Annotated in this window: 45 protein-coding genes, 2 tRNA genes and 3 pseudogenes (1 of these 50 running past the window's edge); 17 read left to right on the plus strand and 33 right to left on the minus strand. The window is 72.0% G+C overall.

Annotated elements, in window-relative coordinates:
- The 7 genes and pseudogenes from AEQ27_RS02695 to mnmA form a co-directional block, all read right to left on the minus strand.
- Positions 1-769 (minus strand): annotated as a pseudogene (locus AEQ27_RS02695) (hypothetical protein); the annotation flags it as partial.
- Between the two features lie 37 nt (positions 770-806).
- Positions 807-2,306: an Asp-tRNA(Asn)/Glu-tRNA(Gln) amidotransferase subunit GatB gene (gene gatB / locus AEQ27_RS02700; RefSeq protein WP_054145294.1), complete on the minus strand. Its 1,500-nt coding sequence runs from the start codon at positions 2,304-2,306 to the stop codon at positions 807-809.
- Positions 2,306-3,856 carry an Asp-tRNA(Asn)/Glu-tRNA(Gln) amidotransferase subunit GatA gene (gene gatA, locus AEQ27_RS02705; RefSeq protein WP_054145295.1) on the minus strand — a complete coding sequence of 517 codons (1,551 nt, stop codon included), beginning with the start codon at positions 3,854-3,856 and terminating at the stop codon, positions 2,306-2,308. Before gatA ends, gatB begins: the two co-directional genes overlap by 1 nt.
- 2 nt (positions 3,857-3,858) lie before the next feature.
- Positions 3,859-4,158: an Asp-tRNA(Asn)/Glu-tRNA(Gln) amidotransferase subunit GatC gene (gene gatC, locus AEQ27_RS02710; RefSeq protein WP_054145296.1), complete on the minus strand. Its 300-nt coding sequence runs from the start codon at positions 4,156-4,158 to the stop codon at positions 3,859-3,861.
- 90 nt (positions 4,159-4,248) lie between these two features.
- Complete coding sequence (locus tag AEQ27_RS02715; protein WP_161805460.1) at positions 4,249-5,706, minus strand: alpha/beta hydrolase; 1,458 nt, start codon at positions 5,704-5,706, stop codon at positions 4,249-4,251.
- Positions 5,707-5,810: 104 nt separating this feature from the next.
- On the minus strand, positions 5,811-8,153 hold the full coding sequence (gene ligA / locus AEQ27_RS02720) for an NAD-dependent DNA ligase LigA (RefSeq protein ID WP_054145298.1): 2,343 nt from the start codon (positions 8,151-8,153) through the stop codon (positions 5,811-5,813).
- A gap of 11 nt (positions 8,154-8,164) precedes the next feature.
- The gene (gene mnmA / locus AEQ27_RS02725) at positions 8,165-9,295 is read right to left on the minus strand and encodes a tRNA 2-thiouridine(34) synthase MnmA (RefSeq protein ID WP_082383186.1); all 1,131 of its coding nucleotides are present in this window, start codon (positions 9,293-9,295) and stop codon (positions 8,165-8,167) included.
- A gap of 39 nt (positions 9,296-9,334) precedes the next feature.
- Between mnmA and AEQ27_RS02730 the strand changes: the two genes are divergently transcribed.
- The 3 genes from AEQ27_RS02730 (at position 9,335) to AEQ27_RS02740 (ending at position 11,482) form a co-directional block, all read left to right on the plus strand.
- Positions 9,335-10,585, plus strand: a complete 1,251-nt coding sequence (locus AEQ27_RS02730; RefSeq protein WP_054145333.1) for an MFS transporter — start codon at positions 9,335-9,337, stop codon at positions 10,583-10,585.
- 55 nt (positions 10,586-10,640) lie between these two features.
- A tRNA-Leu gene (locus tag AEQ27_RS02735) sits at positions 10,641-10,722 on the plus strand.
- 52 nt (positions 10,723-10,774) lie between these two features.
- Positions 10,775-11,482, plus strand: coding sequence for a DedA family protein (locus AEQ27_RS02740; RefSeq protein WP_054145299.1), 708 nt, complete (start codon positions 10,775-10,777; stop codon positions 11,480-11,482).
- Positions 11,483-11,539: 57 nt separating this feature from the next.
- On the opposite strand, the gene AEQ27_RS02745 is transcribed toward AEQ27_RS02740, so the two are convergent.
- The 3 genes from AEQ27_RS02745 to murI all read right to left on the minus strand — a co-directional run bounded on the left by AEQ27_RS02745 (position 11,540) and on the right by murI (position 13,838).
- The gene (locus AEQ27_RS02745) at positions 11,540-12,166 is read right to left on the minus strand and encodes a non-canonical purine NTP pyrophosphatase (RefSeq protein ID WP_054145300.1); all 627 of its coding nucleotides are present in this window, start codon (positions 12,164-12,166) and stop codon (positions 11,540-11,542) included.
- The gene (gene rph, locus AEQ27_RS02750) at positions 12,163-12,909 is read right to left on the minus strand and encodes a ribonuclease PH (RefSeq protein ID WP_043595412.1); all 747 of its coding nucleotides are present in this window, start codon (positions 12,907-12,909) and stop codon (positions 12,163-12,165) included. The genes AEQ27_RS02745 and rph overlap by 4 nt, the downstream gene beginning before the upstream one ends.
- Before the next feature lie 74 nt (positions 12,910-12,983).
- Positions 12,984-13,838: a glutamate racemase gene (gene murI, locus AEQ27_RS02755; protein WP_054145334.1), complete on the minus strand. Its 855-nt coding sequence runs from the start codon at positions 13,836-13,838 to the stop codon at positions 12,984-12,986.
- Positions 13,839-13,904: 66 nt separating this feature from the next.
- Here murI and AEQ27_RS02760 point away from each other — a divergent pair, with 66 nt between their 5' ends.
- Positions 13,905-15,194 carry a nicotinate phosphoribosyltransferase gene (locus tag AEQ27_RS02760; protein ID WP_082383187.1) on the plus strand — a complete coding sequence of 430 codons (1,290 nt, stop codon included), beginning with the start codon at positions 13,905-13,907 and terminating at the stop codon, positions 15,192-15,194.
- Between the two features lie 13 nt (positions 15,195-15,207).
- On the opposite strand, the gene AEQ27_RS02765 is transcribed toward AEQ27_RS02760, so the two are convergent.
- From AEQ27_RS02765 to AEQ27_RS16325, 3 genes are read right to left on the minus strand one after another with little or no spacing between them, the layout of a single operon-like run.
- A complete protein-coding gene (locus tag AEQ27_RS02765; protein WP_043595414.1) occupies positions 15,208-15,468 on the minus strand; it encodes a DUF3039 domain-containing protein in 261 nt (86 codons plus the stop codon).
- Between the two features lie 25 nt (positions 15,469-15,493).
- Positions 15,494-17,059 (minus strand): ABC transporter permease, encoded by a 1,566-nt coding sequence (locus tag AEQ27_RS02770; RefSeq protein ID WP_152970107.1) that lies wholly within the window; start codon positions 17,057-17,059, stop codon positions 15,494-15,496.
- Positions 17,035-18,468, minus strand: a complete 1,434-nt coding sequence (locus AEQ27_RS16325) for an ABC transporter ATP-binding protein (protein WP_082383188.1) — start codon at positions 18,466-18,468, stop codon at positions 17,035-17,037. The genes AEQ27_RS02770 and AEQ27_RS16325 overlap by 25 nt, the downstream gene beginning before the upstream one ends.
- A gap of 264 nt (positions 18,469-18,732) precedes the next feature.
- On the opposite strand from AEQ27_RS16325, the gene AEQ27_RS02780 reads away from it, so the two are divergent.
- The 5 genes from AEQ27_RS02780 to AEQ27_RS02800 all read left to right on the plus strand — a co-directional run bounded on the left by AEQ27_RS02780 (position 18,733) and on the right by AEQ27_RS02800 (position 22,293).
- Positions 18,733-19,446, plus strand: a complete 714-nt coding sequence (locus AEQ27_RS02780; RefSeq protein WP_054145302.1) for an NTP transferase domain-containing protein — start codon at positions 18,733-18,735, stop codon at positions 19,444-19,446.
- A 61-nt stretch (positions 19,447-19,507) separates the two neighbouring features.
- Positions 19,508-20,305, plus strand: coding sequence for an ABC transporter permease (locus tag AEQ27_RS02785; RefSeq protein WP_235450952.1), 798 nt, complete (start codon positions 19,508-19,510; stop codon positions 20,303-20,305).
- Positions 20,305-21,066: an ABC transporter ATP-binding protein gene (locus AEQ27_RS02790; protein ID WP_054145303.1), complete on the plus strand. Its 762-nt coding sequence runs from the start codon at positions 20,305-20,307 to the stop codon at positions 21,064-21,066. Before AEQ27_RS02785 ends, AEQ27_RS02790 begins: the two co-directional genes overlap by 1 nt.
- Before the next feature lie 9 nt (positions 21,067-21,075).
- Complete coding sequence (locus tag AEQ27_RS02795; RefSeq protein ID WP_235450953.1) at positions 21,076-21,879, plus strand: EcsC family protein; 804 nt, start codon at positions 21,076-21,078, stop codon at positions 21,877-21,879.
- Between the two features lie 132 nt (positions 21,880-22,011).
- Complete coding sequence (locus tag AEQ27_RS02800) at positions 22,012-22,293, plus strand: PilZ domain-containing protein (protein WP_054145304.1); 282 nt, start codon at positions 22,012-22,014, stop codon at positions 22,291-22,293.
- Positions 22,294-22,327: 34 nt separating this feature from the next.
- Here AEQ27_RS02800 and AEQ27_RS02805 read toward each other — a convergent pair whose 3' ends face one another.
- The 6 genes from AEQ27_RS02805 to AEQ27_RS02830 all read right to left on the minus strand — a co-directional run bounded on the left by AEQ27_RS02805 (position 22,328) and on the right by AEQ27_RS02830 (position 28,742).
- Positions 22,328-22,633 carry a helix-turn-helix domain-containing protein gene (locus AEQ27_RS02805; RefSeq protein WP_054145305.1) on the minus strand — a complete coding sequence of 102 codons (306 nt, stop codon included), beginning with the start codon at positions 22,631-22,633 and terminating at the stop codon, positions 22,328-22,330.
- A gap of 100 nt (positions 22,634-22,733) precedes the next feature.
- Entirely contained in the window at positions 22,734-24,038 is a 1,305-nt protein-coding gene (locus tag AEQ27_RS02810; protein ID WP_152970108.1) for a CDP-glycerol glycerophosphotransferase family protein, read from the minus strand.
- Between the two features lie 53 nt (positions 24,039-24,091).
- Positions 24,092-24,979, minus strand: coding sequence for a glycosyltransferase family 2 protein (locus AEQ27_RS02815; RefSeq protein WP_054145306.1), 888 nt, complete (start codon positions 24,977-24,979; stop codon positions 24,092-24,094).
- Entirely contained in the window at positions 24,976-25,782 is an 807-nt protein-coding gene (locus AEQ27_RS02820) for a CDP-alcohol phosphatidyltransferase family protein (protein WP_043595425.1), read from the minus strand. Before AEQ27_RS02820 ends, AEQ27_RS02815 begins: the two co-directional genes overlap by 4 nt.
- Positions 25,783-25,788: 6 nt before the next feature.
- Positions 25,789-26,832 (minus strand): glycosyltransferase family 2 protein, encoded by a 1,044-nt coding sequence (locus tag AEQ27_RS02825; RefSeq protein ID WP_054145307.1) that lies wholly within the window; start codon positions 26,830-26,832, stop codon positions 25,789-25,791.
- A 149-nt stretch (positions 26,833-26,981) separates the two neighbouring features.
- Positions 26,982-28,742: a S1C family serine protease gene (locus tag AEQ27_RS02830; protein WP_054145308.1), complete on the minus strand. Its 1,761-nt coding sequence runs from the start codon at positions 28,740-28,742 to the stop codon at positions 26,982-26,984.
- Positions 28,743-28,886: 144 nt separating this feature from the next.
- On the opposite strand from AEQ27_RS02830, the gene AEQ27_RS02835 reads away from it, so the two are divergent.
- Positions 28,887-30,086, plus strand: coding sequence for an aminotransferase class I/II-fold pyridoxal phosphate-dependent enzyme (locus AEQ27_RS02835; RefSeq protein ID WP_054145309.1), 1,200 nt, complete (start codon positions 28,887-28,889; stop codon positions 30,084-30,086).
- Here AEQ27_RS02835 and AEQ27_RS02840 read toward each other — a convergent pair.
- The 5 genes from AEQ27_RS02840 to AEQ27_RS02860 all read right to left on the minus strand — a co-directional run bounded on the left by AEQ27_RS02840 (position 30,072) and on the right by AEQ27_RS02860 (position 36,513).
- Positions 30,072-30,947, minus strand: a complete 876-nt coding sequence (locus AEQ27_RS02840) for a carbon-nitrogen hydrolase family protein (protein WP_054145338.1) — start codon at positions 30,945-30,947, stop codon at positions 30,072-30,074. The genes AEQ27_RS02835 and AEQ27_RS02840 overlap by 15 nt on opposite strands.
- On the minus strand, positions 30,944-32,038 hold the full coding sequence (locus AEQ27_RS02845; protein WP_054145310.1) for a glycerate kinase: 1,095 nt from the start codon (positions 32,036-32,038) through the stop codon (positions 30,944-30,946). The genes AEQ27_RS02840 and AEQ27_RS02845 overlap by 4 nt, the downstream gene beginning before the upstream one ends.
- Before the next feature lie 103 nt (positions 32,039-32,141).
- Positions 32,142-32,215: transfer RNA gene (locus AEQ27_RS02850), tRNA-Met, on the minus strand.
- A gap of 139 nt (positions 32,216-32,354) precedes the next feature.
- Positions 32,355-35,300 (minus strand): UPF0182 family protein, encoded by a 2,946-nt coding sequence (locus AEQ27_RS02855; protein WP_082383189.1) that lies wholly within the window; start codon positions 35,298-35,300, stop codon positions 32,355-32,357.
- 100 nt (positions 35,301-35,400) lie between these two features.
- On the minus strand, positions 35,401-36,513 hold the full coding sequence (locus tag AEQ27_RS02860; RefSeq protein ID WP_054145311.1) for a PDZ domain-containing protein: 1,113 nt from the start codon (positions 36,511-36,513) through the stop codon (positions 35,401-35,403).
- Positions 36,514-36,635: 122 nt separating this feature from the next.
- On the opposite strand from AEQ27_RS02860, the gene AEQ27_RS02865 reads away from it, so the two are divergent.
- Entirely contained in the window at positions 36,636-38,030 is a 1,395-nt protein-coding gene (locus AEQ27_RS02865; protein ID WP_054145312.1) for a zinc-dependent metalloprotease, read from the plus strand.
- Positions 38,031-38,842: 812 nt separating this feature from the next.
- On the opposite strand, the gene AEQ27_RS02870 is transcribed toward AEQ27_RS02865, so the two are convergent.
- Both AEQ27_RS02870 and nudC read right to left on the minus strand, forming a co-directional pair.
- Positions 38,843-40,555 (minus strand): ATP-dependent helicase, encoded by a 1,713-nt coding sequence (locus AEQ27_RS02870; RefSeq protein ID WP_054145313.1) that lies wholly within the window; start codon positions 40,553-40,555, stop codon positions 38,843-38,845.
- Positions 40,552-41,484, minus strand: coding sequence for an NAD(+) diphosphatase (nudC, locus tag AEQ27_RS02875; protein ID WP_152970109.1), 933 nt, complete (start codon positions 41,482-41,484; stop codon positions 40,552-40,554). Before nudC ends, AEQ27_RS02870 begins: the two co-directional genes overlap by 4 nt.
- Before the next feature lie 74 nt (positions 41,485-41,558).
- On the opposite strand from nudC, the gene AEQ27_RS02880 reads away from it, so the two are divergent.
- A complete protein-coding gene (locus AEQ27_RS02880; RefSeq protein WP_054145315.1) occupies positions 41,559-42,560 on the plus strand; it encodes a phosphotransferase in 1,002 nt (333 codons plus the stop codon).
- Here the strand turns inward: AEQ27_RS02880 and AEQ27_RS18215 are convergent.
- A complete protein-coding gene (locus AEQ27_RS18215; protein ID WP_235450954.1) occupies positions 42,551-45,703 on the minus strand; it encodes an ATP-dependent DNA helicase in 3,153 nt (1,050 codons plus the stop codon). The two genes, AEQ27_RS02880 and AEQ27_RS18215, sit on opposite strands and share 10 nt — an antisense overlap.
- Before the next feature lie 262 nt (positions 45,704-45,965).
- Positions 45,966-49,088: pseudogene (locus tag AEQ27_RS17975) on the minus strand (PD-(D/E)XK nuclease family protein); the annotation flags it as partial.
- Between the two features lie 131 nt (positions 49,089-49,219).
- Between AEQ27_RS17975 and AEQ27_RS02890 the strand changes: the two are divergent.
- Both AEQ27_RS02890 and AEQ27_RS02895 read left to right on the plus strand, forming a co-directional pair.
- Positions 49,220-49,444, plus strand: coding sequence for a DUF3107 domain-containing protein (locus AEQ27_RS02890; protein ID WP_043595511.1), 225 nt, complete (start codon positions 49,220-49,222; stop codon positions 49,442-49,444).
- 2 nt (positions 49,445-49,446) lie between these two features.
- Positions 49,447-49,743, plus strand: coding sequence for a hypothetical protein (locus tag AEQ27_RS02895; protein WP_054145316.1), 297 nt, complete (start codon positions 49,447-49,449; stop codon positions 49,741-49,743).
- Between the two features lie 87 nt (positions 49,744-49,830).
- Here AEQ27_RS02895 and AEQ27_RS02900 read toward each other — a convergent pair whose 3' ends face one another.
- The gene (locus AEQ27_RS02900) at positions 49,831-50,550 is read right to left on the minus strand and encodes a ferritin-like fold-containing protein (protein ID WP_082383193.1); all 720 of its coding nucleotides are present in this window, start codon (positions 50,548-50,550) and stop codon (positions 49,831-49,833) included.
- An 84-nt stretch (positions 50,551-50,634) separates the two neighbouring features.
- Here AEQ27_RS02900 and AEQ27_RS02905 point away from each other — a divergent pair, with 84 nt between their 5' ends.
- On the plus strand, positions 50,635-52,251 hold the full coding sequence (locus AEQ27_RS02905; RefSeq protein ID WP_235450955.1) for a DEAD/DEAH box helicase: 1,617 nt from the start codon (positions 50,635-50,637) through the stop codon (positions 52,249-52,251).
- On the opposite strand, the gene AEQ27_RS02910 is transcribed toward AEQ27_RS02905, so the two are convergent.
- Positions 52,197-53,051 carry a PHP domain-containing protein gene (locus AEQ27_RS02910; protein ID WP_054145317.1) on the minus strand — a complete coding sequence of 285 codons (855 nt, stop codon included), beginning with the start codon at positions 53,049-53,051 and terminating at the stop codon, positions 52,197-52,199. The two genes, AEQ27_RS02905 and AEQ27_RS02910, sit on opposite strands and share 55 nt — an antisense overlap.
- Before the next feature lie 83 nt (positions 53,052-53,134).
- Here AEQ27_RS02910 and AEQ27_RS02915 point away from each other — a divergent pair, with 83 nt between their 5' ends.
- Together AEQ27_RS02915 and AEQ27_RS18220 are read left to right on the plus strand one after the other, a co-directional pair.
- The gene (locus tag AEQ27_RS02915; protein WP_054145318.1) at positions 53,135-54,166 is read left to right on the plus strand and encodes an endonuclease/exonuclease/phosphatase family protein; all 1,032 of its coding nucleotides are present in this window, start codon (positions 53,135-53,137) and stop codon (positions 54,164-54,166) included.
- A gap of 46 nt (positions 54,167-54,212) precedes the next feature.
- Positions 54,213-55,729, plus strand: a pseudogene (locus tag AEQ27_RS18220) (aminopeptidase P family protein).
- A 77-nt stretch (positions 55,730-55,806) separates the two neighbouring features.
- Here AEQ27_RS18220 and AEQ27_RS02925 read toward each other — a convergent pair.
- From AEQ27_RS02925 to AEQ27_RS02935, 3 genes are all read right to left on the minus strand, one after another.
- Positions 55,807-56,592 carry a copper resistance CopC family protein gene (locus AEQ27_RS02925; protein ID WP_054145319.1) on the minus strand — a complete coding sequence of 262 codons (786 nt, stop codon included), beginning with the start codon at positions 56,590-56,592 and terminating at the stop codon, positions 55,807-55,809.
- Positions 56,589-57,416 carry a YcnI family protein gene (locus AEQ27_RS02930; RefSeq protein ID WP_082383190.1) on the minus strand — a complete coding sequence of 276 codons (828 nt, stop codon included), beginning with the start codon at positions 57,414-57,416 and terminating at the stop codon, positions 56,589-56,591. The genes AEQ27_RS02925 and AEQ27_RS02930 overlap by 4 nt, the downstream gene beginning before the upstream one ends.
- A gap of 118 nt (positions 57,417-57,534) precedes the next feature.
- Positions 57,535-57,671, minus strand: the 3' end of a protein-coding gene (locus AEQ27_RS02935; protein ID WP_054145320.1) for a hypothetical protein. Its footprint extends 502 nt past the window's final position; only the last 137 of its 639 coding nucleotides appear in the window; its start codon lies beyond the right edge, outside the window; its stop codon occupies positions 57,535-57,537.

Raw genomic sequence — 57,671 nt, forward strand, 5'->3', positions numbered from 1 at the left:
GGGGTTGGTAGGGGCGGGGCGGACCGGTGCGCGGACCGTCTCCGGTCGGTGTCGCGGGTCGTCCGGGCGCACGGCCCGGTCGGGATGACGGAGCAGGAGGCGCGGTGCCGGTCCTGGGGTTCTCGGCCGTCGGACGCGGGCTCGCGCGCGGCGGGCGCGCCGCCGACGGGCCGGACCGGGGGGTCTCGACGACGGCGGCTGACGGTCTGGACGCGACCCGCGCCTCCTGCTCGGACGCGGCCGCACGGGCCGCGACACCCGTCGGAGTCGGCGTGAACCCGGCGGTGAACACCCAGATCAGCCCACCCAGGACGAAGAGCACGAACGCGGCCCACACGGCCGCCGGCAGCCACCCGGCGGCGAGGGGCCCGCCCTGCGAGACCATGGCGAGGACGAACACCGCGGCGACGAACCACAAGGAGGCGCTGGTCGCCACGGCGAGGGACCGCGCGTACCGGCGCCTCATCTCGGCCCGGCTCGGCGGCTTCTTCCAGAACGAGGCGTGCGGGACGAGCACGTGGCGGACGGGCGTCACCGCGAGGAACAGCGCCGAGACCAGCCAGGTCACGACGATGCCGACCACGAGGACTGCACCGAGCAGGACGAGGTCGCTGCGGCTGGCCGCGAAGGCCGACCCCCCGGTCTCGCTGAGGTGGACCATCACGACCCGACCGGGCAGGACGCGTGAGGCGACGGCCAGCGCCACGACGACGCCGACGAGGGCGACCGCCACGGGCACGGCGGGGCGCCGACGCGCGACGAGGTTCACCGTGCGCCGCCCCCTGCCGCGGCCGTGGTCACGTCGATCAGGCCTGCGCCCGCTCGAGCACCAGCTCGCGGACGCGCGCGGCGTCCGCCTGGCCCTTCATGGCCTTCATGACGGCGCCGATGACGGCACCGGCGGCCTGCACCTTGCCGTCGCGGATCTTCGCGAGCACGTCGGGCTGGCCGGCCAGGGCCTCGTCGATGGCCGCGATCAGCGCGCCGTCGTCGGAGACGACCTCGAGCCCGCGGGCCTCGACGACCTCGGACGGGCTGCCCTCGCCGGCGACGACGCCCTCGAGCACCTGGCGGGCCAGTCGGTCGGTCAGCTCGCCGCTGTCGACGAGCGCGATGAGCTCGCTGACGTGCAGCGGCGACACGAGGCTCGAGGCCTCGACGCCCTGGGCGTTGGCGAGGCGGGCGATCTCGCCGGTCCACCACTTGCGGGCGGCCTGGGGCGAGGCACCGGCGGCGACGGTCTCGACGAGTTCGGTGAGGAGCCCCGAGTTCACGACGTCCTGGAACTCGAGGTCGGCGAAGCCCCACTCGGACTTGAGCCGGCGACGCTGGGCGACCGGCGCCTCGGGCAGGGCGAGGCGCAGCTCTTCGACGAGCTCCCGCGGAGGGACGACGGGCAGCAGGTCGGGCTCGGGGAAGTACCGGTAGTCGTCGGCGTCGCTCTTCGGGCGGCCCGCCGAGGTGCGACCGGTGTCTTCGTGCCAGTGGCGCGTCTCTTGCGTGATGGTGCCGCCCGCGGCGAGGATCGCGGCCTGACGCTGGATCTCGTAGCGGACCGCACGCTCGACCGAGCGGAACGAGTTGACGTTCTTGGTCTCGGTGCGGGTGCCGAGCTCCTCTTGCCCGTGCGGACGCAGGGAGACGTTCGCGTCGCAGCGCAGGTTGCCGCGCTCCATGCGGGCCTCGCTGACGCCCAGGGCCCGCACGATGTCGCGGATGGTCGAGACGTAGGCCGCACCCAGCTCGGGGCCCTTGGCGCCGGCACCGATGATCGGCTTGGTGACGATCTCGACGAGCGGGATGCCCGCACGGTTGTAGTCGACGAGCGAGTACTCGGCGCCCTGGATGCGACCGGTCGACCCGCCGACGTGCGTCAGCTTGCCGGCGTCCTCTTCCATGTGGGCACGCTCGATCGGGATGGCGAAGATCGTGCCGTCGGGCAGCTCGACCTCGACCTCGCCCTCGAACGCGATCGGTTCGTCGAACTGGCTGACCTGGTAGTTCTTGGGGTTGTCGGGGTAGAAGTAGTTCTTGCGGGCGAAGCGCGAGCTCTCGGCGATCGAGCAGCCCAGGGCCAGGCCGAGGCTGATCGAGTAGCGCACGGCCTGCTCGTTGACCACCGGCAGCGAGCCGGGCAGGCCCAGGTCGACCGGGGTGACGTTGGTGTTGGGCTCGCCACCGAAGAAGTTCGGGGCGTCCGAGAACATCTTGGTCTTGGTCGCGAGCTCGACGTGCACCTCGAAGCCGAGGACGACCTCGAACTGCTCGAGCGCCTTCTCGTAGTCCATCAGGTCTGCCTTGGCCATCAGATGACTCCCTCGGTGGCGGCGGTCTGCTCGGTCGCGCTCAGGTCGGGCGCGCGCGAGATGAGCGTGTGGCCCCAGCCCTGCTCGAGCAACTGCTCGAGGGCGGCGCCGTAGGTGTAGAGGCGGGCGTCGCCGCGCGCGGGGGCCATGAACTGCAACCCCGTCGGCAGACCGTCTTCGTCGGCCAGGCCCATCGGCACCGTGATGCCGGGGATGCCGGCCAGGTTGGCGGGGATGGTCGTGATGTCGTTGAGGTACATCGCCAGCGGGTCGTCGATCTTCTCGCCGAGCCGGAACGCCGTGGTGGGCGCCGAGGGCGAGACGAGCACGTCGACCTGGTCGAACGCGGCCGCGAAGTCGCGCTGCACGAGGGTGCGCACCTTCTGCGCGCTGCCGTAGTAGGCGTCGTAGTAGCCGGCGCTCAGGGCGTAGGTGCCGAGGATGATGCGGCGCTTCACCTCGGGGCCGAATCCGGCCTCGCGGGTGGCGGCCATGACGTCCTCGACGGTGCCGCCGCCCTCGGGGACGACCCGCAGGCCGAAACGCACCGAGTCGAACTTCGCGAGGTTGCTGGAGGCCTCGGCCGGCAGGATGAGGTAGTAGGCGCTGATCGCGTGCTCGAAGCTCGGAGCCGAGATCTCGACGATCTCGGCACCGGCCGCGCTCATGAGTTCGAGGGCCTCGGCGAAGCGGGCCTTGACGCCGGCCTGGAAGCCCTCGCCGTTCAGCTCGCGGACGACACCCACGCGGACGCCCTCCAGGGCTCCGCCGGCGAGACCGGTGCGGGCCGCCTCGGTGAACGACGGCCAGGCGTCGCGCAGCGAGGTGGAGTCGCGAGGGTCGTGCCCGGTGATGACGTCGTGCAGCATGGCGCTGTCGAGCACGGTGCGGCTGACGGGACCGACCTGGTCGAGCGAGCTGGCCAGGGCGATCGCGCCGTAGCGGCTGACCGACCCGTAGGTCGGCTTGGCCCCGGCGGTGCCGGGGGGGGGGCGGGGCGGGGGGACCGCCCCGCCGGTGTCGCTGCCGAGGGCGAGGGGCGCCTCGAAGGCGGCGACGGCGGCCGCGGAGCCACCGCCCGACCCGCCGGGGATGCGGTCGAGCGACCAGGGGTTGTGCGTGGGCCCGTAGGCAGAGAACTCGGTCGACGAGCCCATGGCGAACTCGGCCATGTTCGTCTTGCCGAGCGGGACGAGGTCGGCCGCGCGCAGCTTGGCGACGACGGTCGCGTCGTAGGGCGGCACCCAGCCCTCGAGGATCTTGCTGCCCGAGGTCGACGGCATGTCGATCGTGCACAGGACGTCCTTGATGGCGATCGGGACGCCGGCGGGCGGGCCGAGGGCCTCGCCCGCGGCCCGACGACGGTCGACGTCGGCGGCCGTGTCGGGCGCGGCCGAGCGGACGTGCAGGAAGGCGTGGACGTCGCCGTCGACCGCCTCGATGCGATCGAGGTGGGCGCGCGTGACGTCGACCGACGACACGTCGCCGGCGGCGAGACGGGTCGACAGCTCGGCGGCGGACAGGTGGACGAGCGAGGTGGTGTCGGTCATGGCTACTGCTCTTCTCCCAGGATCGCGCTCACCCGGAAGCGCGAGCCGTCGTGGTCGGGGGCGCCGGACAGCGCCTGCTCGGCCGTGAGCGTCTCGCCCACGACGTCGGGCCGGAACACGTTCTCGAGCGGGATCGGGTGGCTGGTCGCGGGGACGTCGTCGGTCGCGACCTCTCGGACCTTGGCGACGCTGTCGACGATGTGGCCGAGCTCGGCGGTCATCGGGTCGATCTCGGCCTCGGTGAGGGCGATGCGGGCGAGACCGGCGAGGTGCTGCACCTGCTCGCGCGTGATTTCGGACATGCTTCTCTCTCACGTGGTCGTGCGGGGGTACCGCGGCGGGGGTACCGCACGATTCTACGGGGCGGCACCGGTCGAGGAGGCGCGCCCGGCTCAGTCGCGGAAGTACACGTCCTGCGGGCGCACCAGCGTGAGGACCGGCACGTCGGGGTCACCCCGGCCGGGGTCGCCGGCTCGACCGTCGACGAGCACACCGTGCCCCAACCCGATCAGGGCCAGGCTGCGCATCGACTCGGTGCCGGCGCGGAAGTAGTCGTTGTGGCCGAGGGCACCCGCCAGGGCACGGCCCGTCACCGTGTCGGAGCCGCCGCCCATGTGCAGGACGACGGCACCGACGGACGCCGTGGCCGGGTCGGCCCCGACGAAGCCGCTGCCCGCCACGGGGGCGAAGCTCCCGGCCGCCGCGTAGACGTCGGTTCCGCGGACGGCCAGGTCGCCCGCGTCGGGCACGACGCTGCCGGGCGACCCGAGCAGCACGAGCGAGTCCACCGCGACGCGGCCGGACGACAGGGCGATCGTCGCCGTCGTCGAACCGTACGAGTGCGCCATGACCGACACCCGCGGTTCGTCGTCCGCGCGCGCCGCGTCGAGCCCCTCGAGGGCACCCTCGAGGTGGGCGGCCCCCCGCTGGGCCAGGCCGAGGGCGTAGAAGTTCGTCAGGTCGGGCGTCTGGTAGCCCATCCAGGCCACGACGGCGACGGTCGGCACGGGGCCCGGGCCGCTGCGCCCCAGCAACGTCGCCCAGGTGGCCTGCTCGTCGTGCAGGGCGCCGGCGGTGTTGGTCCAGTCGACGAGCTGGTCCGACACGGTGAAGAGCATGCCGGGCACGAGCACGCTGACGTCGTCGGCCGTGTCGAGGTCGCCGACGGTGACGGCCGCCCGGCCGGGCAGGACCGTGTCGAGGGCGACGAGGTGCCGGTCGGCCGTCCCGGCGAAGGGCACGTCGTGGGTCGCACCGTCGAGGGTCGCCCGCACCTGCTCGAGCATCGCGAGGCGCCTGGGGTCGTCCGGTCGCTCGGCGTCCGAGCCGATGCGCCCGGCGACGGCCGTGGTCGCGTACCGCAGGAACTGACGGTTGGCCGTGTCGCGCACCGAGTACGGGACACCCTCGAGGTTGCCCACGACGCCGGGCACGGCATGCGCGAGGACCGTCCGCCGGCCGTCATCCAATTCGGACCACCAGGCCGCCGCGTCCTCGGGCTGGACCTGTCCGCCGACCGCTGCCACGAGTGCCGCCGCGTCGTCACCGTCGGCGTCGAGCGACGCCGCGAACCGCTCGACCCCGGCCGAGGAGGCGCGGGCCAGCTGGTCGAGGCAGGCCTCGGCCGAGAACGTGGTCGCCTCGCCCCCCCGGCAGCCGTCGAGCTCGGGCACGGCCCGACCGCCCCGCCCCGGGGCGGGCCCGGGGACGGCGCGGACGGACGCCTGGACGAGCGGCGCGGCTGGCGAGCGGGCGACCGCCGGGACCGGCGCGGAAGTCACGGTCGGGGCATCGGCCACCCCGGCGAGGTGGACCGAGGCAGAGAGCATTGCTGCAGCGAGGAACAGCACGTCGGGTCTTCCCCCTCGTCACGTGCCTGTACCCCGGCTCCCTACTGCTGGAGGACGACACGTCCTCACATCTTAGGAAGGCAAAGTGCCCCTGACCAGGGAAATCACGAATCAGACGAAGCCTCGTCCCCCACCTGGGGGACAACGAGAGCCGCCGGGCCCTCCTTAAGGAGGACAGCGAATTGCTCTGCGTCGATGATCCGCACCCCGAGCTGCTCGGCCTTCGTCAACTTCGAGCCGGCTCCCGGTCCGGCCGCGACGAAGTCGGTCTTCTTGCTCACGCTGCTGGCGGCCTTGCCACCCGCCTCGACGATGGCCTCGAGTGCGCCCTCACGGGTGAAGCCCTCGAGGCTGCCGGTCGCCACGACGGTCACCCCGGTGAGCACGCCACCGGCTGCCTCGGCCGCACCCGGGCCGGGGTGACCGGGAGTCGTGAACTGCACGCCCGCGGCCGTCCACCGATCGATGATCTCGGCGTGCCAGTCGACGTCGAACCAGGCCAACAGTGCGTCGGCGATGATGCCGCCCACGCCGTCCACGGCCGCGAGCTCGTCGCGTGAGGCCGCCCGCATGGCGTCGAGCGAGCCGAAGTGGTTCGCGAGGGCGCGAGCCGCGACCGGTCCGACGTGCCGGATGCTGAGGCCGACGAGGATGCGCCAGAGGGGGCTCGTCTTCGCCTTCTCGAGGTTGGCGAGCATCTCGATCGCCGTCTTGGACGGCACCGAGGTCTCGTCACCCGAGAACTCGGCCGCCGTGGGGTCGTACGTGCCGTCGCGTTTGGCCCGCTTGCGGCGGAACGGGGTGACGAGTTTCGGCTGCCCGTCGGCCTCGAGCTTCTGCATGCCGGTCTCGGCGTCACGCACGACGACCCGTACGGGGAAGATGTCGGCCATCGTCAGACCGAACAAGCCCGCCTCGGTCCGCAGCGGCGGCGTGGCCGGCTCGACGGGCTGCGTCAGCGCGGCGGCGGCGACCTCGCCGAGGCCCTCGACGTCGAGCGAGCCGCGGGAGGCGATGTGCTCGACGCGCCCGCGCACCTGCGCCGGGCAGCTCTCGGCGTTGGGGCAGCGGAGGTCGATGTCGCCCTCTTTCGCGGGCTTGAGCGGGGTGCCGCACTCGGGGCAGTCGACGGGCATGACGAACTCGCGTTCGGTACCGTCGCGCAGCTCGATGACCGGGCCGAGCACCTCGGGGATGACGTCGCCCGCCTTGCGCAGCACGACGGTGTCGCCGATGAGCACACCCTTGGCCTTGACGACCTGCTGGTTGTGCAGGGTCGCCTGGCGGACCTCGCTGCCGGCGACCTCGACCTTCTCCATGACGGCGAACGGCGTGGCGCGTCCCGTGCGTCCGACGCTGACGACGATGTCGAGCAGCGTCGTGTTGACCTCTTCGGGCGGGTACTTGAACGCCGTCGCCCACCGCGGGGCCCGGCTCGTGGCCCCGAGCTCTTCGTGCAGGGCGAGGTCGTCGACCTTGACGACGATGCCGTCGATCTGGTGCTCGACCGATGATCGCCGTACCCCGTAGTCGTGGATGAACGCCTCGACCTCGTCGACCGAGTCGAAGACGCGGTAGTGGGTCGAGATGGGCAGACCCCACCCGCCCAGCAGGTCGTAGACCTCGGATTGCGACCGCACCTCGGTCGCGCGCTCGAGTTCGCGCACCGGCCAGGCGCCGATGCCGTGCACGAGCATGCGCAGGCGCCGCAGGCGGGCGTGCATCAACTGGCGTTTCTCGGGGCTCTTGCCCTCTTCTTTCTGACGCAGCGAGCCGGCGGCGGCGTTGCGGGGGTTCGCGAAGACACGTTCGCCGGCCTCGCGCTGCTGCGCGTTGAGCTCGTCGAACTCGCTGACGGGGAAGAAGATCTCGCCCCGCACCTCGACGAGCGGCGGGTGCCCGGTGCCTTCGAGACGTTCGGGGATCGTGCCCATCGCGAGCACGTTGCCGGTCACGTCCTCGCCGACGACGCCGTCGCCGCGCGTGGCAGCGGTGACGAGCACCCCGTCTTCGTAGCGCAGGTTGATCGCCAGGCCGTCGATCTTCAGCTCGGTGAGGAACCGCACGCGCTCGGCCCCGGCGTCACGCTGCACCTTGCCGGCCCACTCGGCCAGCTCGTCGTCGCTGAACACGTTGTCGAGGCTGAGCATGCGCTCGGCGTGCTCGACCGGGGCGAACTGGGTGGTCTCGGCCCGGCCGCCGACCGTCTGCGTGGGGCTGTCGGGCTTCTGCAGCTCGGGGTGAGCCCGTTCGAGGGCGTCGAGGCGTCGCACGAGGCCGTCGTAGTCGCCGTCGGCGACGGTCGAGCCGTTGCCCTCGTAGTACTGGTCGCGCAGCTCGAGGATGCGGGTCGTCAGCCGTTCCGCTTCGTCTCGCGCCTGGGGCAGGTCGTCGGGGACGCCGTCGGCGTCGACCGCGGACCCGGAGGCGGAATCGGTCTCGCTCATCGTCGGTCGTCTCAGGCGATGGCGGCTGCGGGGACCGGCACGGCGCTGACCGTGCGGTCGATCGTGCACTGCCCGAGGACGCGGGTGCCGACGTAGACGACGGCGGTCTGCCCGGGGGCCACGCCGTTGAGGGGTTCGCGAGGTGTGATCACGAGTTCTTTCTTACCCTCGACCACCGACACCCGCGCGACGGCGGGAACCGGGTCGGCGTGGGCACGGATCTGCACGTCGCAGTCGAAGGCGACCGTCGGGTCGACCGGGGCGAGCCCGGCCCACGTGTACGAGCCACCGGCGATCTCGGCGATGTCGAGCGCCTCCTTCGGACCGACGACGACCGTGTTGTCGACGGGCCGCACCTCGAGCACGAAGCGCGGCTTGCCGTCGTCCGAGGGGAACCCGATGTTGAGGCCCTTGCGCTGGCCGACCGTGAACGCGTGCGCTCCCTCGTGCGAGCCGACCACGGCGCCGCTGCGGTCGAGGATCTCGCCCGTCTCGGCACCGACGCGTTCGGCGAGCCACCCACGGGTGTCGCCGTCGGGGATGAAGCAGATGTCGTGGCTGTCCGGCTTCGACGCCACGCTGAAACCGCGCTCGGCCGCCTCGGCCCGCACCTCGGCCTTCGAGGGCGTCGCCCCGAGCGGGAACATCGAGTGCGCGAGCTGCTCGGTGGTGAGCACGCCCAGGACGTACGACTGGTCTTTCGCCCAGGCGGAGGCGCGGTGCAGCTCGCGGTTGCCCTGGTCGTCGGTGAGGATGGTCGCGTAGTGCCCCGTGCAGACCGCGTCGAAGCCGAGCGCGAGCGCCTTCTCGAGCAGGGCGGCGAACTTGATGCGCTCGTTGCAGCGCATGCAGGGGTTGGGAGTGCGGCCCGCGGTGTACTCGGCCACGAAGTCGTCGACGACGTCGAGCTTGAAGCGCTCGGAGAAGTCCCACACGTAGTACGGGATGCCGATCTTGTTGGCGGCGCGCTGGGCGTCCATCGAGTCCTCGATGGTGCAGCACCCCCGGCTGCCCGTCCGGAGCGTGCCCGGCATGCGGCTCAGCGCCAGGTGCACCCCCACCACGTCGTGGCCGGCCTCGACCGCCCTCGCCGCGGCGACCGCCGAGTCGACTCCACCACTCATCGCTGCCAAGACCTTCATCCGACAAGTGTACGCAGCGGGCCTAGGGTGGCGGACGACATGTCTTCCTCCTCCCCCGCCTTCAGCATGCGGTCGGTGGCCCTCGCGGCGTTCCTGCCCGCGGCGCTCTTCGCCATCGGCGAGGGGGCCATCATCCCGATCATCCCCGTCGTGGCGAGCGAGCTGGGCGCCTCGCTCCCCTTCGCCGGCTTCGTCGCCGCGCTCATCCTCGTGGGCGAGCTGATCGGCGACATCCCGAGCGGATGGCTCGTCAGCCGCATCGGCGAGCGCACCGCGATGATCGGCGCGTCGCTCGTCAGCATCGGCGGTCTCGTCACCTGCCTGCTGGCGCCGAACGAGATCGTCCTCGCCGTCGGCGTGATGGTCATCGGCCTCGCGACCGCGGTCTTCGCCCTCGCTCGGCACGCCTTCATGACCAGCTTCGTGCCCGTCGAGATCCGCGCCCGGGCGCTGTCGAGCCTCGGCGGCGTCTTCCGGCTCGGCTACTTCGTCGGCCCGTTCCTGTCGGCCGGGGTCATCGAACTGACCGGGTCCGTCCAGTCGGCGTTCGTCGTGCACATCGTCGGCTGCCTCGGTGCGGCCGTCGCGCTGCTCGTGCTGCGTGACCCGTCGGCGGCCTTCGGCGTCCGGCCGGGCCGCGGCACGGAGGACGGCGCCGACCTCGTCGCGAGGGAGGCCCAGGGGCTCTTCGGCACCCTCTGGCGTCACCGCGGCGTGTTGGTGAAGCTCGGCAGCGGGGCGGCCCTGATCGGTGCCATGCGCTCGGGCCGTCAGGTCATGCTGCCCCTCTGGGCCGTCAGCATCGGCCTCGGAGCGTCCGAGACCGCGATCATCATCGGCATCGCCGGCGCCGTGGACTTCGCGTTGTTCTACACGAGCGGCCAGATCATGGACCGCTTCGGGCGTCTCTGGAGCGCCGTCCCCTGCATGGTCGGCCTCGGTCTCTCGTACCTCGCGCTGTCGGTCACACACGACCTCGACGCGAACGTCGGCTGGTTCGTCACCGTCGCGATCCTGATGTCCCTGGCCAACGGCGTCGGCAGCGGCATCCTCATGACACTCGGCGCCGACCTGGCCGACAAGGGCGACCCCGCGCCCTTCCTCGGCGCCTGGCGTTTCACCGGGGACGCCGGCAGCGCGGCCGCTCCGCTGCTCATCTCCGGGGTGACCGCCGTCGTGTCGATCTCGCTCGCCAGCGGGGTGATGGGCGTGCTCGGTCTCGTGGGTGCGGCGATCCTCGTGCGCTACGTGCCCCGGTACTCACCGCACGTGCCCCGCTCGAAGCGCTAGCGCCTCCTCGTCCGCCGTTCCGGCCGGGGGCCGTCGTCGGTACACTCGGTCTGCCGCGGGAGTGGTGGAATTGGCAGACACGCAGGATTTAGGTTCCTGTGCTTTCGAGCGTGAGGGTTCAAGTCCCTTCTCCCGCACGACCCATCTGAGGCCCCGGGCACGCCGACGACCACGACCGGAGAACACCCGATGCTGCCCCTCGTCTCCATCCCCTGGCTGAACCCCGAGTACCTGCTCACGTCCTTCGGCCCGTGGGCCGTCCTCGGCGTCTGCCTGCTGGTCTTCGCCGAGACGGGTCTGCTCGTCGGGTTCCTGTTCCCGGGCGACACGTTGCTGATCATCACGGGCATCCTCGCCGCGACCAACCCCGGTGCCCTCGGCCTGCCGATCTGGCTCATCGCGATCTTCATCAGCATCGCCGCGTTCGCCGGTGGCGAGCTCGGCTACCTGATCGGCCACAAGGTCGGCCCGCGCATCTTCGAGCGGAAGGAGAGCGGTCTGTTCAGCGTCGCCAACGTCAACCGCACGAACGCCTTCTTCGAGCGGTTCGGTCCGATGGCCGTCATCATCGCCCGGTTCGTCCCGGTGATCCGGACCTTCGCGCCGATCATGGCCGGCGTCGGCCACATGAGCTACCGGCGTTACTCGCTGTTCAACGCCGTCGGTGCCGTCGTCTGGGGCATGGGCATCACGCTGGCGGGTTTCGGCATCGGGCACATCCCGCCCGTCGCGGACTTCGTCAGCTCGTACATCGACCTGATCCTGCTCGGGGCCGTGCTGGCCACGGTGATCCCCATCGCGATCCACTACTTCCACGGGGTGCACCAGGCCAAGAAGGCCGAGGCCTCGGACGAGGTCGAGACGCCGCGCGTCTCGTCGGCGCCGCACGACGCCTGAGCACCTCGGACACGCACGTGCTCGCCGGTCGGACGACCCCGAGGAGGCGCGCGCGGCTCAGTCCGCCAGCGCGGCCACCCGGGGTGCGATCGCCCGGAACGCCCGGGAGCGGTGACTGACCGCGTTCTTCTCGTCCGCGGTGAGCTCGGCCGCGCTGCGGCTCTCGCCCTCGGGCCGGAACACGGGGTCGTAACCGTGCCCGTTCGAGCCGACCCGCGCCTCCAGCACCTCGCCGTGCCATTCGCCGTACTCGACGTGCTCGACCCACTCGCTCGCCTCAGGCGGCCGGTCGGGGCCCTCGGCACCGACGGGCGGCGGCACGACGAGGGCGGCGGCGCACGAGAACCACGCCGAGCGGTCGTCGGCACCGTCGAGCTCGGTGAGCAGCTTGTCGATGTTGTCGTCCGCGTCGCGCGTGCCGGCGTAGCGCGCCGAGTGGATGCCCGGAGCACCGCCGAGGGCCGCCGCCGAGATGCCGCTGTCGTCGGCGAGCGCGGGCAGCCCGGTGTGACGTGCTGCCGCACGCGCCTTGATCAGGGCGTTGGCCGCGAAGGTGTCACCGTCCTCGACCGGCTCGGGGCCGTCGTAGGCGACCAGCTCGACGCCCGGCGCCGTCTCGGCGAGCAGCAGCCGCAGCTCGGCCACCTTGCCCTGGTTGTGCGTGGCGATGACGACACGGGTCATCGGCCGAGGGCCTCGCGCTGGAAGCGGCTCAGGTCGACGGCGCCGGCGACGGCGAGGTCGAGCAGGGAGTCGAGTTCGCGGCGGTCGAACGGCGCGCCCTCGGCCGTGCCCTGGACCTCGACGAACGACCCGCTGCCCGTGACGACGACGTTCATGTCGGTCTCGGCCCGGACGTCCTCGACGTAGGCGAGGTCGAGCATGGGCTCGCCGTCGATGATGCCGACCGAGACGGCCGAGACGCTGTCGGTCAGGGGCGTGGCCTTCTGCCCGACGAACTTCTTCTCGCGACCCCACTCGATCGCCTGGGCGAGGGCGACGTAGGCGCCCGTGATCGCGGCGGTGCGGGTGCCGCCGTCGGCCTGCAGGACGTCGCAGTCGAGCACGATCGTGTTCTCGCCGAGGGCCTTGGTGTCGACCACGGCCCGGAGGCTGCGGCCGATCAGGCGCGAGATCTCGTGCGTGCGTCCGCCGATCTTGCCCTTGACGCTCTCGCGGTCGTTGCGCGAGTTGGTGGCCCGGGGCAGCATCGCGTACTCGGCGGTGACCCAACCCTTGCCCTTGCCCGTCAGCCAGCGGGGCACGCCGTTCGTGAAGGACGCGGTGCACAGCACCTTCGTGCCGCCGAACGTGATGAGGGCGCTCCCCTCGGCGTGGGCGCTCCAGCCGGTCTCGATGGTGACGGGTCGCAGGTCGGTGGTGCTGCGGCCGTCGGCGCGGACGGTCGTGCTCGTGGTGTCGGTCATGGTGCCTTCTCTCGGCGGTGGTGGACGGATGGCGATCGGGGTCGTCGACCCCGGGGGAACGCAGGAGGCGCGGGTCAGGTCCGTTCGACGGGGCGGAGGCCCGTGGGCAACTCGATCGCCCCCGTCTCGAGGTGGCCGACGCGCGAGACCTCGGGCCCCAAGAACCGTCGGGCCAGGCGCAGGAACGCCTTCTCGTCGGGCCCGGTGGCCTCGAATTCGTGGTGCGGCTCGCCTCGGTCGGTGCGCTCGAGCCCGTGCTGGACGAGCGTGCGGTAGACGTCGGCCGCGGTCTCCTCCGCGCTGGACACGAGCCGCACGTCGGGGCCCACGACGTACTGCACGGCGGCCGACATGAGGGGGGAGTGGGTGCAGCCCAGGACGAGGGGGTCGATGCCGGCGGCGCGCAGCGGGGCGAGGGAGCCCTCGGCGACGGCCCGCGGCGCGGGGCTCGGCGGGTCCCCCGCCTCGACGAACTCCACGAAGCGCGGGCAGGCCTGCGTGGACAACTCGAGGCCGGCGGCGGCGGCGAAGGCGTCCTCGTAGGCCCGCGAGTTGATCGTGCCCTCGGTGCCGATGACGCCGATGCGGCCGTTGCGCGTCTGCTGCACGGCCGCGCGCACGGCCGGTTGGATCACCTCGACCACGGGGATGCCCGCGCCGATGGTGTACCGCTCGCGGGCGTCGCGCAGCACGGCGGACGACGCGGTGTTGCACGCGATGACGAGCAGCTTGACGCCCTGGGCGACGAGGTCGTCCATCACGGCGAGGGCGTACTCGCGCACCTGGGCGATGGGCTTGGGTCCGTACGGCGAGTGGGCCGTGTCGCCCACGTACCGGATCGACTCGTGGGGCAGCTGGTCGATGATCGCCCGCGACACGGTGAGGCCGCCGACGCCGCTGTCGAAGACTCCGATGGGTGCGTCCGTCACGACCACGAAGCCTACCCGTCGCGAGCCGCGACCCCCGGGACGACCGGGCGAGCCTAGGCTGGCGGGGTGACCAGCGCACTGTTGACCGACCGGTACGAGCTCACCATGGTGGAGGCCGCCCTCAAGGCGGGCACGGCCCACCGGGACAGCGTCTTCGAGGTGTTCGCCCGGCGCCTGCCCGAGGGGCGGCGTTACGGCATCGTCGCGGGTACCGGTCGATTCCTCGAACTGCTCGCCGACTTCCGCTTCGGCGACGACGAGGTGGCCTGGCTGCGCGAGGCGGGGGTCGTGGACGCCACGACGGCCGACTGGCTGGCCGACTACCGGTTCTCGGGCGACATCTGGGGCTACGCCGAGGGCGAGGTGTACCTGCCCGGGTCGCCGCTGCTGGTCATCGAGTCGACGTTCGCCGAGGCCGTGCTGCTCGAGACCCTGGCGCTGAGCGTCTTCAACTACGACTCGGCCGTGGCCAGCGCGGCGGCGCGCATGGTCTCGGCCGCCGACGGGCGCCCCCTCGCCGAGATGGGCTCACGCCGCACGGGCGAACGCAGCGCCGTGGCCGCGGCCCGGGCCGCCTACATCGCGGGCTTCGGCGCCACGAGCAACCTCGAGGCCGGCCGGACGTGGGGCGTCCCGACGATGGGCACCGCGGCCCACGCGTTCACGCTGTTGCACGACAGCGAAGAGGATGCCTTCCGCGCCCAGGTCGACACCCTGGGGCCGGGCACCACCCTGCTCGTCGACACCTACGACATCCCCGAGGCCGTGGCCACGGCCGTCCGGGTGGCCGGGCCAGGGCTCGGAGCCGTGCGCATCGACAGCGGCGACCTGCCGTCGCTGGTCGGACAGGTCCGCACCCAGCTCGACGCGCTCGGCGCGACGGGGGCGAAGATCACCGTCACGAACGACCTCGACGAGTACACGATCGCCGCGCTGCGCGCGGCCCCGGTCGACTCCTTCGGCGTGGGCACGTCGGTCGTCTCAGGCTCGGGCCACCCGGCAGCCGGCATGGTCTTCAAGTTGGTCGCCCGTCGCGGCGATGAGGGCGACTGGGTCTCCGTGGCCAAGAAGTCGGCCGACAAGGCCTCGGTCGGTGGACGGAAGTCCCCCGTGCGCGTGATCGTCGACGGGGTCGCCACCCGCGAGCTCATCCGGGTCGGATCGTCCGAGGTCGCGGACGGAGAGCGCTCGCTGCACGTGCCGCTCGTGTCGGCCGGAGAGATCGACACCCGTCACACGGGAGCCGAGGGCGTGGCCCGCGCGCGCCTCCATCGGGCCGCGGCCGTGGCCGAACTGCCCGACCAGGCGCTGCGGCTGGGTCGTGGCGAGCCGGTCGTGCCGACCGTCTACGCCTGACCCGGCGCCGGAATCACTCGGACGTCATCTTCTCGTAGATCTCTTTGCAGGTCGGGCACACCGGGAACTTCTCGGGGTCTCGACCGGGGGTCCACTTCTTGCCACAGAGCGCCTTGACGGGCTTGCCGCTCAGCGCGGACTCCATGATCTTGTCCTTCTTCACGTAGTGCGAGAAACGCTCGTGGTCGCCCGGGTCGATCGCCTCGTCGTTCAGGAGCTTCTCGAGCTCGCGGTCCATGACGTCGAGGCCGCCGCCCGTCTGCGTGTCAGTCATGCAGACATCGTACGTCGACCTCGACTCAGCTGCGGAGGGCGAACGCCAGCAGCTCGGGCGCCCGGCGCGAGAAGACCCGGGCGCCGAGGGCCACACCCGCGACCAGCACGACGAGTCCGACTCCGACACCGAGGACCAGCGACCACGTGCCACCCGCCGGGTAGCCCGTGATCAGGCCGCGACCGGCGAACCAGAGCGCGGGTGCCGTCGCGAGGACCGCTCCTCCGATCATGACGGTCTGCGCCCACGCCGCGGTGGCGCCGTTCGACTGCGGCTGCTGGAACGGGTCGTCGTGCGGGCGGACCGTGGCATAGGGCATGAGGGCAGACACCAGGCTCGACAGACCGAGGCCGCTGAGCAGGAAGCCGGCGCTCACCCCCAGCTCGGACGGCAGCGCCTGCCAGTCGCCGAACAGCCAGGTCGCGACGACCGAGCCCAGCACGACGAGCGGGACACCGATCAGCAGAGGAGGCGCGAGTCGCCCCACGCGGTCCGCCAGACCCCGCGTGTCGGACGCCACGTGCATCCAGAGCGCCGTGCTGTCGTAGGCCACGTCGTTGTGCGGCAGGAAGCCCAGGATGAGGCACATGATCGGCACCGGCACGAGGGCCAGCCAGTTCCAGCTGACGCCCGCGATCCCGAGGGGGACGACGAGCAGCGGCAGGAACGGGATGATGACGAGCGACATGCGGTAACGAGCGTCGCGCATCCAGTAGGTGAGGCTGCGGCCGGCGACGGCCCCGGTCGGCGAGGCCCGGACGTACTCGAACCAGCCGAGGCCGTCGCCGTCGTCGACCTCTTCGGGTTCGGGTCGGTCGACGAACGCACGAGCGACGAGTGCCCGCCAGGCGAGCCAGAGGGCCACGAGCGTGACGGCGGCGATGGCGACGTCGGCCACGACGCGACCGGTCTGGCCGGCGGCGACGTGACCGGGGAGCGCGAGCGCGGCCCCGAACGGCGTCCAGGCGAGGGCGTCCGCGATGACTCCGGTGCCCGAGCGACCGGGCAACGAGAGGCGGACGAGGTCGACGATCACCGGAACGGCCAGCAGGACGACGAGCACCGCGCCGACGAGCGCGAGCTCACGACCGCGACGGGACGTCAGGACGACGCTGTTCAGCGTCGAGGCCACGAGGGCCAGCAACAGCGCGGTGACTCCGGCGACGAGGGCGCCGACGACGGCGACCGCCGCGACGCCGCCGCCCTCACCCCAGGCACGGACGTACCCGGTCGAGAGGACGAGCAGGGCCAGCGTGGGCAGGCCGATCGCGGCACCGAGCGCCAGGCCGACCGCTGCCCGCGCCTCGGGCACGCCGAGGACGGCGAGACGGCGGGGGTCGCTCCAGGCGGGACGGACGGTCGCGAACGGGACGACGGCGAAGCCGACCAGCAGCAGGGCGCCCCCGCCGACCGCGAGGGCGCGGACGTCGTCGAGGGGCGCGTCGCGCAGGCCGCTCACGAGGCTCGCGACCGCGATCGTGACGATGAGGACGGCGAGCACGGAAGCCACGGCGACGGTCAGGCGGCGCGGCCCGAAGCGGACCGTGTTGCCGATCGTCTGGAGCCTCAGTCGGAGAAGTTCTGCAACCATTCCATGCCCTCCGTGACCGCGCGCCCGCCGGCGAGCTCGACGAACCGCTGCTCGAGGGAGCGCCCGGCCCGGACCTCGTCGACCGTGCCGCTGGCGAGGACGTGACCGTCGACGATCACCGCGACGCTGTCGCAGATTCGCTCGACGAGGTCCATGCTGTGGCTCGAGAGCAGCACGGTCCCGCCACCCGCCACGTAGCGCTGCAGGACGTCCGTCACGGTGGCGGCCGACACGGGGTCGACCGACTCGAACGGCTCGTCGAGCACGAGGACCCGCGGCGAGTGGATGATCGCGGCGGCCAGGGCGATCTTCTTCGTCATGCCCACGGAGTAGTCGCTGACGAGACGTCCGAGCGCGTCGTGCAGGCCGAAGGCGGTGGCGAGGTCGGAGGAGCGCTTGCGTGCCGTGACGCCGTCGAGCCCGCGGAGGGTCGCCGAGTAGTAGAGGAGTTGCGCACCGGTCAGCCGGTCGAAGAGTCGAAGGCGGTCGGGGAGGACACCGAGCGACCGCTTCGCCGCGGCCGGGTCACGCCAGACGTCCGCCCCGAGGACGGTCACCGTGCCGGCGTCGGGCCTCAGGAGACCGGTAACGATCGACAGGGTGGTCGTCTTGCCGGCCCCGTTCGGACCGACGATGCCGTAGAACGATCCGGCCCGGACCTCGAGGTCGACGTTCTCGACCGCGACCGTGCCGCCGTAGCGCTTCATGAGCCCCGAGATCGCGAGCACGACGGGGGCCTCGGCGTCGACGACGCGGGCCGGTCGTACGGCGCCCTCGTCGGCGGGGGCCCGTTCGGTCTCGACGACGACGCCGTCGGCCTCGATCTCGGCCTCAGCCTCGGAGAGGTCGATGGCGGTCTCGTCGGGCGCGGTCCCGGCGTCGTCGGCCGGGGTGGCCGACGGTGCGTCACCGGCGAGCGCGTCGTCCAGGGCGGCGGCCGATTCCTCTTCGGCGGACAGGGCGTCACCGAAGTAGTCGTCGGCGGAGACGGGGACGACGACGGGGCCGGCCGTCGTGACGCCCGCATCGGCGAGTTCGGCGACGACCTCTTCTTCTGCGGCCCTCGCCGCCGCCTCGGCCCGGGCGCGCGCGTTCGCGGCGCGGGTCGCTGCCGCCTTCTTTGCCGCCGCCGACCGGTCGGCAGCGGGGCGCTGGGAGGGTTTGCGGGGCGGGGCGGGCTGGGGGGGGGCCGAGGGCGTGCGGGCCGTCGCGGCCTTCGTCACGGGCGCGCGGGCCGTCGTGGCGTCGGTCGTGGTGGCCGTCCCCTCGGCCGCGTCCCCCGCAGTCGTCGCGTCGTCGTCCACTGTGTTCTCCCCCTGGTCGGACGCGGCCACCGCTCCGACCGTGTCGTCACCCGGCGTCGAGTCGGGGGCGATGTCACCCACTTCGTCCTCGCGCCGTCCAGCCATCGCCCCACCGTACCAAGGCCACGACGCCGACCGGACGACGGGAGACGCATATCACGAATGGGACACGCTTCGGGCCCGTTCCCTGGCTGCCCTTGGCCTCATCGGGTAGTCTGCAACAGCACGACGACGTGTCCAGATCGACGCTCCGCGGTGAACACCGCTCGAACACGAGGCGAACCGCACCCAGAGACGGGTCCGGTCCGCACCGCCGGGGCCACCGCAGAGCCCGTCCCGCATGGGCTCGCCCCTTGTGAGGAGACCAGCGTGAGCAAGAACGACACGAACCACCGCCAGCAGATCGTCATCCTGGCCGCCGGGCTCGGCAGCCGCCTCGGCCGCTCGTTGCCCAAGGCACTGACCGAGCTGAACGACGGCCGCACCATCATGCAGCAGCAGTTCGACAACATCCGTGACGCATTCGGGCCCGACGCCCGGGTCACCGTCGTCGTCGGCTACAAGTTCGAGCACATCGTCGAGGCGTTCCCGTCGGCCTCGTTCGTCTACAACGAGATGTACGACCAGACCAACACGTCGAAGAGCCTGCTCCGCGCCCTGCGGGCCAGCGCTTCCGGCGGCGTCCTGTGGATGAACGGTGACGTCGTCTTCGACCCCACGGCCCTCACCCGCGCGGCTCGACTCGTCCGCGACGACCAGTCGTTCGTCACCGTCAACACCTCCAAGGTGTCCGACGAAGAGGTCAAGTACACGACCGACGCCGAGGGCTACATCGCCGAGCTGTCGAAGCAGGTCAAGGGCGGACTCGGCGAGGCCGTGGGCATCAACTACGTGTCCAAGGCCGACAAGGCGACGCTCGTGCACCAGCTCTCCAAGGTCGACAACCAGGACTACTTCGAGCGTGGCATCGAACTGGCCATCGGCCAGGACGGGCTACGCTTTGAGCCCGTGGACATCTCCGACCTCTACGCCGTCGAGGTCGACTTCGCCGAAGACCTCGAGCGCGCGAACCTGTTCGTCTGAACCGGGCCGTCTCCCGACGGCTGCGTGGCCTTGTGTGATGTCCTGAACGAGAAGGGCGTCCGTGAGCACTGACCTGGCCGAACGGCCCCGTCGAAGCGGCTTCGCGCGGTACCGCCAGACGCTCTGGCTGCTGACGAGTCGCGACCTCAAGGTCCGGTACTCCACGTCGAAGCTCGGCTACTTCTGGTCGATCCTCGACCCGCTCGTGATGTCGGGCATCTACTTCTTCGTCTTCTCCGTCGTCTTCAAGCGCTCGGTCGGCGACGAGCCGTACATCGTCTTCCTCCTGTCCGGCCTCCTGCCCTGGATGTGGTTCAACGGCGCGGTCTCCGACAGCACCCGGGCGTTCATCCGCGAGGCGAAGCTCGTCCGGTCGACCAAGATCCCCCGGACGATCTGGGTGTTCCGACTCGTGGGTTCGAAGGGCATCGAATTCGCCCTGAGCCTGCCCGTCCTGGCCTTGTTCGCCGCCGTGGGAGGGGCGCAGCTGCACTGGCAGGTGGTGTTCTTCCCCCTGGCCATGGTCATGCAGACCGTGCTCGTCGCCGGGGTGGGGCTCATCGTGGCGCCGCTCGTCGTGTTCTTCCGCGACCTCGAGCGCGCCACGAAGCTCGCCCTGCGGTTCGCCTTCTACGCCTCGCCCATCATCTACGGCACCCAGGACCTCCCCGAGGGCCTCCACCTTCTGGCCGCGTTCAACCCACTGAGCGGAATCTTCGGCCTCTACCGGTCGGCGTTCTTCCCGGAGCAGTTCGACCTGACCGAGGTGCTCGTCGGCGGGGCCGTGTGCGTCGTGGTCCTGGCCGTCGGGCTGCTCGTCTTCCGATCGAGCGAGCGTGCCGTCCTGAAGGAGATCTGATGTCCACCACCGGACAGCGCCCCGTGATCCGCGTCGACGGCGTCGGCATCCGCTTCCGCCGCAACCGGCGCGGGCGGCGATCGTTCAAGGACCTCTTCGCCGACAGCAGCAGGCGGTCGCGACCGGGCGAGTTCTGGGCCCTCCGCGACGTCAGCTTCGAGGTCCAGCCGGGCGAGGCCATCGGCGTCGTGGGACGGAACGGTCAGGGCAAGTCGACGTTGCTCAAACTGGTTGCCGAGGTGATCCTGCCCGACACGGGCACCGTCGAGGTGTCGGGCGGCGTCGCCCCTCTCATCGAGATCACCGGTGGCTTCGTCGCCGACCTGACGGTGCGGGAGAACGTCTACCTGACCGCCGGCCTGCACGGCATGACCCGACCCGAGATCGACCAGCGCTTCGACGAGATCATCGACTTCGCCGAGATCGGCGACTTCGTCGACACCCCCTACAAGCACCTCTCGAGCGGCATGAAGGTCCGCATCGCGTTCGCCGTCATCTCACGCCTCGAAGAGCCCGTCGTACTCGTCGACGAGGTGCTCGCCGTGGGGGACAAGGCCTTCCGCGAGAAGTGCTATGCCCGGATCGGCGAGATGCTGGCCGACGGTCGCACGCTCTTCCTCGTGTCGCACAACGAACGCGACCTCAAGCGGTTCTGCCGACGGGGCCTCTACCTCGACAAGGGTGCCCTGGTGTTCGACGGCCCACTCGACGACGCCCTCGCCAGGTACGCCTCCGATCACCCTCCCCGCCCCTCGGCGTAGTGTCGACCCGTGCCCGAACGCAGTCAGCCCCACAGCCCCGATCACGCCGCCTCGACGACGGACGCACAGCTCGCCGCCCGCGACGCAGCGAACTCGACCGAGTACCACTACCAGACGTCGGCGCCCGACCGGTCGGACGACGCCGCCTGGGTGCGCCGTCTCGACAAGCTGTTGGCCGTCCAGCGCCCGGTCGTCGTCAAGCACGTCGCCACGTTGCGTCGCCGTCACAAGAAGGCGACGCCGCAGAAGCTGATCACCATCCTCGAGCGCGAATACCTCGCCGCGGTCACGACCGGCGGGGCCGCCGTCGGGGCCAGCGCGGTGATCCCCGGTGTCGGCTGGGGCGTGTCGCTGGCACTCTCGGGCGTCGAGACCGCCGGCTTCCTCGAGGCGAGCGCCCTCTTCGCGCAGTCCGTGACCGAGGTCCACGGCATCGCCGTCTCGGATCCCGACCGCGCCCGGGCACTGGTCATGGCGATGCTGCTCGGCGGTCCCGGTGCCAGCCTCGTCCGTCAGTTCGCCGGTGAGGCCATGGGCACGGCTCCGGCCCGGACCGCGTTCTGGGGCGAACTGGTCACCTCCAAGCTGCCGAAGGCGGCCATGAGCGGTCTCACCGACACGATCCGCAAACAGTTCATCCGACGGTTCGCCGCCTCGCAGGGGGCCTCCGTCCTCGGCCGGGCCCTCCCGTTCGGCATCGGGGCCGTCGTGGGTGGGACCGGCAACCACCTGCTCGGACGAAAGGTCGTCACGACGGCCCGCACGGCGTTCGGTGCGGCGCCGGCCGAGTTCCCGGTGGACCTGTCCCTCTGAGCGGTCGCCCCGTGACGGGCGACCCGCCGGCCGGCGTGGCCCGTCACTTCTCCCTCGACGGGTCCTCCCCAGGCGGCCGTGGTCCACAGGGACTCGAGACGACCCTCGGCGGTCGCTCCTAGGGTCGTCGACATGACGTCGACGACCCTCGCATACACCGTCCCCTTCACCCTCGACCGCTCCCGCGCACCCCGTGTCTACCGACTGGTCAACGACTCCCCCGAGACCGTGACCGGCGTCCGGGTCACCCTCGTGGGCACGGGGCTGCTCGTCCCCGTCGCGACCACCCGACTCGACCCCGGCGATTCCGTCGACCTCTGCGTGCTGGGCGTCGAACTGACCCGCAGCGCGATCGCCGTTGTGCGGTGGTTCCGGCCCGACGGCGACGAGTACCTGTGGCGGTTCAGCTTCTGACCCGGGGGCGAGCCCTGTCGTGTGAGGGGCCGCGTCAGCTGGTGAGGCGAGCCCGTCTCTCGGCGACGTAGTCAGCCGCGGTGAAGGCCTCGAGGACGGGCGGCAGGTGATCGACTCCGAGGCCGGCGACCAGGACGGCCGGGTCGACCCCCAAGACCACGGCGAGCCGGACGATCGTGTGCAGCACGGGGTTGCCGATGCCGCGCTCGATCTTTCCGTAGTTCGACACGTTCATGCCCGCGAGGTGCGCCACCTCGTCCTGGCTCAGACCGAGCCGCAGGCGCTCGTCGCGGATGCGTTCTCCGAAGAGACGGGCAGCGGCGGACGTCGGTTCAGGCATGCCTCATGGATACGCTGCTCAGCACCTGAGATCCAGAGTCCACATCACTGAGACATGAATGCCTCAGCGATGAGAGACTCCCGATGTCTCGTACCCCTGGTCAGAGGTCGGACGCCTCGGTGTCTCCGGCGTCGTGGTCGGCATCCTCGGCCGCACCGGTCGAGCGTAGCTCGTCGAACGACGGTCGGCGCGCGGCGTAGTCGTCACGCAGCCGCACGAGATCCGCCACCGCGTTCTCGAAGCGATGCGTGGCCGCACCGGGCGACGTGTCGCCGAAGTGACGTCGAACCCAGTGCTCGAGACGGTCCCGCGCCTCCGGATCGTCGACGACCCGGTCGACGACGGCGACGATGTCGCCCGCGCCGTCGGCCGTCAACCATTCGGCGTCGCCGAGGTAGCCCGACTCGTCGACGTCGGCCTCGACGGCCACCGGACGGGTCACGACCAGGGGCCGGCCCGTCGCGAGGCGGTCGTAGACCATCGCCGAGATGTCGGTCACGGCGACGTCGGCCGCGGCCAGTTGCCAGCCGAGTTCGGGCCCCTCGTCGTGGACGTGGTGGGCCCCGGGATCACGCGTGTTGGCCTCGGCCAGGGCCCGGATGATCGCCTCGTGGGCTCGCCGGTACTCGGGGTCGAGCACACCGCTGCGCGGGTGCGCCCGGTAGACGACCCGGTGACGCCCCGAGGCCAGCAGGGCCCTGACGAGGGCGAGGCCGTGCGTGGCGATCGATCCGTAGGCGGCTGCAGGACGGTCGCCCTCCCACGTGGGGGCGTAGAGCACGACCAGACGGTCGTCGTCGGGGTAGGGCACCTCGCCCGAGAAGTGGTCGGCCTGGGGCCGACCGATGGGCACGGCACGCTTGTCGAGGTCGTAGTCCCAGAGCTTGGCGGCCAGGCGGTCCTTCGCGGCGTCGCCCGCGACGAAGGCGTAGTCGTACGCCTTGAACTGGTTCGTCGTCATGTACATCTTGTCGCTCTCGCCGTGGTTGACGAAGACGTGCCACATGCGGCCGTACCGCATCATCTGGAAGTTCTTGGCGTTCTGGTTGACGTACAGCGTCATGGCGAGGGGTTGAGCGGCGACGAAGTCCTCGAGGTCGGCCACCTTGCGGGCGTACACGAGGGGCACCGGGCTCTCGTCGAGCATCGTGACCATCGTGCCCGGCGAGCGGACGACGATCGCGACGGGGAAGGTCTCGGCCAGGCGGGCGAGCGGTGCGTACCACTGCCGTATCTGGTACATGTTCACGGTTGTGTCGGCGAAGTACACGGCGACGCGGACCGTGCCCGGAGCGGGCGTCGCCGCGGCCCGTGGGTCGCGCTCGAGCCGGCGTCGACTGCTGCGCGAACGGACGGCGCGGCGGGCGAGGCTCCAGGCGAGCCCCAGGTCTCGGGTCAACGGCACATGCCCTCCTCGGGTCGGTCCGCCACCCCGATCGGCGCCGGACCCCGGAAAGCCTAGAGGACCGGAGGTCGGCCGGCCCTGGACATGCGGAGGACCGTTACCCAACCGATGGACCGTCGACCGCCCGGCGCCTCTCGCCACCCCTCCGCCCAGCCCGCGAACCACGGCCGCAGGCGGCGCGGGGTCCGTGCCCACCGCAGCAGCTGGACCGCCGTCCAGGACGCCACGTAGACGGGGACGAGCGGCCAGGGGAGGTTGCGCTTGGCCAACCAGACCCGGTTGCGGGCGTTCAGCCGGTAGTACTCGGCGTGGCGCGCCGGGTCGATGGCCGGATGGTTCGCCACGAGCGAGCCCTCGTACCAGGTGCGCCTGCCCTGGGCCCAGACCCGCCACGCCAGCTCGATGCCCTCGTGCGCGTAGAAGTACGGCTCGCCCCAGCCGGCACAGGCGTCGAAGACGTCGCGGGGCAGCAGGGTCGCCCCCTCCCAGACCGAGAAGACGTCGCTCGACCGGCGAGGGTCACCCTTGCGCAGGCGAGGCGTCCATCGACGCGGGTTGACGGCACCGTCGGGGTCCACGACCCGTGGCTGCAGGAGCCCGATCTCGGGTCGGGCCCGCAACAACGCGACGGCATCGGCGAGGAACCGGTCGGAGGGCAGGCTCGCGTCGTCGTCGAGGAAGAAGATCCAGTCGCCCGAGACGGCTTCGGCCCCCCGGTTGCGGCCGGCGGGGATGCCCACGTTCTCGGCGAGCTCGAGCAGGCGGACTCCGGTCGGCACCTCGACCTCCGCGGTCGCGGCGTCGCGTCCGTTGACCACGCAGACGACGTCCAGGTCGACGTCGCGCTGGGCCAGCAGCGAGGCCAGCCCCCGACGCAGGTCGCCGGGGCGTCGCCCCTGGGTCAGGCTCACGACTCCGACCCGGGGCAGGACCTCGCTCAGGAGCGCACCCGCTTCGACGCCATGATCGCGACGAAGTGACCGACCAGCGCCAGCACCGACAGCGGGAGCAGGGCGACGAGCAGGACACGGTCGGCGGTCACGCCTCCGACGACGAGGCCGACGAGCGCGGCGAGGAAGACGAGCATGGTCAGCTCGACGGAGTGGTACAGCCGGTGGAACGGCACGAAGCGCGCGGCGCTGCGCAGTCGGGACAGGAGGCGCCCGCTCGGCTGCGTCGCGCCTCCTCGTTTGTCTTCGAGCCGGTCGAGGCCCGCGTTCGCGCGGGCGACGTGGACCATGTCGTTGAGGGCCTTGTTGAGCACGATCACGAGGGCCAGGGCGAAGCCCGCGGTCGTCCAGAGGAAGTCGCCCGGCGTCTCGAACGGGAACCCGGCGGCGCGGATGCCCAGCACGATCGGGATGAGGGCCTCGGTCGAGTAGTGGCCGACCTTGTCGAGGAAGACCCCGGCCGGCGAGCTGGTGCCCCGCCAGCGGGCGACCTCGCCGTCACAGCAGTCGACGAGCATCTGCAGTTGGCCCAGCACGAGGGCGAGCAACGCACCGGTGATGCCCGGCACGAGCAGCGACAGGGCGGTGCACCAGCCGACCAAGATCATCAGCCCGGTCACGCCGTTCGCCGAGACGCTCGTCTTGAGCAGCCACCAGGTCAGGTAGGGCGAGACGTCGCGCAGGTACAACGAGGCCGTCCAGTGCTCGGCGTTCGCACGACTGCGCACCTCGGGCGGCTGGGCGACGCGGCGCAACTCGGCGATCGAAGACGGTCTGGTGGGCAGCGCGGTCATCGGCGGCTACCTTCCGGTCTGGGCGGTGATGTTCTTCGTGAGGTCGAGGAAGCCGAGCACGAAGCCGACGCCCCACCCGAAGTGGATGGAAGGCAAGACTACGAGAAACCAGAGGCGGGTGCGGAGGTCGTCGCCGCGGGCGGCGAGCAGTGCCGCCGCGAGGACGAAGACCACGTACACACCGGGCACGACGAGGGCGAGCGTCGCCCACCCGAGCGGGCTGCCGAGCGCCAGCCCGCCCACGCCGACCAGACCGACCAACAGGCCGAGGGCCACCCCGACCACCATGACGGGTGGCACCAGGTACCGCAAGGTGTTCGCCTTCGGGAACCGTCGGGCCAGTTCGCCCCGCCACAGCCCGGTGGCGACGAACTGTCGGGCCAGCTTGCGCAGGCTCGGGCGAGGTCGGTAGGTGACCACGAGCCGCGGGGTGAACCAGACCGTCCCGCCCGTGGCCCGGAGCCGCCGGTTGAGCTCCCAGTCCTGACCGCGCTTGACGCCCTCGTCGAAGAGCCCGACCTCGAGCAGTCGGTGCCGCAGGAAGACGCCCAGGTAAGCCGTCTCGGTCGGGCCCTCGGCGCCGCCGACGTGGTGGGGCGTGCCCCCGAGGCCGACCCTGCTGCCGTAGGCCCGGGCCACGGCTTTCTCGAAGGGCGTGCGCCCGACGGCGGCCATGATGCCGCCCACGTTGTCGGCTCCACTGCGCTCGAGGGTCTCGACCGCGATGCGCGTGTAGTCGCTCGGCAGCACCGAATGGGCGTCGACGCGCACCGTGATCGGGTGGACCGAGGCGCGGATGGCCACGTTGAGGCCGGCCGGGGTCGAGCCGCCGGGGTTGGGGATGCTCCGGACCCGGGGGTCGGCCGCCGCCATCTCGGCCACGACCTCGTTCGTGCGGTCGACGCTCGGGCCGAGGGCCAGGATCACCTCGAACGGGCCCTCGTAGTCCTGGACGAGCAGGCTCTCGACCGCGGCCCGGATCTCACGCTCTTCGTTGAGGACGGGCATGACGTACGAGACACCGGGTCGGGTGGCGTCGCCTGCTTGCATGGATCGCGTTCCTCGGGCTCGTGAGCGCCGGGGAGGCGCGGGTCGGGACTGCGGACGGCCGCAGGGATCGTGGCGAGCTTAGCAACACCCGAACGGGGGCCGGGACGCCGTCGCGTCCCGACCCCCGCCGTGCCCATCGGGGTGACCCGTCAGCTGGTCAAGGTGTCGAGGGTGACCTTCGTCGTGTCGGTCGTCCCGTCTCGGACGTAGGTCAGGTCGGCCGTCGCGCCACCGGCGAGGAACCTGACCTGCGCCGTGAGGTCGGTCCGGTCACTGATCGGCACGCCGTTGAACTCGGTCACGACGTCGCCCTGCCGCAGGCCAGCGTTCTGTGCCGCACCACCGGGGCTGAGCTGGACGATGAGAGCACCGACCCGGGTGGCCGCCGCGTCGCTCGTGGCGTCGTTGACACTGGCACCGAGGAGGCCATGACTGGCCTTGCCGTTCGCCATGATCTCTTTGGCGACCCGCTGCACGAGGTTCGACGGCACCGAGAACCCGACGCCGATGCTGCCGGACGACTCCCCTGAACTGGCGATGGCGACGTTGAGGCCGATCAGCTCGCCCTGCGAGTTGAGCAGCGCACCACCGGAGTTGCCCGGGTTGATCGACGCGTCGGTCTGGATGACCGGCAGCGAGATGACCGAGCTGGCCTGGTTCTGCGGGGAGCCGTCACCGTTGTTGAACGAGAAGGGCCCCTGGCCGTTGTTGTCGTTCTGCTGGCCCTCGTCGCTGCCGTCGGTCGGCGCTGCCGAGGACTGTACGGTGATGCTGCGGTTCAGCGTCGAGACGATGCCGTCGGTCACCGTGTTCGACAGGCCGAGCGGTGCTCCGATGGCCACAGCCGTGTCACCGACGTTCAGCTTCGACGAGTCGGCGAACTCGATCGGGGTGAGCCCCGTCGCGTCGACCTTCAGCACGGCGAGGTCGACCGTGGGGTCGAGCCCCACGACCTCGGCCGGCAGGATGCTGCCGTCGCTGAGCGTGACGGTGACGGTGCCCGACGCGCTGGCCCCGTCCAGGGTGACGACGTGCGTGTTCGTCACGATGTACCCGTCGTCGCTCAGGATGACGCCCGAGCCGGTGCCGCCGGACTCACCCGCCGTCACGTTGATCGTGACGACCGACTTCGTCGCTTTCGCCGCGACCGCCGTGACGACCGTCGCGTCGTCGTAGTCGTTCACCGTCAGGTCGCGGGACTCACCGGTCGCCGAGACACCGGCCCCGGAGTCGCGGGAGAGCACGGCAGCGACGCCACCACCCGCCGCGCCGCCCACGAGGACGCCGACCAAGAGGGCCGCGGCGACGGACCCCACGCCACGCCGGCTCTTCTTCGGCTTCTGCGAGGGCGCCTGCCAACCCGCCGCGGCGTACGAGTTCGTCGTGTCGTACGCGAACGCCGACGGGTCGGAGGGCTGGCGATAGGGGTCGCCCTGTTGGTACGACCCTGGCTGCTGGTAGGGGTCGTTCTGCTGGTACGACCCTGGCTGCTGGTACGACCCTGGCTGCGGGTAGGCACCCGGCTGCTGATGCGAACCGGGCTCCTGGTGAGATCCGGCTTGCTGGTACGAAGCAGGCTGCTGCTGAGAGCCGGGCTGCTGGTACGACCCGAACTGCTGGTACGACGGCGGCTGCTGGTACGAGCCGGGGTGGGGCTGAGTCCGGTCGTGGGCCCGGTCGTGCCGCGACTCGTCGGCCCCGGACTCGAAGGACCCGGCCTGCGGGGTGCTGCCGGGCAGCGGCGGAGCACCGTAGGTGACGCCCTGGTCGGCCGGGTACGGCGTCGTGGGCTGGGCGCCGTCGTGCGCGCTCCGGTCGTCGCCCGGGACGCCCTGCGAACCGTCGGCGGTGCCCTCGGGCGTGCGCGGGGCGCCGTCGTCGGTGTCGTCGTGGCGGGGGGTGTCGGTCATGGTGCTCCTTCCAAGCCCTGACAGCCTGGTCGCCCAAGCTGGGCGGATCATACGGCGAGCCTGTGAGCGGACTGCACCCAGCTTATGCGGCGGCTGGACACGACCACCCCGGCACCCGTCCTGCGGAGATACGGTGACGGGATCATGACTCCTCCAGCACCCTGGCAGCGCGCGGCGAGCGGCGCGATGCTCCTCGACGGCGCGGGCCGACTCGCCCCGACGGTCTTCGCCGAGATGTCGGCCCTCGCCACGGCGACCGACAGCATCAACCTCGGGCAAGGCTTCCCGGACGAGGACGGCCCGGTCGAGGCCCGCGAGGCGGCGCACGAGGCCCTGCGCTCCGGCCTCAACCAGTCCCCGCCGGGCCGGGGCATGCCCGTCCTGCTCGAGGCGGTCGCCGCCCCCCCGCGGCGGGTCTTCGGCCGCGACCTCGACCCGCGGCGCGAGGTGCTCGTGACCGCGGGGGCGACCGAGGCACTGGCGGCGACGATCCTGGCGTTCGTCGACCGGGGTGACGAGGTGGTCACGCTCGAACCGTTCTACGACGCGTACGGAGCCGTCATCGGGCTCTCGGGCGGCGTCCACGTCACCGTTCCGCTCCGGGGTCCGGACTCGACGGTCGACCCGGACGAACTGCGCCGGGCCTTCGGACCGCGCACGCGGCTCGTCGTGCTGAACGATCCGCACAACCCCACGGGCAGCGTCCTCGACGACGCGACCAGGCGCCTCCTGCTCGAGCTCGCCGTCGAGCACGACGCACTCGTCGTCACCGACGAGGTCTACGAGCACCTGCTCTTCGACGGTGCGGTCCACGTGCCGTTCGCCACCCTGCCCGGCGCGGCGGCTCGGACGATCAGCATCTCGTCGGGGGGCAAGACCTTCAACACGACGGGGTGGAAGATCGGCTGGCTGACCGGTCCGGCGGAGCTCGTCGACCGCATCGTCGCCGTCAAGCAGTACCTGACCTTCGTGAACGGTTCGGTCTTCCAGCCCGCGATCGCCGTCGGGCTCGGACTCCCCGACGCCTACTTCGAGGGGATCGCACGCACGCTGGCCCACAAACGCGACGTCCTGTCCGACGGGCTGCGTCGTGCCGGGTTCGCCGTGCGCGCCAGCCACGGCTCGTACTTCGTGGTCGCCGACGCCGCCCCCCTGGGCTTCGACGACGCGGCCGACCTGTGCCGGCGGCTTCCCGAGCTGGCCGGTGTCGTCGGGCTGCCGATCAGCGCCTTCTGCCACCCGGTGCTCGCCGCCGAGCAGTCGTCCCTCGTCCGGTTCGCCTTCTGCAAGCGCATCGAGGTGCTCGAGCAGGCGTCGGCCCAGCTCGCGTCACTCTCGGTCTGAGCCCCTCGCCGAGGGCGGACCGCTGCCGTCACGGCGCGGGATGACGTCGTACCGACGGAGGGCCAGGGACGGGTTCGTCCGGCGCACGGCCGCGATCCGGTCGGCCGAGACCCTGCCCAGTGCCATGACGTCGACCTCGTCGCCGACCGACGCGAGTGCCACGCCCGTCGGATCGACGATCGTGCTGCAGCCGACACCGACGGGCGGAGCGTGGTCCGCCGCCGCGACGTACACGGTGTTCTCGAGCGCCCGGGCCGTCAGCAGGGTCGTCCAGTGGTGCTGCTTGAGCGGTCCGCGCACCCACTCGGCCGGCATCAGGACGACGTCGGCCCCGGCGTCGACGAGCGTCCGCGTGACCTCGGGGAACCTCAGGTCGTAGCAGGTCTGCAGGCCGAAGACGAGCCCGGCGACCTCGAAGGTCGCGGCGACGGCCAGCGGGCCGGGCACGATCCAGCGGGACTCCTGCCCACCGAACGCGTCGTAGAGGTGCTGCTTCGAGTACGTGGCGACGAGGCCCCGACCGGGTGCCACGGCCACGAGCAGGTTCTCGAACCGCGCCGGATCGGGCGACACCGCGACCAGGCCGGCGACGAGCACGACGCCGAGCCGATCCGCCAGTGCGGCCAGGTGGCGCACGAACGGCCCGTCCGTGGGTTCCGCGGCCTCGAGGTACGACGTCCCCAGCTCGGCCGAGAAGTACGACGAGTACTCGGGGAAGACGGCCACCTGCGCGCCCCGTCGGGCCGCCTCCTCGGCGAGGGCCGTGATGGTCCGCAGGTTGCGCGCCGTGTCGTCACCGGGGGCGGTCTGCACCACCGCGACGACGACGTCGGGCGCGCCGGCGGTGCCGCCGGTGCTCATCGCGCCCACCGCCCGGCCGCCAGCGCGGCCGCCTCGCCCAGCCAGAAGGAGGCGCGGGTCGTCGACTCGAGGACGTCGCCCGCCAGCTGCGTGGTCGACACGACGTCGGCGAATCCGTCGTCGGGGGCATCGACGGAACCGGCGACGAGCACGACCGGGACTCCGGCGGCGTCGGCCATCCGCCGCACGAGCGACACGGTCTTCCCGGCGGCGGTCTGACCGTCGAACCGCCCTTCTCCGGTGACGACCACGTCACCGTGGGCCAGGGCTTCCGAGAGTCCGACGACCTCGGCGACGGCGACGGCTCCGGGTTGCAGACGCGCACCCCAGGCGAGCAGACCGAAGCCCGTCCCGCCTGCGGCTCCCGCCCCGGGGGTCGTGGGATCGACGTCGACGAGGCTCGCGAAGCGCTCGAGACCCCGTTCGAGTGCGAGGACGTCGTCGGCCGAAGCACCCTTCTGCGGCCCGAACGCGGCAGCGGCACCGTGGGGGCCGAGCAGGGGACTGTCGACGTCGACCAGCAGCGTGACGCCGTCGGGCGGGAGGTCGATCAGGCCTGAGAGATCGACCCGGGCAGCCGTGGTGAGCCCGTGGTTGCCCGGACCGACGGGCTCCCCCAGAGAATCGACGATCCGGGCACCGAGTGCGGTGAGGGCGCCTGCTCCCCCGTCGGTCGATGCGCTGCCCCCGAGTCCGACGAGGAGGCGCGCAGCGCCGGCGTCGACGGCTGCGCGGATGACGTCACCCAGGCCGCGCGTGTCCGCGTCGTGCGGAGCGGCCTGGGCCAGGAGGCCGAGCCCGCAGGACGAGGCGAGTTCGACGACAGCCGTGCCGTCGGGCAGCGCCAGCCAGGGGGCGTCGACGCGACGGCCGTCGGGGCCCCCCACGACGACCTCGTGACGGATGCTTCCGGGTACGGCGCGCTCGAACGCATCGAGGGTGCCTTCTCCGCCGTCGGCGAGGGGCAGCGCCACGACGACGTCACCGGGCCGTGACCGGGACCACCCTGAGGCGAGGGCGGCCGCGGCCTCGGACGCATCCAGGCTGCCCTTGAACGAATCGGGGGCGAGGACCACCCGGAGTCTCGACATGCGTCAACCTTGGCATGATCAGCCACGACCGTACAGAACCGGCCGAGGGCTTGACGGCATGACGAAAGCCCCGGTCATTCGACCGGGGCTTTCTTCTTTCTTGTTGCGGGGGCAGGATTTGAACCTACGACCTCTGGGTTATGAGCCCAGCGAGCTACCGAACTGCTCCACCCCGCGGCACAAGAAGAAACACTAGCACGGCATTCGGACGCCGTCCAATCGAGCACCCCCGGCGGCGATCGTCACTTCGCCGCCCACACGACGAACCCCCTCCCGGCGTGCTGGGAGGGGGTTCGTCGACTTGCCTGTCGCGTGACTACTGACCGCTGGCTGCGACCGCGTCCTCGAGGGCCGTCTGGAGGCGCGTGTCGGCTTCCGCTGCTGCCACGAGGTCGTTCTCGGCGTAGGCCGCGGCACGGTCGGTCAGGGCCTGCTGTGCGTCGGCCAGGGCCTGGTCGAGCGCCGCGTTGTCGGTACCCGTCCCCGTGTCACCGGTGTCGGGCGTCGCCGCGCCCCCGTCGGTCGCCCCGTCGCCGGTGTCCGTGCCGGTTCCGTCGGCGCCGTCACCCGTGGTCGGCACGCCGTTGTCTCCGGCCGTCGCACCCGAGTTGCCTCCGAACAGCGAGTCGAGGGCGCCGTCGAGGGTGTCTTCGAAGGCGATCTTGTCGCCGAACGACACCAGGATGCGCTGCAGGACCGGATACGACGTCTCGGAGTTCGACTTCACGTAGATCGGCTGCACGTACAGCAGACCGCCACCGACCGGCAGGGTCAGCAGGTTGCCTCGGACGACGCTCGTGTCACCCCGGGTGAGGAGTGCGAGCTGGTTCGCCACCGCGGTGTCGGTGTTGAAGTTGTTCTGCACCTGTCCGGGGCCGGGCAAGGTGTCGGTGCGCGGCAGCGCCAGCAACGTGAGCTTGCCGTAGTCCGACGAGATCTCACCCGGCGTCGACCCCGCATCGGCGTTCGCCGCGAGGTAGCCCGTCAGGACGTTGCGCGCGTTCTCACCCGACTGCTGAGGGATGTACGTCGAATAGATCGAGAACGCCGGGTCTTGGTCGGGCAGCTGCAGCGTCAAGTAGTACGGAGGCTGCAACGGCGGGTTCTGCGCGTTGCTCGTCGGCTCGTTGGGTGTGACCCAGGCGTCGTCGCTCGAGTAGAACGAGTCGGCGTCCGTCACGTGGTAGGTGCCGAGGATCGCCCGCTGCACCTTGAACATGTCCTGCGGGTAGCGCACGTGCTGGAGCAACTCGGCAGACATGTCGCTCAGGGGCGACAGCGTCGACGGGAAGATCTTGTCGTACGTCTGCAGGATCGGGTCGCTGGTGTCCCACGCGTAGAGCTTGACCGAGCCGTCGTAGGCGTCGACCGTGGCCTTCACCGAGTTGCGGATGTAGTTGATGTTGTTCGACGCGTACACCGGGCGGTCGTTGTACGTGTCGGCGATCGCATCGGACAACGCCTGCGGCTTCGAGTACGGGTACTCGTTCGTCGTCGTGTATCCGTCGACGATCCAGACGACCTTGCCGTCGACGACGGACGGGTAAGGCGCGCTGTCGATGGTGAGGTAAGGAGCAACCTTCTGGACGCGCTCGGTGGGGTCGCGGTCGTAGAGGATCTGCGACTGGTCGTTCACGGCGTCGGACAGGAAGATCTGCTCGGACTGGAACTTGATGGCGTAGATGAGTTTCTTGAAGACGTTGTCGAGCTTGGGCCCGCCGTCGCCCTCGAAGGTCGTCGTCTCGTTCGTGCCGTTGTCGTTGCTGCCCGACGGATAGTCGAGCTCGATGTCGTTGCCGCCGTCGCCACCCACGATCGAGTAGGTCGGCGACTCCTGGCCGAAGTAGATCCGCGGCTCGTAGTCACCGGCGTCGCCGAGAGCGCCCGTCACGGGGATGCCGGACTCGAGGAAGACGGGCTGGCCGTCCGCCGACCGCTGGTTGCCGTACGCCGCCACCACGCCGTAGCCGTGGGTGTAGACGAAGGTCGTGTTGTAGGGGGTGGCCGAGTTGCCGAGCTGCGAGGTGTTCAACTCGCGCACGGCGATGACCGTGTCTTGCACGTTGCCGTCGATCGTGTACCGGTCGACCGCGAGCTGCTCGGGGAAGCTGTAGTACTGGCGGTACTGCTGCAGCTGGGCGAAGGCGTCGGTCACGAGCGCGGGGTCGATGATGCGGATGTTGGCGGTGGTGACGGCGTCGCCTGCCAGGGCACCGGCCTCGGCGTCGGACTTCGCGTCGTAGGTCTGCTCCTCGACGTCGGCCACACCGTACGCCTCACGCGTCGCCTGGATGTTGCGCTCGATGTACGGCGATTCGACCGTCCGCTCGCTGGGCTCGACCGTGAACCGCTGGACGATCCAGGGATAGATGCCACCGACGATGATGCTGATGATGATGAGCGCGGCCGTGCCGATGACCGGCAGGCGCCAGCGGCCGACGATCGCGGTCACGATGAAGAGGATCGCGACGACGACGGCGATCCCGGCGAGGATCTGCTTGCCGGGGATGCCCGCGTTGACGTCGGTGTACGTGGCACCCGTGAGCAGCTTGTTGGTGCCGTCGGACAGGGTCGCGTACTGGTCGAGCCAGAGGCTGACGCCCTGCAGCAGGAGGTAGACGGCGGCGGTGACGGCCAGCTGGATGCGAGCGACCTTCGAGATGCGCACCTCGCGCCCGGTGAAGCGCAGGGCGCCGTAGAGGTAGCTGGTCGCGACGGCGGCGATGCCGGCGATGAGGACGACGGCCGAGGCGAAGCCGACCGCGGCCTGGTACAGCGGCAGCTCGAAGACGTAGAACCCGATGTCGAGCCCGAACTGCGCGTCGGTCTGGCCGAAGGGGGTGCGGTTGATCCACTCGAGGACGGTCTGCCACTGCGTCGACGTGGCGATGCCGGCGAAGAGGCCGAGCACGGCGGGGACGCCGATGACGACGGCACGACGCAGGGGCTCGATGACCTGCTGGTACCGATCGAGCTGCGAGTTCAACTTGGCGTACACGGGACGGAACCGGAAGGCCACCTCGATGCTGACGTAGACCGGCACCGCCATGGCCACGAAGCCCACCGCGAACATCACGAGGCGGGAGATCCATTGCGTCGTCAGGACCCCCGTGAACCCGAGCTGCTGGTACCAGAGGTAGTCGGTCAGCAGCGACGAGAAGATAAAGAAGGCGATGACCAGGGCGGCGAGGACGGCCACCGTGACCAGGACGGGCAGTCGGGGCGAGCGTCGTGCGGTTCGCGACGATGCGGGTGACGTCAAGGGTGTGCTCCTGGCTGACGGGGACGTGGACGGCCATCCTACGTGTCCAGCCTGGTCGACCCAGCGTTCCCTTCCCAGCTTTGCGTGGGCTGCACGAACGCTATCGACCGGCCGTGCAGGTCGGCAGCGACGACGTGTCGCCCCCGCCCGCGACCGTCTCGAGCGCCGTGACCGCGTCGTCCAACGTGGCGACGGAGTAGACGTCCAACCCGGAGGGCACGTTCCCGACGACCTCGGAGCAGTTCGTGGACGGCGCGAGGAAGACGGTCGCCCCGGCGTCGCGAGCACCGTAGAGCTTCTGCCGGATGCCTCCGATGGCGCCCACCTCGCCCGAGGCCGTGATGGTGCCCGTGCCCGCGACCTTCTCGCCGCCGGTGAGCTCGCCCGGTGTCGTCTTGTCGATGATCCCGAGCGCGAACATCATGCCGGCGCTCGGTCCTCCGACCTGGTCGAGCTTCAGCGTCACGTCGAAGGGGTACGTGTAGTCCACGCTGACCCCGACCCCGAGCAGCGGCGTGCCGTCGACCTCCTGCGGGGTGACCTGCTCGGTCACGCTCGTCCCTGCCCGGTCGACGACGACCTCGGCCGGCGTCGACGCACCGTTCGCCGCGACGAGGCCGCGGAGGACGTCCACGTCCGCGTCGGTGGCGAGACTCGTGCCGTTGACGCTGACCAGGACGTCGCCCTCGCGCAGGACGCCCTCGGCCGGGCTGCCCTGGGAGACCTGGCTGACGGTCACGGCACTGGGGATGGCGTACCCCTCGTGGATCAGCGCCGCGGCGATCGCGGACTTCTGCGAGTTCTGCATGTCCACGGCGTTCTGCTCGTCGACCTGGTCGTTCGTCACCCCCGACGGGTACACGGCCTCGACCGGGATGACCGAACGACTGCGGTCCGCCCAGGCACGGACGACGTCGACCCATCCCGGCCGGACGTTCTGGTTGCCCTGCACGCTGACGGTCAGGAGGTCCAGTGTGCCCGCGGTGGGGTAGGTCTCGTGGCCCGACACGGTGATGAGCGGCTGTGACGAGCCCTCGTACTCGGCGCTGCCCAGGGTGTCGAAGACCGGGCCGGGCTGTTCGATCAGGTACGGCCCCGGCAGCAGGCTCAGGACGACCGCCGAGACGACGGCCACACCCAGGAGGGGCCATCCGACCCGGCTCGCACGGCCAGCGGTCGACGGGGAGGTGCGCGGGGGCGTGAAGAAGGCCACGGAGGGTCCTTTCGGGATCGGCCGGGGAGGCGCGGGTCGCGTTCGCCACGAGCGGAGCGCCGGCCCCGGGGCGGTGGCCGAATCCCAGGATCTTCGTGCGGCCAGCAGCTAGCGTAGTCAGCATGACCGATGATTCGCCGCGCGGGCCTGAGGACGAGTTCCGTGACATGCTGCGGCAGTTCCTGTCCGGCGGTTCCGACATCGATCCGTCACAGCTCGCCGGGGCCGCGGGGCTGCCCGACGACCCGGCCTTCGTGGCACGACTCATGAGCCAGTTGCAGAACGCCGTCAACAGCAGCGGTGACGGCATCGACTGGTCGATCGCCACCGAGCAGGCGACCGCCGTGGGCACCCAGACCGCCGTCGCACCGACCGCGGCCGAGACCGCCGCCCACGAGCAGGCCTTCCACGTCGCCGCGCTGTGGCTCGACGACGTCACGTTCGTGGCCGAGCTCACCGCCACGCCACGCCTGGTGACCCGGGCCGAGTGGGCCCGCCTGACCATGCCCGTGTGGAGCCAGCTCGCCGAGCCCGTGGCCACGTCGATCGCCGACTCCCTCACCGGTGTCCTCAGCGAGCAGGCTCCCGAAGAGATGCGTTCGATGCTCGCCGGGGCCAGCCAGGTCATGCGCAGCGTCGGCGGCACGCTCTTCGCCATGCAGCTCGGTCAGGTCGTGGGCCAGCTCTCGACCGAGGTCGTGTCCGGCGGCGACGTCGGCATCCCCCTGCTCGACGAGCAGCAGGCCGCGCTGCTCCCCCAGAACGTCGCCGCCTTCGGCGAGGGCCTCGACATCGAAGCCGATCAGGTGCAGCTGTACCTGGCGGTCCGCGAGCTCGCCCACGCCCGCCTGTTCCGCCACGCACGATGGCTGCGGCTGCACCTCATCTCGTCCATCCGCGAGTTCGCCCAGGGCATCCGCATCGACACGTCCCGGCTCGAAGAGCTCGCGGTCGACTTCGATCCATCGAACCCCGGCGAACTCCAAGAGGCGATGAAGAGCGGTGCCCTCATCCCTCCGAAGACCGACGAGCAGCTCGCCGCACTCGCCCGCCTCGAGACGACCCTGGCCCTCATCGAGGGCTGGGTCGACGTGGTGACCGCCCAGGCCACGGCGCGCCTCCCGAAGTCCGCGGCGATCGCCGAGACGGTGCGCCGTCGGCGCGCTGCCGGTGGGCCGGCGGAGTCGGCCTTCTCCACCCTCGTCGGCCTCGAACTGCGGCCGCGACGCCTTCGTGAGGCGGCCGTCCTCTGGCAGACCGTGTCCGACGCCGTCGGGGCCGAACGTCGCGACGACCTCTGGTCGCACCCGGACATCGTGCCCACCAGTGCCGACGTCGACGACCCCCAAGCCCTCGTGGCTCGACTGACGTCGAACGAACCCGCCTTCGACGACGTCGACCAGGCGATCCAGGACCTGCTCGACGACACGACCGACGACCGTCCCCGAGAGGGCGACGACGGGTCGGCGATCGAGCCCGACGGGTCGGGGCCCGACCCGGACGCACCCCGGTCCTGACACCACGCGAGACCTCGGTCTGCGGTCACCTGTGGACAACCCCTGATCTGCCCCGGCTGCACGACATGATCGGACGATGCCCCTCGTCCTCGATCCCCGCACCCCCGTCGTCTGGCGCGATCCGTCGACCCTCCAGGTCGGCGTCGACCGCCCGACGCTCGTCCTGAGTCCGGTCAGCAGACTCGACGAACGGGTGGTCGCCGCCGTCGCCGCGGGCCACGGAGCAGGGGGCCCGCCCACCCTCGTCGCCCACCTCGGCGCCGACCGCGCCGCGGCCGAGGCCTCCGCCGAGCGCCTGCGACCCGCGCCGGGCGGCGCCCCCGAGCCGATCGTCCCGCCGGTCGTCGTCGTCGGCGGGCCGGGCCCCGTGGCCGATGCCGTCGCGCGCCTCCTGGGCTCCTGCGGGGCCGACGTCCGCCGAGCCCACGCCGATCTGCCTCCGCCGAGGAACGCCACGGGCGTCCTGGTCGGCGGGCACGTCGTCGACCCCGGGGTGGTCCGAGAGTGGGTGAGGTCCGACCTGACGCACCTCGTGGTGCGGCTCGGAGATCGTCACGCACGGATCGGCCCCGTGACGGTGCCCGGCACGACGGCCTGTGCCCGGTGTCTCGACCTCCACGCCGGTGAGGCCGACCGCGCCTGGCCCGCGATCGCCGGTCAGCTGAGCGCTCGTCCCCTCGCCGCGCCTCCGCTGCTGTCCGTCCACGAGGTCGCCACGACAGCCGCCCGCCGTGTGTGGTCGCGTCTGAGCGGTGCGGACGGCACACCGGAGGACTCCGAGGTCGAGTCGATCTCGATCGCCGACGGTCTCGTCACTCGCGCGAACGTGCCGCTCCACCCGGAGTGCGGGTGCGCAGCTCTTCCACGAACCGGCTCACGCGCCGTTCGCCGCCGCGCCCCTGCCCCGACCGGCTCCACGACAACCGCAGCCGCTCACGCGCCCTCGTGACGCCGACGTACAAGAGGCGGCGTTCCTCGTCGATCGCCGCGTCGTCCTTCGCGTAGCTGATCGGGACGAGGCCCTCGCTGAGACCGATCAGGTACACGCTGCGCCATTCGAGTCCCTTGGCCGAGTGCAACGTCGCCAGGGTGACCGCGGCCATCGTCGGCTCGTGCTGTCCGGCCTGGCGGGCGAAGAGCTCGTCGACGAACTGGCGGAGGGTCGTCCCGGGTGCCGACGCCTCGGCCAGGCCCATGATCGTGTTCAAGGACTCCCAGCGGTCGCGGATCGCGCCTCTCTGGTCGGGAGCCTCCTGCGTCCAGCCGAGCGACCGCAGGACGTCACTGACGGTCTTGAAGAGGGGCTCGCCCACGATGCTGACCGCCGCGCCCTTCATCATCATCAGGGCCTCTTTCACCTCGCGCAGCTCGAAGAACCGTGTCGCACCGTGGATGCGGGTCGACACGCCGACATCGGCGAGCGCGCGCTCGATCGCCGCGGCCTGGACGTTGACCCGGTACAGCACGGCGATCTCTTCCGGGGCGACGCCCGAGCGGATCTCGTCGGCGATCGTCTCGGCGATGCCCCGGGCCTCGGCCGAATCGCTGGCGTACTCGGTCACGGGTGGCACGGGACCCGTCGTCTCGACGGCCGGGTGGAGGTGCAACGCCCCCGGCCGACCCCGCATGAGCTGGTTGGCCGTGTCGACGATCTGCCGCGACGATCGGTAGTTCTGCTCGAGACGGACGACCGTGGCGTCGTCGTAGCGCGCGCCGAACCCGAGCAGGTAGTCCGACGACGCACCGGCGAACGAGTAGATGGTCTGGCTGGCGTCGCCGACGACGCAGAGGTCGTTCCGACCGCCGAGCCAGAGGTCGAGCAGGTCTTGTTGGAGGGGCGAGACGTCCTGGTACTCGTCGACGACGAAGAAGCGGTACTGCTCGTGCACCTGCTGGGCCACGCGCGGCTCGAGTTCGAGCATGCCGACCGTCGCGAGCAGGACGTCCTCGAAGTCGAGCTGGCGCCGTTCGTCCTTGACGGCCTCGTAGGCACGGTGCAGGTCGACGGCCTTCTCGACGCTGATCGACGGCGGCAGCGACCTGCCCGGCAGGGCCTTCGCATAGTCCTCGAGGGTGAGCCGCGAGACCTTCCGCCACTCGATCTCGGCCGCGAGATCCCGCAAGGCCGCCGTGTCGATCTTCAGACGCAGCGACTCGGCGGCGTGGGCGAGCGCCTTGGCCTTGCTGTCGAGGAGGCGCGGCATCTGACCGCCCATCGTCTGCGGCCAGAAATAGGACAGCTGGGACAGGGCCGAGGCGTGGAAGGTGCGCGCCGAGACTCCCCCGGCACCCAGGTGACGCAAGCGACCGCGCAGTTCGGCGGCCGCACGGGAGGTGAAGGTGAGCGCCATGACGCGGTTCGGGGCGTAGACACCCGTGGCGACCCCGTACGCGATGCGGTGGGTGATGGCGCGGGTCTTGCCCGTCCCGGCGCCCGCGAGCAGGCACACGGGACCGAGCAGCTTCGACGCCGCCCGGCGCTGCTGCTCGTCGAGCCCCGCGATCAGGTCGGCGGCCTCGGTCACTGGTCGATCTCGCCGCCGAACCAGTCCTCGATGATCGCGCGGGCGATGGACGTGCGCCCGGGCAGGACGATCTCACCGAGGCCCGCGACGAGTTCGTCGCGGCTGAACCAGCGCAGATCGAGGATCTCGGCGCCGTCGGGGGTGAGCGTGCCGGGATCGTCGGTGTCGACCTCGGCCCGGAAACCGAGCATGAGGCTCGCCGGGAACGGCCAGGGCTGCGAACCCATGTAGCGGGGTGAGACGACGTTGATGCCGGACTCTTCGAAGATCTCGCGCTGCACGGCGTGCTCGAGCGATTCGCCGGGCTCGACGAAACCCGCCAGCAAGGAGTAGCGGTTCTGCTCCCACAGGGCGTTCGAACCGAGCAGGAGACGGTCGTCGGCATCGGTCACGCCGACGATGATCGCGGGGTCGGTCCGGGGGAAGATCTCGTGGCCGTCGTCCGGGTCTCGACGCACCCAGCCCGCCTTGTCGGTGACCAGCCGCCGACCGGTCCGCGGCGAGAACCGGTGGGAGTCGTGCCAGTTCGCCACGGCGACGGCCTCGACGGCCAGGCCGGCGTCGCGCGCGCTCAACGCCGTGCCCGACACTCGAGGACTGCCCCAGGCCGAGTCGTCGGCCGCGATCGACTTCGCGCGCTCGTCGTCCAGGAGTGCCGCCAGGGCCGGCGTGCCCGCGGGTTCGGCGGCCGCGGGGTCTTTCGAGACGCCGAGGTACACGTAGTCGTCGGCCGGCGGGACCGACGGGGCGGGCAGCAGGGCCAGTGAACCCGCCGACGCCATGAGGGTGCGTCCCCGCCAGACCGGCAGCACCCGGGTGGCCGCCGAGGCGAGCAGTTCGTCGACGACTCCGGCGCGCTCGCGGGTGAGGTAGTCACGGTCGACCTGGTGGCGGGACAACGGGAGCCGGGACGTGAGTGGCGAGGACATCGGACGACCAATCATCGCGAGTTGACAGCGTGGCGCACGGCAGGGCATCGCGTGCGGCGGCCTACCCTGAGGGCATGGCCAGATCTCATCTCACTCTAGCCGCGCTGGCCACGGCCGCCGTCGCGGACCTGGACGTCACGCGTGCGTCACGCCACGGCAGCGAGACGGGTGGCGACTTCGATTCCGCACTCGTCCACGGCCGGGCCGGAGAGCACTGCATCGTCCGTGTCCCCCGGTCGCAACGAGCCGAGGCCGAGCAGTCGGCCGATCTCGTCGCCCTGCGCGCCCTGAGCGCCGGCGTGCGCGGGCGGCTCTCGTTCGACGTGCCCGCGTACCGCGGCCAGGCGCCGCTCGGTCGAACGCGCGGCATCGTCTACGACGTCGTCCCCGGCGAGCACCTGTCGATCTCGCGACTGACCGCGACCAGCGACCTGCCCACGGCGCTGGGCCGTGCCGTGGCGGCGATCCACTCGCTGCCGACCAGCTTCGTCACCGACGCCGGCCTGACCAGCCACACCCCGTTCGAGGCGATGCGCTCATCGGCGGCGCTGGTCGATCGCGCGGCCTCGACGCGCCCGCTGCCCGCCGCGCCGCTCGAGCGATGGGAGGCCGCCATCCAGGACTCGGTGCTGTGGCAATTCCAGCCGACCGTCGTCAACGGCTCCCTCGACGCCGGTTCGGTGCTGGTGCTCGGCGACACCGTCAGCGGCGTGCTCGGCTGGCACGACCTGCAGGTCGGGGACCCCGCCCGCGACCTGGCCTGGTTGCTCGGCGCCCCGAGTCCGACGGCGGTCGACGCGGCGTTCGACGCCTACAACACCGCCCGTGGCACGAGCGACCACCAGCTACGGCACCGGGCGACCCTGTACCGCGAACTCGACCTGGCGAAGTGGCTGCTGCACGGCACCGGCACCAAGAACACGTCGGTCGTGGACGACGCCGTCGAGATGATGACGAAGCTCGTGGACTCGTTGCCCGGTGATCGACGGGCCGGCATCGGCTCGGGCTCGACCGCCGCCCTCGACGCCGACGGCGTCGAGGACCTGCTCGAGGCGACCGAGCGCCGTCACGTCTGAGACGACGCCTCGACCCGCTGCCAGAGCTCGACCAGTTCACCCCGGTCGGCCACGTGCCGGGGCCGCAGGACCACGTCGTCGGCCACGAAATAGAAGACCGCGTCGATCCTGTCGGCCGGGATGCCCGTGAACTGGGCGTAGGCCTCGCGGTAGAGCGCCAGTTGGAGCTGCTTGAGCTCGAGGTCGGCGTCGCCGGTGGGCGCCTTGCCCGTCTTCCAGTCGACGACCTCGAACCGGCCGTCGCGTTCGAACACGGCGTCGATCTTGCAGATGACGGTGCGGCTGCCGAGGGGGAGGTGGATCTCGAGCTCGACGTCTGTCGGCTCGAGGGATGCCCAAGCCGAGCGCTCGAAGGTCGTGACCAGTTGCTCGAACCTCCTCGCGTCGTCGGGGTCGACCGGCCCGGACCCGGGTGAGCCGACCCGCTCGTCGTCGAGATCGCTCTCGTCGCCCCAGGCGTCCAGGGTCTCGGCACGCCCCGTCGGCCGGAAGCGCTCTTCCACCCACTCGTGGAACAGCGTGCCGAGGCGGGTGGCCCGGTAGGGCCGCTCGGGCAGGGGACGACGGAGAGCGGCGGCGACCGCGGCCGGGTCGTCGACGTAGTCCTTGAACCGTGAGGCGGGGATGCGCTGTGGCAGGGGAACCGCCCCCGCGCCCGCTCGCGCAGCGTCGCGCTCGAGCAGCAGCAGGTCGATGTCGGACGACCATCTCGACAGGGGCCCTCGCCGCTCCGTGTCGGCGGGTTCGTCTCGTGAGCGCCGGTCCACGGCCGCGGCGACCCGTGCCGCGGCGTCCTCGACGACCGCGCGGCGCTGGCCCAAGGGGTCGAGCGGCCAGCTGAGCTCGCGGGATGCGGCGGCCAGGGGATTCTCGTCGTCGTCGGGTCGCTCGGGCAGGTCGCCGGTCGGCACGAGTCCTCTCTCGGCCAGCTCGACGACGAACCGGCTCGCCGGACGAGGGCGCACGGCGCTCGTCCAGAAGGAACCGCTCACGAGCAGGGCGTCACGGGCACGGGTGAGCGCGACGTAGGCCAGTCGTCTCTCTTCGGCCTGATGCCGGACGACGAGCTCGTCCTTGAACGCCTTCAGCGACTGGTCGAACTCTTTCTGGTCGGCGACGCCCTGCCAGCCGAGCACGGGCAGCTCGGCCGCGTCGCCGCGGAACTCGTACGGAAGTTCGCCGAAACCGAGCCACCCCACGCCCTCGCGGGACGTGCCGGGCAACTCGCCCTCGACCAGCCGGGGCACCGCCACGACGTCCCACTCGAGCCCCTTCGACCCGTGGATGGTCAGCAATTGGACGGTACCCCGCTCGGCCTGCTCGGACCGCGGCCCCATGTCGTCACGACGCTCGGCTGCCGCCAGCCATGACAGGAAGCCCCCGAGCCCGGCGTTCTCGTCGGTCGCGACGTATCCGGCCAGCTCGTCTTCGAAGGCCTGCAACCAGGCACCGCCCGAAGGCGCCCCGGTGGCCGCCGCCACCTCGACGTCGAGCAGCATCTCGTGTTCGACCAGCGTCACCAGGTCGACGAGGTCGAGCCCGGTGCGGCCCCGGAGGAACGCGGGGGGCGCCCCCACCCGCCTCAGGCGCACGAGTCCCTCGTCGCTGAACTCAGCGAGCTGACCATGGGTCACGGGTGCCGTGGCCACGAAGTCCAGGGCGTCGACGATGGACCCGTGCTCGCCGGCGGCGACCGACGCCCGGAACCCGGCGGCGACGTCGTCGTCGAGGCGCTGTTGGGCGTGGTCGTGCGCGAAGAGCCACGAGGCGACGTCGCGCAACCGCGCGATGTCTCGCACACCGATCCGCCATCGGGCTCCGGCCATCAGACGGATCGCCTCGGAACCGGCCGACGGGTCGTGCAGCACCCGGAGGCAGGACACGAGGTCGACGACCTCGGGGCGTTGCAGGAGACCGCCGACGCCGAGCACGTGGTACTGCACCCCGCGCGCAGCCAGCGCCTCGACGAAGACGGGCATGGTCTTCTTCGACCGGAAGAGCAAGGCCGCCGTCCGGCGGGCGGGCTCGCCGTCGACCACCGTGGGGACGGCCAACTCTCGCTGCAGCCACGCCGCGACCTGGTCGGCCTCACCCGGCAGCGTCTGGTCGAAGAGCAGCTCGACACGACCCTCGGGAGCACCCGGCCGGGGGCGCAGCTCGCCGACGACCGCACCGGCGGACCGTGCCAGCTCGGCCACGACGGTGTTGGCGGCGTCGAGGACGCGCGAGGCGTTGCGCCAGCTCGTCGAGAGGGTGAACACGGCGTCGGGTCGGGCCCCGAAGTCGACCGGGAACCGTCCGAGGTTCGCGGCGCTGGCCCCCCGGAACCCGTAGATGGACTGGTGGGGGTCGCCGACCGCCATGACCCCGGTGCCCTCGAAGAGGCGGGGCAGCAAGGGGGTCTGCACGACGCTGGGGTCCTGGTATTCGTCGAGGAGCACGACGCGGTAGCGGGCGCGCAGCGCGGCCACGACGCTCGGCGCCGTGTCGCAGACCTCGAGGGCCGGGGCCACCTGGTCGGAGTACTCGACGAGGCCGCGACGGGCCTTCGCGTCGGCGAAGGCCGCGGCGAGGTCGAGCAGCGGCGGGAGGGCCGACACCGCGCCAACGGCGTCGACCACCGACTTGTAGGCGCTGCCCTTGGTCGACGGCAGACTCGCGAGGTCGAGGAACCGGTCGGCCAGGTGTGCCACGGGCTCGGGCTCGGTGACGTTCTCGCTGAGGGCGTGGCTCAGGCGGAGGACGGCCTCGGTGATGCCGTCGACGCTACGGCCGAGCCCGGCGAGGCGCTCGTCGTGGCTGCCCACGACGAGTGAGCGAGCCAGCTGCCAGGCCGACGCGTCGCCGAGCACCTGCGACTCGCTCTCGCGACCCACCCGCAGCGCGTTGTCACGGAAGATCGCGTTGGCGAACGCGTTGTAGGTCGAGACGGTGGGCACGTCGAAAGGGTCGACCTCGTCGCCGAGCAGCCCGACGGCGGCGAGCTGGGCGATGCGCCGCTCGATGCGCTCTCCGAGCTCGCCGGCGGCCTTCCGGGTGAAGGTCAAGCCGAGCACCTGCGAGACGCCGACGAGGCGGTTGGCGAGCAGCCACACCACGCGGTTGGCCCTGGTCTCGGTCTTGCCGCTGCCGGCGCCCGCCACCCCGAGGGCAGGCTCGCGCGGGGCCTCGCTGACGGCCTGCTGCCCGGGGGCGGGGGGGGCCGGCCCCGTGCCTCGGCGATCTCGGCCGCCCCCCGCCGGGACGAGGGGGCGCGGGTCGTGGCGCCGACGCTGCCCCCGCCACCCGCCCCCGCACCCGCGGCGCCGGCCGCGTCGGTGGCCCGACCGACGGCCGGCGCGAGCCGCTCCCCTCGCCCACCACGTGGATGCGGCACGATCCCCCGTGTCGGCCCTCGCAGTGGTCGCCGAGGCGGGCGGCGAAGACCCGTCCCTCCTTGTGCTCGGCCGCGTCGACGACCCGGACCCGGAAGGCCGCGAGTCGGTCGTCGTCGAACGCCCCCGGGGGCGGCTCGCGGTAGAGCTTGCCCCGGACGCCCGGCGACACGATGACGGGCTTCGCCCCACCGGGGGGTGTGCCCTCGGGCACGGCCTCGACCGCACCGTCGGCGAGGGCGACCTGGTAACTGCCCAGCTGCGGGTGCTCGGCCACGGCCTGGGGCGACGTCGGGGCCGACCGCCCCGTCTTGAGGTCGACGATGACGGCGGCGCCCTCGCGGGTGCGCTCGACCCGGTCGATCGACCCGCGCAGACGAGCCGGACCGATGTCGAGGGTGAAGGTCGACTCGGCTCCGAGCAGGCTGCCACCCGACGCCTCGAAGTCCCGCAAGTAGGAGGAGAGGCTCTCGGTCATGTCGTGCGCCCGGCGTTTCTCGGACTCGGCGATCCAGGCCGACTCGAACTCGAGCTCGGGCCAGCGTGCCTCGACCGCCCGCCAGAGCGAGTCGACGTCCGTGCCCTCGGCGTGTTCCATGACGTCGTGCAGCACCGTGCCGAGACCCATCGCCGCGTTGGGAGGGGAGCCGCCGAACCGGTCGACGAACCAGTGCAGGGGGCATTCTTCGAACGACCCGAGTTGCGACGGCGACACGGGGACGTGGGCCTCGGGGGCGTCGAGGTCGATGAGCGGCTCGACAGTGGTCGGCTCGAGCAGCCCGAACCAGTCGTCCGGGGACGCCCCGGCCACGCCCTCGTGGGCGAGTCGGGCCAACGCCCCGACCGCGTCGTCGGCCCGGGGGCCGTGAGGCGACGAGACGAGCACGTGCCGGAGGTGCCCCACGAGCCCTCGCAGGGACAGCGGGTGCCCGGCGGGGGCTTCCGGGCAGCCGTCGGGCAGCAGCCGGAAGAACGGCGAGGGGCCCTCGTCGTCGTTCGAGGTGCAGGAGAGCACGACCTGCCGGGTGGCGCGTGACACCGTGAGGGCGAACATGCGCAGCTCGTCGGACAGCACCGCGGCCCGGGCATTGGAGGGGGCGGCGGGCTCGTCGTCACGGTCGTCGGGTGGGCCGCCGCGGAGCAGACCGCGCTCGGCCAGGGCGACGAGTTCGTCGGGCGCGAGCAGCCCGCCACGGATGCGGAGGTTCGGCCACACGCCGTCCTGCAGGCGCGCGGCGACGACCACGTCGACCTCGACCCCCACGGCGTTCGACGGTGAACAGACCAGCACCGTCTCGGCCGTCGCCTGTGGCGAGAGCGTGTCTTCGGGCACCTCGGCCCCGAGCAACGAGTCGAGGAAGGCCCCGGCCGGGGCCTCGGGGGTGCGTTCGACGAAGCGCTTGGCGGCGGTGAAGAGCGCGACGACGCCGTCGAGGTGACGGTCGGCCTCGGCGGCGACGATGCCGTGGCCGTCGCTCTGCGCCGACCACTCGGCCGCGAGTCCACTGCGCTCCCACAGACCCCAGAGCACCTCTTCGATGCTCGCCCCGGTCGCGGCGGCACGACGGGCCGCGTCGAGACTGGACGAGAAACGCCCCGCACGGGCTGCGAACCTCGAGTCGATCGTGACGAACCGACCGGCCCCCTCGAGGGCCCCCACGAGCACGTCGGCGGCCGTGCGGACGCCGCCCGCCCCGAGCTCGTCGGCACGCAGGGCGAGCCTCAGGCGTCGCAGCGAGAGCGGGTCGAAGCCGGCGAGAGGCCCCAGCAGCAACTCGGTCGCGAGCTCGACGCTGAGCTCGTCGCGTCCGACGGCCACGGAAGCGGCGAGCAACAGGTGACGCGCCGCGTGCTCGTCGCGCACGGCGCGTCCGGCGACGGAGGTGCGGGTCGGCACCTCGGCGAGCTGCAGCCCCCGCGCGACGCCGGCCACCTGCCCGCCGCTGCGGACGACGACCATCATTCGTGACCACGGCACCCCGCGGACCAGGTGGTGCTCGCGCAGGAGTCGGGCCACCGACGCCACTTCGTGGGTCGGGCTGTCGGCCCGGACGGTGACGATCGGAGGCACCGGGGAGTCGGACCCGTCACCGGCCTCGGAGGGCGCGGCCACCGGCGCAGCCACGGCGGCGTGCTGACGGCCGGCGCCGGCCGTCCCGATGCGAGAGGTGACGCGCTGGACGAGGGCGCGCAGCGGCGGCTGGGGGCGGGGGGCCGGCGAGAGGTAGAGCGTCTCGACGTCGGACAGGCGGCGGCGGGGGCCGGGCCGGCCGGGGACGTCGGGCGTGCCGCCCCGGAACGCGCTGGTCGACAGGTCGGGGTCGCCGAACGCGACCACGGCGACGCCCCGCCGGGTCAGGGCTCGCAGCAACGCCACGGTCGACTCGGTCGCTTCTTGCGCGTCGTCGACCAGGACGACCCGCAGCCCGTCGACGACCGGGGAGGGCTCGCCGCGGTCGAGGGCGGCGACGGCGTCGGCGACGAGGGCGGCCGAGTCGAGGTGCCGCCCCCGGGCCGCGTCGAGAACGCCCAGGCACTCGTCGCGGAAGTCGGCCACCGCCGCCCGCTCGGGCCGGTCGGCTCGCTCGGCGGCGCGTCGGAGCCCCTCGGACCCGATGCGGTGCTCGGTCGACCGCATGAGGACCTCGCGCAGCTCCGTGCGGAAACCGCGGAGCCGACGCACGGTCGGGCCGAGCCCGTCGGGCCAGGAGGGCCCCGTGCCGTCGATCTCGTGCCCGTCGAGGAGGGCACGGACGATGCTGTCCTGATCGCCGCCGGTCAGGAGGGGCGGTGTGGGGAGGCCGACGAGTCGCGCCGCGTGGCCGACGACGTCGAACGCGAGCGACGAGACGGTGCGGGCCGAGGGCCCCGGGGTGGGGACGGGGAGCCTCGACGCGATCACGTCACGCGGCGTCGTGGCCATCGACCGGGTCGGCGCGAGCGCCAGGACGGCCGCCGGGCCCCACGCGCGCACCTCGACCCGATCCACCACGAACTCGACGGGCGTGCGGGTCTTGCCCGAGCCCGGGGCACCCAGGACGGCCGCCGACCGCCCGTCGGGGAGGTCGAGAACGGCTCGCTGCGAGTCGTCGAGGGCCGTCGGCACCACGGCTCGCGTCGGGCCCGGGGGGGGCGGGGGGACGGGCGAGGCCATGTCCCGCCGCTCCCGGCTCGCACCGACATCGAGGTCGGGCGGGTGGGTGGGCGACGAGGCGGGGGGGACCCGCCTGTGCGCCGACAGTGAACGTGCAGAGCCGGGGCGGCGAGGTCGGTTATCGTGACCACGTGGACATTCGCATCGGCATCACCAACAGCCCCCGTGAGATCAGCTTCGAGACGGCGCAGACCGCCGACGAGGTCGAGAAGGTCGTCGGCGACGCCCTCGACGGCGGCAAGTCGTACGTCACCCTCGCCGACTCCAAGGGCAAGACCTACCTGGTCCCCACCGCGTCTCTCGCCTACGTCGAGGTCGGCAGCGAAGAGAGCCGCAAGGTCGGGTTCGTCAGCTAGCCGTGGAACTCCTCTTCGTCGTCCTGGGCGGCGCCATCCTCGGCTTCGTGTTCCACTACGCGCTGCCTGACACCGACACCCGCGGCGTCCTGCTGGCGCCGGCCTCCGGTGCCGTCGTGGCCGCGATCGTGTGGGAGGCCCTCACCTGGGCAGGGTGGCCCGCGGACGGCGGCTGGATCTGGGTGGCAGGGCTCGTCCTGCCGGGCGTCGTCGCGATCGTGGTCTGCCGCGTCGCCGCTGGCCGTCGCCGCGCCCGCGACAGTCAGCACTTCGCCCGCCTGGTGCGCTCCTCTTCCTGACACCGCGCCTCCCGTCGACCACCTCTGACGAGCGGTCTGCCGGCGGACCGGCGTCGGGTCTGCCCGGAGCCGACCCCCGGGAACGGTTCAGGCGGTGAGCCCGAGGGCGTCCATGCGGCGGGTGTGGGCGGCGATGAGTTCGGTGAAGACCGGCTCGAGACGCTCGTCGTCCGCCGACACGTGCGACGCCGAGACGGCAGCGCGCGCGACCAACAGGGTGTCGCCCACCAGCCTGCGTCCCCAGAGAGCCAGCCGCGACGCGAGTCGCGGGTCGGCCTCGATGGCCGCCGAGAGTTCTCGCACGACGAGCGGTGCGTCGTCATGGGCCTCGAGCACCGCCACGATGCGCTTGTGGTGGTCCGCGGGCAGTCCGGCCGCCAACCGGACGAACACGTCGTTGAGCAGGCCGGCCGCGACGTAGTCCGCGAGGATCGCCTCGTACCAGTCCGTGCCTTCGGTCCGGGCCCGGAATTCGTCGATCGCGGCGATGTGGGGCTCCATCGACTCGGTGGCGTCGTGCCCCGACCGTTCGATCTCGGCCACCAGGCCACGGTGTCGTGCCAACGTCGTCTCGGCGATGCGACCGGTGGTCTCTTTCGCGCGGACGTCGGGGGCGAACGCGGACGAGCGCCCCAGAGTCTCGAAGAGCGCGAGCTCGAGATAGGCCGCGTGCCCGAGGAAGACCAGCAGGTCGGGGGTGAACTGGTCGAGCTCGACCCGCGCCACGGGGGTCGGCTTCGCTGCGGGCCGCGGCCACTGCAGGGACGGGACGCCGCGTTTCGCACCTCGACCGGGCCAGGACACCACGCCCACATCTTACGGGGTCCGAGAGGCCGCCCGTCGCGACGGGCTAAACTCCTCGCATCCCCCTATATGAGACAGGGCAACACTTTGACATTCACTGACCTCGCGATCGACCCCGACATGGTCGACGCTCTGGCGTCGAAGGGGATCCTCGAACCTTTCCCCATCCAGACCCAGACCATCCCCCTCGCCCTCGCCGGCCAGGACATCATCGGCCAGGCCAAGACGGGCACCGGCAAGACCTTCGGCTTCGGCCTCCCGATCATCCAGCGCATCGGCCTCGACCCGGGCCCCGGCGTCAAGGTGCTCGTCGTCGTCCCCACGCGTGAACTGTGCGTCCAGGTGGCCGACGACCTCGAGGTCGCCACCGCGAACCGTGCCACCAAGATCGTCAGCATCTACGGCGGCAAGGCCTACGAAGGCCAGGTCGAGCAGCTCAAGGCCGGCGCGCAGATCGTCGTGGGCACCCCCGGGCGCCTCCTCGACCTGGCCGGCCAGCGCCTCCTGAACCTCAAAGAGGTGCAAGAGGTCGTGCTCGACGAGGCCGACAAGATGCTCGACCTGGGGTTCCTCAGCGACATCGAGAAGATCTTCCAGCAGGTGCCGGCCACCCGTCACACCATGTTGTTCTCGGCGACGATGCCCGGCCCCATCGTGGCGCTGGCCCGCCGCTTCATGTCGAAGCCGATCCACATCCGCGCGACCGACCCCGACGAGGGCCTGACGCAGGCGAACATCAAGCACGTCGTCTACCGCGCCCACTCGCTCGACAAGGACGAGGTGATCGCGCGCATCCTCCAGGCCGAGGGTCGTGGCAAGACCGTCGTCTTCACCCGCACCAAGCGCGCGGCCGCCAAGCTCGTCGAAGAGCTGAACGATCGCGGCTTCAACGCGGCCGCCGTCCACGGCGACCTCAACCAGGAGCAGCGCGAGCGGGCCATGGCCGCCTTCAAGGCGGGCAAGAAGGACATCCTGATCGCGACCGACGTCGCGGCCCGCGGCATCGACGTGAACGACGTCACGCACGTCATCAACCACACCGTGCCCGACGACCACGACACGTACCTGCACCGCGCCGGCCGCACCGGCCGTGCGGGCAAGACCGGCATCGCCGTGACGTTCGTCGACTGGGACGACCTGCACAAGTGGGCCCTGATCAACCGGGCCCTCGACATGGGGCAGCCCGAACCGGTCGAGACCTCCCCGTCGGGCCCGCCCCTCTGCGCCGCCCCCGACTTCCCCGCCGGCACCAAGGGGCGCCTGCGGGCGACTTCCCTGTCGGCGGTCAAGGCGGGTTCCGCCCGGACGCGCGAGCGCCCCGGCGGCCCCCGGGGCGGCCGGGACAGGGGACGCGGCCGCGGCCGCGGCGGCGCGCCCGCCGCACCGCGGGTGGGCCCTCGGCCCCGGGGCGCGGTGCCGGCCGGGCCCCCGACGCGGCGACTCCGGCCGGCGAGGGCACGGGTGAGGCCCCGCGCAAGCGCGGCCGCAACCGTCGCCGCCGCCCCGCGGGCGACTCCTCGTCGCAGCCCCAGGGCTGACGCTCGTCCTACACCGAGACCCCCTCGACCGTCCGCGGCGAGGGGGTCTCGTGCGTCCGGCCCCTCGTTGTCCGGCCCGCCGCCGTCCAGGACGTGGAGGCGCGGGTCGACTCAGCCCCGGACGGGCACCCACCCGGTCGCCGCGTCGACGATCCGGTCGAGCTGATCGGGAGCCGTGGTGTTCTCGCCCAGCCGGTTGGGCTTGCCGTCGCCGTGGGAGTCGCTCGGCCCGGTCACGAGGAGGTCGTGCCGTCGGGCGAGCTCGAGCAGTCGCGCCTTGCCCGCCGTGGTGTTCTCGCGGTGGTCGATCTCGACGCCGAGCAGCCCGGCGTCGACCAGGGCCTCGAAGCCCTCGCTCGAGACGTTGGGCTCGCGCCCCCGGGTCGCGGGGTGGGCGATGACGGGGACTCCCCCGGCGTCGCGGATCAGCCGGACGCCGATCAGGGGGCTGGGCGCCTCGTGCGGTTCGTAGTACCCGGACCGCCAGTGCAGGATGCCCCCGAAGGCGGCGCTGCGGTCGGGCGCGTAGCCCTTCGCGACGAGGGCGTCGGCGATGTGCGGCCGGCCCAGCGTCGCCCCCGAGCTGGCCTGGGCGAGGACGTCGCCCCAGGTGAGGTCGTAGTCGGCGGCGATGCGCTCGACGATGCGCTCGGCACGGTGCAGACGACTGTCGCGGAGGCGTGCCGTCTCGGCGACCAGACCCGGGTGCGCGGGGTCGAAGAGGTAGCCGAGCATGTGCACGCTGTTCAAGCCGAGTCGGGTGCTGAGCTCCATGCCGGGGACGAGGGTGAGCCCCGTCCCGGCGACGGCGGCCGAGGCCTCGGCCCATCCGGCGGTGCTGTCGTGGTCGGTCAGGGCGACGGTGTCGAGCCCCGCCCGCACGGCCGACGCGATCAACGCGGCGGGCGCCTCGGTGCCGTCCGACACGCTCGAGTGAGTGTGCAGGTCGACCAGGCGCGTGGGCATCCCCCCATCGTAGGCGGCGCGCTTCCGAGCCGTCCGTGCGGCGCCCGACCTGCGGTGGGGGGTTCCCCTAGGCTCCAGGGGCCATGATCCGTCGTCTCGTCGCTCTCGTCTTCGTCCTCGCCGTCGCCGCCGTGCTGGTGGCCGCCCTCTGGCCCCAGGCCGTCGGGCTGCAGCGCGTCTTCCCGGTCGCTCAGGTGGTGTCGTTCCGCCTCGTCGCCGCGGCCGTGGCGATCGTCCTGACGGTGCTGCTGCTCGTGCTCGGCCTGATCGCCCGACCGATCCGGTCGTTGACGGCGAGTGCGGTCGTGTTGCTCGTCGTCTTCGGCGTCCTCTCGGCCGGCATCGTGACGGCTCGAGGCCTCGGCCGCACCGACTTCGTCGAGAAGACGCCCACCGACGTCACCGTCCTGTCGTGGAACACGCTCGGCGCGGCGACCGGGGCCGACGCCGTGGTCGCCCTCGCGACCGAGGTCGGCGCCGACGTGATCGCCCTCCCCGAGACCCGACAGGAGGTCGGCGTCGCCGTCGCCGAGGCCATGGCCGCCGCCGGCAAGGCCATGTGGGTGCACACGGTGGCCTACGACCAGATCGCGAGCGGCCGCTCGACGACCCTGCTGATCAGCGCCGCGCTCGGCGACTACCAGGTCGCGATCGGCGACGACGGCACGACCGACGCACGCACGACGCCCGTGCTCCCGACGGTCGTGGCGACGCCCGTGTCGGGCGAAGGGCCCACCATCGTCGCCGCCCACCCCGTGTCGCCGACGCCCGATCACATGGGGCAGTGGCGCGCCGGCCTCGGGTACCTCGCCGACGTCTGCCGGTCGGGCGACGTCATCATGGCGGGCGACTTTAACGCCACGCTCGACCACATGGCCGGGCTCGGCTCCGACGGTGGGGCCCTCGGCGCCTGCCGTGACGCCGCCGAGGCGACCGCCAACGCCGGGGTCGGCACCTGGCCGACCGACGTCCCTCCCCTCCTCGGCGCCCCGATCGACCACGTCATGGCGACCGAGCAGTGGCTGCCGACCGGCTACCGGGTCGTGACCGGGCTCGACGACGCCGGCAGCGACCACCGTCCGGTCGTCGCCCAGCTCAGTCGCACGGGGGCCTGAGCCCGCCGACTGGGCGTCGGGCACGTTTGGCGGGACAATGGTGGGCATGGCAGATCAGAAGGCGCCGCGCGCGACCACCAACCGCTCCACCACTCCCGGGTCGGACACGTTCAAGGACTACATCTCGTCGCAGTGGGCCGACCGCCCCGACGTGCTGCCCGAGCCGCGCGAGCAGGCGCCGTTCGCCGCCGACCGCCGCGCGCGGCTGTCCGCGCTGCACCCGGGCACCCGCCTCGTCGTGCCGGCCGGCTCCGCCAAGGTCCGCTCGAACGACTGCGACTACCCCTTCCGCGCGCACTCGGCGTTCTCGCACCTGACGGGCTGGGGTTCGGACACCGTGCCCGGTTCGGTGCTCGTGCTCGAGCCCACGGCCGACGGGCACGACGCCACCCTGTACCTGCGCGCGAGCGCCGGCCGTGACTCGGACGAGTTCTACGCCAACCCCGAGATCGGCGAGTTCTGGATCGGCCCCCGCCCCTCGTTGACGCAGGTCGCCGCCGACCTGGGTCTGGCCACGCGCGACCTGGCCGACTTCGAGGCCGTGGTCAGCACGGTCGACGCCGAGACCCTCGTCGTCCGCGAAGCCGATCCCGACCTGACCCGTCGTCTCGACGCCGTCGTCGAGGCCGCAGCCGAGCAGTCCCCCGCCTCGGCGGCGGCGGGCGACGTGACACTCGACGACGACAGCACCCCCGGGCGGGCGACCCCGCCGACCTCGCCCGCGACCTGAGCGAACTGCGGCTCGTCAAGGACGCGTACGAGGTCGCCCAGATGCGCCAGGCGGTGACGGTGACGGGCAAGGGCTTCACCGACGTGATCGCCGACTTCGACGACATCGTCGCTCACCCGCGCGGCGAACGCCTCGTCGAGGGCACCTTCAACCGTCGCGCCCGCGCCGACGGCAACACGGTCGGCTACGACACGATCGCCGCGTCGGGCGACCACGCCTGCGTCCTGCACTGGACACGCAACGACGGTGTCGTGCGCGACGGCGACCTCATCTTGATCGACGCCGGCATCGAGCTCGACAGCCTCTACACGGCGGACATCACCCGCACGCTGCCCGTCTCGGGCCGGTTCACCGACGTGCAGCGCCTGGTCTACGAGGCCGTGCTCGAAGCGGCCGACGCAGCGTTCGCGATCGTGCGCCCGGGCATCGCGTTCCGTGAGATCCACGCGACGGCCATGAAGGTCATCGCCGAACGCACGGCCGAATGGGGCTTCCTGCCCGTCTCCGCCGACGAGTCGCTGGAGCCCGACCACCAGTACCACCGTCGCTACATGGTGCACGGCACGAGCCACCACCTCGGCATCGACGTGCACGACTGTGCCGCCGCCCGCCGCGACCTCTACCTCGACGGCGTGCTCGAGCCCGGCATGGTGTTCACGATCGAGCCCGGCCTGTACTTCCAGCCCGACGCCCTCACCGTCCCGGAAGAGTTCCGCGGCATCGGCGTCCGCATCGAGGACGACCTCCTCGTGACCGCCGACGGCGCCGAGAACCTGTCGGTCGGCATCCCCCGCACGGTCGCCGACGTCGAGGCGTGGATCTCGCGCGACTGAGGTCCGACGCCGAAGGGCCCCGGGTGCATCGCACCCGGGGCCCTTCGTCCGCCCACGCCCCGATCAGCGAGGCAGGGTCATCGCCCGTCGGACGACTCGTCGCTGGTCGCGGCCGACGGGTCGTCGACCTCGGCCTCGGCGGGCGTCCCGTCCCGTCGCCGACCCGTGGCGATCGCCACGACCACACCGGCGGCGGCCAACACGACGATGGCGACGGCGATGCCGATGACGAGACCGGCGTCGACCGAGCCCGACTCGGACGCGGCCGACGGTGTCGCCACGGTGTCGTCACCCGGGGTCGCCAGGGTCGTCATCTCGGGCTCGGTCGACGCCGAGGGCGAGGCCGCGTCGGTCTCGTCACCGGTGGATGCGCCGGAGTCGCCCCCCGCGCCTCCTGCGCTGCCGCAGCTCGGACGGGTCGGCGAGCCGACCCCCTCGGCGGTGCCCGCGGCGGGGGCGGGGGTGAACGGGACGGCGTCCGACACGGTGTGGCCGTCGGCCGAGACCGCCTGGTAGGTCATCGTGTAGGCGCCGGGCGACCCCAGTGCGACGCCGGTCGTGAGGGTCGGCCCCGAGGTGGTCGAGCAGCCGTCCTCGTAGTGCAGGCCCGCGGCGTCGGTGACTTCGAGCACGTTCGAGCTGCCGGTCCCCGAGAGGTCGAGGATCACGTCGTTGAACGTGATCGACACGGTCGACGGGGACGAGTCGACGGTCGACCCGGCGGCGGGCGTGCTGCTCACGACGTAGTCGTGCGCCGCGGCCGGGCCCGCCGGCACGAGGGCGAAGGCGCCGGTCGCGGCACCGAGGCCGGCGATCGCGAGGACGCCGAGGAGGCGCGGTGCCCGCAGGCGCGCGGCCGTCACGCGTCCACCCGGCCGCTCGTCGAGGCACCGGACGCCGTCGCCCGGGGCCGACGGGTCAGTGCCACGACCGAGACGACGAGCGCCAGGGCGCCGAGGGCGAGCCCGCCGATGCCGAGGCCGATCGCGAGCGGTCCGACCGCTGCGTCGCCGGAACCCGACGCCGAGTCGCCGGAGGTGCTGAGACCCGCGGTCGTCGTGTCGCCCTCCGTCTCGTGCCCGGCGTGCTCGTCGGCCGGCGGGGCGTCGTTCACGTAGAGGGTCGGCGCAGGGTGCTCGGGCTCTTCTCCCGAGGCCGGCGTCGCGTCGGCCCAGTCGACGACCGGGCCGTCCGAGTAGCGCTGGTGGGCCGGCAGGGCGATCGACCCGGTGTCGGGCACCGCACCGGCCGAGATGACGAACTCCTGGAACTGACCCGGGGCGATCTGCGTGTCACCTTCGGCCGTCCACGTCACCTGGGTCGGCGCCTCGGTGATCGTCGTGCCGTCGAGCTCGACCGGCTCGGGCAACGTGCTGGTGGTGACCTCGGTGGTCCACCCCGGCAGGGGCTGGTACGACACCGAGGTGAACGGGGGGTCGGGGGGCAGGGCGACGACGGGCCCGGCGGTGCCGGCGGTCGCGGATTCGTTCGGCGCCTTGAAGGTCAGGGTCTCGTCCGAGCCGGCCTCGGCCTGGCCGGGCTCGACGTGGACGTGGGCCGACGCCGCGAGGGGCGCAGCCAGCGCGAGCAGGGCGGCGGCGCCGAGAGCGGCGGCCGACCGGGCGACGACGGCGGACGACCGGGGACGTCGGGTCGTGGCGGGTGCGGGGACGGCGGTGCGGTTCATGGATCTGGTCCTCTCGATCGCGAGTGCGCTCGGGCTGCGGTGCATGACGGGGGGGCCCGACGGCGCGGGGGGCGCGCACGACGGGGTCCCCGGCGACGGAGGTCGACGGCGTGAGGGGTCAGGCAGGGCAGGGCGGACCGCGGCGGGGCCGGGCCGTGAGGTGTCGCCGCCCGGGAGGGCGGGGAGGGACGCCCGTCGGGGTCGGCGGGCGGCGGACGACGGGCACCTCGGGCCGGTGCCCGGCCGTCAGGAGGC

Source organism: Frigoribacterium sp. RIT-PI-h (genome assembly GCF_001297205.1).
Taxonomy (GTDB): Bacteria; Actinomycetota; Actinomycetes; order Actinomycetales; family Microbacteriaceae; genus Frigoribacterium.

Coding starts and splice junctions, on each gene's coding strand:
- AEQ27_RS02825 (WP_054145307.1), bottom strand. CDS start 26,832: ATGCAAGCAGGCGACGCCACCCGACCCGGTGTCTCGTACGTCATGCCC.
- AEQ27_RS02730 (WP_054145333.1), top strand. CDS start 9,335: ATGTCTTCCTCCTCCCCCGCCTTCAGCATGCGGTCGGTGGCCCTCGCG.
- AEQ27_RS02800 (WP_054145304.1), top strand. CDS start 22,012: ATGACGTCGACGACCCTCGCATACACCGTCCCCTTCACCCTCGACCGC.
- AEQ27_RS02910 (WP_054145317.1), bottom strand. CDS start 53,051: ATGCCCACGCGCCTGGTCGACCTGCACACTCACTCGAGCGTGTCGGAC.
- gatB (WP_054145294.1), bottom strand. CDS start 2,306: ATGGCCAAGGCAGACCTGATGGACTACGAGAAGGCGCTCGAGCAGTTC.
- AEQ27_RS02930 (WP_082383190.1), bottom strand. CDS start 57,416: ATGAACCGCACCGCCGTCCCCGCACCCGCCACGACCCGACGTCCCCGG.
- AEQ27_RS16325 (WP_082383188.1), bottom strand. CDS start 18,468: ATGGCTGGACGGCGCGAGGACGAAGTGGGTGACATCGCCCCCGACTCG.
- nudC (WP_152970109.1), bottom strand. CDS start 41,484: ATGTCCTCGCCACTCACGTCCCGGCTCCCGTTGTCCCGCCACCAGGTC.
- gatC (WP_054145296.1), bottom strand. CDS start 4,158: ATGTCCGAAATCACGCGCGAGCAGGTGCAGCACCTCGCCGGTCTCGCC.
- rph (WP_043595412.1), bottom strand. CDS start 12,909: ATGACCGACACCACGAGCACGACCGTCCGCGCCGACGGCCGCAGCACC.
- mnmA (WP_082383186.1), bottom strand. CDS start 9,295: ATGAAGGTCTTGGCAGCGATGAGTGGTGGAGTCGACTCGGCGGTCGCC.
- AEQ27_RS02915 (WP_054145318.1), top strand. CDS start 53,135: ATGATCCGTCGTCTCGTCGCTCTCGTCTTCGTCCTCGCCGTCGCCGCC.
- AEQ27_RS02820 (WP_043595425.1), bottom strand. CDS start 25,782: ATGACCGCGCTGCCCACCAGACCGTCTTCGATCGCCGAGTTGCGCCGC.
- AEQ27_RS02865 (WP_054145312.1), top strand. CDS start 36,636: ATGACCGATGATTCGCCGCGCGGGCCTGAGGACGAGTTCCGTGACATG.
- AEQ27_RS02835 (WP_054145309.1), top strand. CDS start 28,887: ATGACTCCTCCAGCACCCTGGCAGCGCGCGGCGAGCGGCGCGATGCTC.
- AEQ27_RS02880 (WP_054145315.1), top strand. CDS start 41,559: ATGGCCAGATCTCATCTCACTCTAGCCGCGCTGGCCACGGCCGCCGTC.
- gatA (WP_054145295.1), bottom strand. CDS start 3,856: ATGACCGACACCACCTCGCTCGTCCACCTGTCCGCCGCCGAGCTGTCG.
- AEQ27_RS02765 (WP_043595414.1), bottom strand. CDS start 15,468: ATGACTGACACGCAGACGGGCGGCGGCCTCGACGTCATGGACCGCGAG.
- AEQ27_RS02770 (WP_152970107.1), bottom strand. CDS start 17,059: ATGGTTGCAGAACTTCTCCGACTGAGGCTCCAGACGATCGGCAACACG.
- AEQ27_RS02845 (WP_054145310.1), bottom strand. CDS start 32,038: ATGTCGAGACTCCGGGTGGTCCTCGCCCCCGATTCGTTCAAGGGCAGC.
- ligA (WP_054145298.1), bottom strand. CDS start 8,153: ATGAGCGAGACCGATTCCGCCTCCGGGTCCGCGGTCGACGCCGACGGC.
- AEQ27_RS02840 (WP_054145338.1), bottom strand. CDS start 30,947: ATGAGCACCGGCGGCACCGCCGGCGCGCCCGACGTCGTCGTCGCGGTG.
- AEQ27_RS02805 (WP_054145305.1), bottom strand. CDS start 22,633: ATGCCTGAACCGACGTCCGCCGCTGCCCGTCTCTTCGGAGAACGCATC.
- AEQ27_RS02790 (WP_054145303.1), top strand. CDS start 20,305: ATGTCCACCACCGGACAGCGCCCCGTGATCCGCGTCGACGGCGTCGGC.
- AEQ27_RS02745 (WP_054145300.1), bottom strand. CDS start 12,166: ATGACCCGTGTCGTCATCGCCACGCACAACCAGGGCAAGGTGGCCGAG.
- AEQ27_RS02830 (WP_054145308.1), bottom strand. CDS start 28,742: ATGACCGACACCCCCCGCCACGACGACACCGACGACGGCGCCCCGCGC.
- AEQ27_RS02740 (WP_054145299.1), top strand. CDS start 10,775: ATGCTGCCCCTCGTCTCCATCCCCTGGCTGAACCCCGAGTACCTGCTC.